A 57,214-nucleotide genomic window follows, 5' to 3' on the forward strand; every position below is an offset into this window, starting at 1 on the left:
GATCCGCAACCACGCCCGGGCGGTCGAACGCCGCAATTATGTGATCGACCGGCTGTTGGAGAATGGCTGGATCAAGCAGGCCGACGCCGACAAGGCCCGCAAGGACCCGTTGGTCGTCACCAACCGCGGCAACAACGCCCACACTTTCGCCGGCGAATATTTTGCCGAGGAGGTGCGCCGCGACGTGCTGGAGCGCTATGGCGAGAAGAAGCTGTATGAGGGCGGCTTGTCGGTGCGCACCACGCTCGATCCGAAGCTGCAGGTGGAGGCTCGCAAGACCATGACCGCCGGCATGGTGCGCTACGACGAGGCCCATGGCTGGCGCGGCCCGATCAAGCAGCTCGACATCACCGGCGACTGGGGCGTCAAGCTCGCCGACGTCAAATCGCTGTCGGACATCTCGCCGTGGCGCATGGCCGTGGTGCTCGAGAGCGGCGAAAAGTCGGCCCGGATCGGATTCCAGCCGGGTCGCGAACTCGGCGGCGCGATATCCAAGGATCGCGAAACCGGGATCATCACCATCGACGGCGTCAAATGGGCCAAGGCCGCCGCGGGACCCAAGCGCGGCAAGACTCCCAAGACGGTTTCGGAAGTGCTGTCGCCCGGCGACATCATCTATGCCGACCCCTTGCTCGCCAAGGACGGCAGCGTGGTCGAAGGCCAGTATCGTCTGCGCCAGCTGCCGGAAGTCTCCGGCGCGATGGTGGCGATGGACCCGTGGACCGGCCGCGTGCTGGCGATGGTCGGCGGCTTCTCGTTCGACCAGAGCCAGTTCAACCGCGCCAGCCAAGCCTATCGGCAGCCGGGCTCGTCGTTCAAGCCGATCGTCTATTCGGCGGCGATGGACAATGGCTATACGCCCTCGACCGTGGTGGTCGACGCGCCGATCGAAATCGATCAGGGGCAGGGCGCCGGGGTCTGGCGGCCGGAAAACTACTCGACCGGGAAGTTCTACGGCCCGACCACGTTGCGCAACGCGCTGCGGCGCTCGCTCAATACCGTGACGGTGCGGTTGGCCCAGGACGTCGGCATGCCGCTGATCGGCGAATACGCCAAGCGGTTCGGCGTCTATGACGAATTGCCGAATTATCTGTCCTACGCGCTGGGCGCCGGCGAGACCACGGTGATGCGGATGGTCACCGCCTATTCGATGTTCGCCAATGGCGGGCGTCGGGTGAAGTCGACGCTGATCGACCGGATTCAGGATCGCTACGGCCACACCATCTACAAGCACGACGCCCGCGAATGCCGTGGTTGCGATGCGCCGGAAGGCTGGCACAATCAGCCCGAGCCGCAACTGATCGACCGCCGCGAGCAGGTGCTCGACCCGATGACGGCCTATCAGATCACCTCGATGATGGAAGGCGTGGTCCAGGCCGGCACCGCCACCGTGATGCGCGACGTCGGCAAGCCGATTGCCGGTAAGACCGGCACCACCAATGACGAAAAGGATGCCTGGTTCATCGGCTTTTCGCCCGATCTCGTGGTCGGCGTCTATGTCGGTTACGACAAGCCGCGCAATCTCGGCAGGGGCGGCACCGGCGGCCATCTGGCGGCGCCGATCGCGCGCGATTTCATGAAGCTGGCGCTGGTCGACAAGCCCGCCGTTCCGTTCCGCGTGCCGGCCGGCATCAAGCTGATCAGGGTCGACTCGGCAACCGGGATGCGCGCCGGACCCGGCGATCCCAAGACCATCCTCGAGGCCTTCAAGCCGGGCACCGCGCCGCCGGATAATTACTCGGCGATCGGCGTGGCCGATTATGACGGGCGCTCGCAAACGGTCTCTCCGGATGCCGACCGCACCATCCTGCGCTCCGGCACCGGCGGGCTGTACTAGACCATCCGCGCGCCGCTGTTGCTGCGGATAAAATCGCGTTGCTGGCGGCGAAGGCTCGGCTCAAATGAGCGGTTCTGCGATTGATCGCGGAACCAATTCGCCGGCGTGGCCTTTCACCCTCATCTGACAATTGATGAGGATATCGGCATGGATCGCGCGCGAACGGCAACGGATTGGGCGGCGATCGCTCTCGGTGTCCTGATGATCCTGATTGGCGTCGTCCTGGCGGTCGGCGGGGTCTGGCTGCTGAGCCTCGGCGGCTCATTCTATTATCCGGTGGTCGGCCTTGGCCTGATCGCATCTGGCGCGCTCATCGCCGATCGGCGGGCGATCGGCGCCTGGGTCTATGTCGCGGTGTTTGTTTTCACCCTGGTCTGGGCGTGGTGGGAGATTGGGGCCAATGGCTGGGCCTGGGTGCCGCGCATTGTCGGGCCGATGTTGCTGCTGATTGCGGTGCTGGCGCTGGCTCCGCGCCTGGCTTCGCGCAGCAGCGGCGTCACCGCCGCGATCGCGGCCGCAATCTGCCTTCTGGTGGTGGCGGTCGGCGGATTCTCGATGTTCGGACAGTCGCGCACCGCGTCGGCCGCGGTCGGCCTGATGCCGGCGCCACGGCAGCAGATGGCCGATCCGTCGCCGCTCAAGACCGGAGCGGATTGGCCCGCTTATGGCGGCAGCTACAGTGCGCGCCGTTATTCGCCGCTCAATCAGATCACCGCCGACAACGTTGCTCAGCTGACCCGAGTCTGGATCTTCCATACCGGCGATCTGCCCGATGCCAAGACCAAGGGGACATACGGCGCCGAAACCACGCCGCTGAAGATCGGCGACAGCCTCTATCTGTGCACCCCGAAGAACATCATGATCGCGCTCGATGCCAGCACCGGCACCCAGCGCTGGCGTTACGATCCGAAAGTGCCCGACGAGAACATTCCCTACACCGCCGCTTGCCGCAGCGTCGTGTACTACGCGACGCCCAATGTCGATGCGGCGCAGGCCTGCGCGACGCGGATCATCGAGGGGACGCTGGATGCCCGGATCATCGCGGTCGACGCCAAGACGGGCGAGCCATGCGCCGATTTCGGAGAGCAGGGACAGGTCGATACCACGATCGGAATCGGCGAGCACGATCCGGGGATGTTCTCGATCACCTCGCCGCCGACCGTGGTGCGCGGCGTGATCGTGGTCGGTCATCAAGTGCTCGACGGTCAAAAGCTCGACGCGCCATCCGGCGTGATCCAGGGCTATGACGCGGTGACCGGCGCGTTGCGCTGGGCCTGGGACATGGGCAAACCCGATGCGCCGGTGCCGCCGCCGCCGGGCCAGACCTATACCCGCGGAACGCCGAATATGTGGACCACGGCGTCGGGCGATGAGCAGCTCGGACTGGTCTATCTGCCGCTCGGCGCGCCCGCCGGAGACTATTGGAGCAGCGAGCGCTCGCAGCGCGAAAAGGAATTCGCCACCTCGCTGGTCGCGATCGATGTCACCACCGGCAAGCCGGCGTGGCATTTCCAGACCGTTCACAACGATGTCTGGGACTACGACCTCGGCTCGCAGGCGACGCTGGTGGATTATCCCACCGCGGACGGCACCGTCCCGGCGCTGGTGCTACCGAGCAAGCGCGGCGACATCTTCATGCTCGATCGCCGCACCGGCAAACCTTTGGCCGACGTCGTGGAGCGCCAGGTGCCGCCGGGCGGCGTCGAGCCCGCGCAACGCGCCAAGACCCAGCCGTTCTCGACCTATCATACGCTCGCCAAGCCGGCGCTCACCGAGCGCGACATGTGGGGCATGTCGCCGATCGACCAGATGATCTGCCGCATCCAGTTTCGCAAGGCGAGTTATGACGGGCCGTTCACCCCACCGACCTCGGCCCGGCATTCGGTGGAATATCCCGGCTACAATGGCGGATCGGATTGGGGCGGCGTTGCGGTCGATCCGAAGCGTGGCGTCATCATCGCCAACTACAATGATATGCCGAATTATAACCGGCTGGTGCCACGCGACGAGGCCGACCGGCTCGGCTGGGCGCCGCGCAATCAGGCGCGCGGCAAGATCGGCGGCGCCGAGGGCGCGGGCGATCCGCAGGTCGGCGCGCCCTATGCGATCAACGTCAATGCCGGCTGGCGCTTGCCGGTCACCGGGCTGCTGTGCAAGCAGCCGCCTTATGGCGGCATCCGGGCGATCGACTTAAAGACCGGCAAGACCCTGTGGGACCGTCCGCTCGGGCAGGCCCGCACCAATGGTCCGTTCGGGATTCCCTCGATGCTGCCGATCACGATCGGCACGCCGAATAATGGCGGCGCGGTGGTGACCGGGGGCGGCCTGATCTTCATCGCCGCCACCACCGACAATCTGATTCGCGCTATCGACATCGAGACCGGCAAGACGGTGTGGCAGGACGTGCTGCCGGCCGGCGGGCAGGCCACGCCGATGACCTATGAGGCCAACGGCCGCCAATACGTCGTGATCATGGCGGGCGGCCACCACTTCATGGAGACCCCGGTCGGCGATTCGCTGGTGGCTTACGCGCTGCCGCAGAAATAGCGCCGGGCGACCGATGACGGGGATCGCGGCGATTGCGCTTTGCCGCGGTCGCCGCTAAATCCCTGTCAGCATTTCGCGGCCCTGCCGCACATGAGAGTCACCATGCGCCCAGAAATCGAACGCCTCGTCGAAGAGATCAAGCAGTCAGTCGGGCTGCTGAGGAGGCATCTTTGACGTCGATGCAGCCACGGCACGCCTGGCGGAGCTGAACAAGCTCGCCGAAGACCCCAATCTCTGGAACGATCCCCAGAGCGCCCAGAAGCTGATGCAGGAGCGGACCTCGTTGGAGGATTCGCTGACCGGCATCGGCAAGGTCGAGCGTGAGCTCGACGACAATGTCGAAATGATCGAACTCGGCGAGGCCGAGGACGACGAAGGCGTGGTGCTCGAAGCCGAGGCCGCGCTGAAGGGCCTGAAGAAAGAGATCGCGCGGCGCGAGCTGGAAGCGCTGCTGGCGGGCGAGGCCGACCGCTTCGATTCCTATCTCGAAGTCCATGCCGGCGCCGGCGGCACCGAGAGCCAGGACTGGGCCTCGATGCTGCTGCGGATGTATACCCGCTGGGCCGAGAAGCACGGCTTCAAGATCGAATATCTGGAAGAGACCCAGGGCGAAGAGGCCGGGATCAAATCGGCGACGATCCAGATCTCCGGCCACAACGCCTATGGCTGGCTCAAGACCGAGGCCGGCGTGCATCGGCTGGTGCGGATCTCGCCCTTCGATTCCAACGCGCGGCGCCACACCTCGTTTTCCAGCGTGGCGATCTTCCCGGTGGTCGACAATTCGATCAAGATCGACATCAACGAGAGCGACGTCCGCGTCGACACCATGCGCTCGGGCGGCGCCGGCGGTCAGCACGTCAACAAGACCGAATCCGCGGTGCGGCTGACCCATATTCCGTCCGGCGTCGCCGTGGTGTGTCAGGCCGGCCGCTCCCAGCACAAGAACAAGGCGCAGGCCTGGGACATGCTGCGCGCGCGGCTTTATGAAATCGAGCTGAAAAAGCGCGAAGCGCAGGCCGCCGCCGATCAGGCCGCCAAGACCGAAATCGGCTGGGGCCACCAGATCCGCTCTTATGTGCTGCAGCCCTATCAGATGGTGAAGGATTTGCGCACCGGGGTTCAGACCTCCGATACGTCGGGCGTACTCGACGGCGACATCGACGACTTCATGGCGGCGACGCTGGCGCAGCGCGCCTTCGGCACGCCGCCGCCGCAGATCGACGACGTGGACTGATCGCATGACGCTTGGGGCGTTCATCGGATTGGGACGCATGGGGCACGGCATGGCCGGGTGCTATCTCGACGCCGGATTCGGCGTCGCGGTGTGGAATCGCAGCAAGGCCAAGGCGGACGATCTGATCGCGCGCGGCGCGCGGTTTGCGGCGTCGCCGGCCGATGCCGCGCAGGGCGCCGATGCGATTGTCACCATGGTCGCCGATGATGACGCTTCCAATTCCGTGTGGCTGGGTGAGCAGGGTGCCGCGACCACCGCCAAGCCCGGCGCGCTGGCGATCGAATGCTCGACCGTGTCGTATCAACACGCGCTCGATCTGGCGCGCGAGCTGCGCAAGCGCGGCCTGGTCTATATCGATTGCCCCGTGACAGGATTGCCGGACGCCGCCGCCAGCGGCAAGCTGACGCTGCTGGTCGGCGCCGACCCCGCCGATCTCGACCAGGCGCGGCCCTATCTGGCGCCGCTCGGTTCGACCATCCGGCATTTCGGCGCGGTCGGGGCGGGCACGGTCTACAAGCTGATCAACAATCTGATGGGCGCGATCCAGATCGCCGGCCTTGCCGAGGGCCTGGCGATGGCCGAGCAGGCTGGGCTCGACATGAAACTGGTGCTGGAGGCGATCCAGAGCGGCGTTGCTGCCAGTCCTCAGGTGATCCGCCATGCGCCACGGATGGTGGCGCGCGATTTTTCCGGCGCAACCTTCACGGCTGCGCTGCGGCACAAGGACGCCGATTACGCGGTCAGGCTCGCCGAGAGCCTGCTGCCCGATATGCCGCTCGGCCGTGCTGCGGTCGAAGCCTATGCCAAAGCCAAGGCGGCGGCGCCCGATGAGGACGAGGGCAAGATGATCGAGATCGTGTCACGGACCAGGCCGGCGACGACCTGACTATCCGTCCGCGCTCAACCGCACCCCCGCGCGCAGGAATTTCTGCGGGTCGACCGCTTCGCCGTCGATCCTGGTCTCGTAATGCAGATGTGGACCGGTCGAGCGGCCGGTGGAGCCGACCGCGCCGATCACCTCGCCGATTTTGATGGATTGGCCGACCTTGACGTCGATCTGCGACAGATGGCCGTAGCGGGTCGACAGACCGTTGCCGTGGTCGATCTCGATCATGCGGCCATAGCCGCCGCTCCAGCCCGCCGACACGACTTTGCCGGCCGCGGTGGCGCGCACCGGGTCGCCCATGCTGGCGCGGAAATCGAGCCCAGTATGCATCGCCGGCCGGCCCAGGAACGGGTCGGTGCGGATGCCGAAGCCGGATGAGAATTCGACGTGACCGAGCACCGGCTTGCGATAGGGCACCAGCGCCAGGGTGCGGTTCAGGCGTTCGACCTGGGCGCGGCTGATGCTGATCCGATAGAGCTGTCGGTCGAAGGCGCTGGCATTGGCCTTCGGCTTGGGCACCGGCACGAAGGGGCCGCCGATTCCTTTTTGCGGCGGCGCGGCGTCCATATGGGCGGCGTTGAGGCCGAGATCCTCGAGCACGCCGCGCATCCGCCGGGCGCGGGACTCGTAGCTTTGTTCGGCCGAGCTCAGCGCCGCGAACTGGCGTTGCTCGATCTGATCGAGCGAGGTCTGCAGCCGCCCGATCACCGTGTCGAGGCCCTGGATCTTGGCAAAACGGTTCGGCTGCGGACCAGCGATCGCGGCGGGAATCCGGGATTCCAGCCGGGCCTCGCGATCCGGCGGCGCGGAGAACGTCACGGTGTCGCTGATCGGGGAGGGTTTGGGAATGGCGGACCGGCCGGTGTCATGCGCCGATGCGCCGCGCGTCGGCTTGATGCTGCCGGTCACCGCGATGTCCGGCAATCCGCTCAGCGCGCTGGTGCGGGATTCCAGCATCGTCTGCCGCCGCATCACCTGGTCGAGCTTCTGGTCGAACTGCTCCTGGTCGAGCAATTGCCGGCTGGTGGTGCGGTCGACCTTGGCGCGCAGTTCCGCGATCCGGTCCTCATAAGCGTATTGCATTTCGGCCTGCCGGGCGATCAGCCGGGTCAGCACGTCGTCGCGAAATGCAAAATAGGTCGCGGTCGCGGCCGACCAGCAGCCCAGCGCCACCACGGTGCCGACCACGATCCAGAACACCACCGGGCCGATCCGGACCTGCTTGCCGGCATGCACAATGGTGTAGCTGCTGCTTGGGGTCGGCGGCGCTTTTGCTGCTGGCCGTGGCTGGGCGGGATGCCGGGGCGGCAACCTGCCGTGATCATGGGCGTGGTGCAGCAACGACTCAGAATATTGACCGGAACGGTTCGACATCGGCACTCCCGCGCCGGCTGGAAACGGTTCCCGTCGGCTCAACGCAAGGCCGGATTTGACCCCCTCATGGTTAATATTTGGCGAATGGGACTCACAGCTTTTGTGCCACTGCGAGCACGTCGTCGGCGTGGCCGTCGACCTTGACGCCGCGCCAGATCTTGGCCACCCGGCCATTGGCGCCGATCAGCACCGTGGTCCGAAGAACGCCCTGGAACGTCTTGCCATACATCGATTTTTCGCCCCAGGCCCCATAGGCCTGCAGCATCTGATGGGTCTCGTCCGAAATCAGAGGCGTGACCAGTTGATGCTTGTCGCGAAACGATTCTTGGGCCTTTCGCGGATCCGCCGAAACGCCGATCACCTGCGTTCCGCAGGCGGCGAAATCCTCGGCCAATCGGGTGAAGTCGATGGCTTCGCGGGTGCAGCCGGGCGTAGCGGCGCGCGGGTAAAAGAAGATCACCAGCTTGTTGCCGGCAAAATCCGCAAGCTTGACGGTTTCGCCGCCGTCGCGCGGCAAGGCAAAGCCCGGCGCCTTCGCCCCCTCGCTCAGTTCCGCGGTCACGTCCGGCGCGGTGGCGGCGATCGGAGCGGGCCGCGTCATCGGCGCGGCCGGAGATTTAGCTGCAGGGCTGTTGGCATCCTGCACGACCTCCTTGCCGGCAGCCGGCAGCGTCATCGTCTTTGGCGTAACGGTCCTGGGCGTGACGGTCTTGGCAGTGGCCGCCTCGGGCGTGACGGTCTTGGACTTGCCCGTCTTGGGCGTGACGGTCTTGGATTTGGACGTCCTGGCAGGGGCCGTCTTGGCAATGGCCGCCTTCGGCGCGGCCGTCTTTCGTCCTGCGGGCGTCGGCGCAGCGGACTTGGGCACAGAAGTTTTGGGCACAGAAGTTTTGGGCGCAGCAGTCCTGGGCGCAGCGGTCTTGCGCGCTCCGACGCTTAAGGTTTTCGATGCGGGCTTGGGCGATGCTTTCGCCGGTTTCTGACTCAATTTGTCGGCAACCTTCGATTTGGATTTGGTGGCCGGCTTATTCGGTGCGGCCTTGGCTTTCGCCACGGCTTTTTTCGCGGCCGCCGGCTTGGAGGTTTTCTTGCGCGTTTGCTTGGACATACGCCTTCCTTTCGTCGCTTTCAGAGGGTCAATAATCGCTGGATTGCTGATGGAGCGACGGGGCAAACCGCTGCTGGGCAAATCTGCCGACCTCGGAGTATGGTTACAGGGATTCGAGACACCGGCCATCCCCGTTTGTTGAATTGGTCCGCTGGGGCCGATGGCGATTGACGGTTTCAAGCGAGGATTGGCAGCGATGCCGCCAGAACGGCGCGACTTGCGCAGCGGCATGCAGTTTATCCTCGACGATTCAGCTTGCGAATTGCGTGCGCATCGAGAGGCTATGATCAGCAAAGAATCGTCCCAAGCGCACGAGCCGCACGCCAGCCCTCAGGGCTCGGATTGGGACGGGGCCGGCTGGGATCATGATCATGATCACGAGGCGGTGCATCGTGCGCGGCGGCTGCTGTCCGGTTCGCGCGGCAATTTGCATCGGGTCGAGGATTTCGTGCTGGCGATGCGGCGCTGGCTCGCCGGCGAGCGCTGGCTGAGGCGGATCACGATCGCCGTTCTGGTTCTGGGTTTTGTGTTCTCGGCCTGCTTCGCAGGACTGTGGTGGCGGCTCGGCGCCGGTCCGATCAATGTGGATATGGCGACGCCCTGGCTCGCGGCGGCGATCGAGGAAAATATCGGCCACGGCAATACAGTCGAGGTCGGCGGCACCCAGATCGAGCGCGCCGGCCGGATAAGGGTCGCGGTGCGGATCCGCGATATCGTGGTCCGGGACAGCGATCACGTCATCGTCGCCAGCGCGCCGAAGGCGGAGGTTCGGTTATCCGGCAAGGCGCTGTTGATGGGGCGGCTTCGCGCCGAGAGCCTCAAGCTGGTCGATGCCGAGCTCTCAATCAGAATCACACCGGACGGCCAGGTGACGGTGTCGACGGGCGACAATGCCAAGCCGCTGGCGACCGGCATGGCTTCGCTGCGGCAGCGGGCCCGGCTGCCGGCGGCTGCTCCGACCGCGACCCAAGCCGCTCCGAGCGACGCGCCGGACCCGCAGCTAGGCAGCCCGGCAGCGGTTCCCGACAATCAGGACATGGCCAAAGGCCTGCTCGCCGGCCTGGACTGGCTCGACAGTCTCAGCCTGACCGGCCTCGACGGCCAGAATCTCAACGAGATCGGCTTGAAGAACGGCAATCTGATCGTCGACGATCAGCAGCGCGGCAACCGCTGGAACTTCGAGCATATCAGTCTCAGCCTTCGCCGCCCCAGCAATGGCGGGGTGGCGTTGTCGTTCGGCGAGGAGGGCGCCAATGCCTGGTCGCTGCGGGTCGTGGTCGGTCCGCCTTCGGACGGTGTGCGGTCGGTCGAGGTTCATGCCAACCGGGTCTCGACCAAGAACATCCTGCTCGCCCTGCGGATGAAGGACCAGACCTACAGCGCTGATTTTCCGTTGACCGGAGACCTGAAGGGCGAGCTCGGCCGCGACGGCCTGCCGACCTTCTTCCGCGGCAAGGTGGTGGCCGACGCCGGCACGCTGACCGACAGCGACACGCCGAACTATCCGATGACCGTCGATCAGGCGGAAATCAATGTGGAATGGGACGCCAGGCGACGGGTGTTGCTGGCACCGTTCAAAATCATCGCCGGGGCCAACCGCATCACCTTGCTGGCGTCGCTGGAACCGCCAAATGGCGACGTTCCCGATTGGCGGCTGGGCTTCAGCGGCGGAACCATTGTGCTGCCGGATTCAGGCGCCGAGCCGCCGCTCATCTTCAACCGCATCGCGATCAAGCTGCGCTTCGACACCGACCATCGAAAGATCTTGCTGACGCAGGCCAATATCAGCAATGGCGAAATCAGCGTCGCCGGCACCGGCAGCATCGATTATTCCGGCGAGCCCCGGCTGACATTGGGCTTCGCCGGGACGCCGATGTCGGTGTCGGCGTTGAAGCGGATGTGGCCGATTCTGATCGTTCCGGAAGTGCGCGAATGGGTGACCGAGCGGATCTCGAAGGGATCGATTCAGAGCATCGATATCGCGGTCAATTCGCCGACCAAGAATCTATCGCGCCGCGGTCCGCCGATCCCCGATGATGGCCTGCTGGTCAACATCATCGGCACCGGCGCCGTGCTGCGGCCGGTCGACGGCATGCCGTTGGTGCGCGATGCCGATCTGCGCGCGCGGGTCACCGGCCGCACCGCCACGGTGACGATCGGCCAGGCCACGGTCGATACGCCGACCGGCCGCAAGCTCTCGCTGTCCGATATTGTCTTCGAGGTGCCCGATATGGCGCCGAAGCCGTCGCCGGCGCGGGTCAAGTTTCGCCTCGACGGCACGGTCCCCGCGGTTGCAGAGATCCTCTCCTCGGATCGGCTGAGCGAATTCAGCGCGATGCCGATCAATCCCGACACCAGCAAAGGAACGGTGTCGGCGCAGATTGCGCTGGGGATGCCGATCCAGCGTGAATTGACCAAGGAAGACACCACCTATTCGGTCAACGCCGAACTCAGCGGCTTCTCCGCCGACAAGCTGGTCATGAACCAGAAGCTCGAAGCCAGCAGCCTGAAGGTGACCGCCAACAATCAGGGCTATCAGGTCAAGGGCGACGTCAAGATCAACGGCCAGGCCGCGACGCTCGACTATCGCAAGCCGACCACTGGCGACGCCGATGTCAAATTGCAGGCCACGCTCGACGATGCCAGCCGCGCTCGGCTCGGATTCGATCTCGGCCCCGCCGTCACCGGTGCTATCCCGATCAAGCTGACCGGCAAGATCGGCAGCGCGGACCACGACAGCCAGCTCGGCATCGACGCCGACCTGACCGCGCTGAAGCTCGACAACCTGCTGCCGGGCTGGACCAAGCTGCCCGGCAAGTCCAGCCACGCGGTGTTCAACGTGGTTCAGAAAGAGCAATCGACCCGCTTCGAAGATATCGTGATCGAAGGCGGCGGCGCGCTGATCAAGGGCTCGCTCGAGGTTGATCAGAACAGCGATCTGCTGAACGCCAATTTCCCGACCTATTCGCCATCGGAGGGCGACAAGGCGACGTTGAAGGCGGAGCGCGACAAGGACGGTGTTCTCAAGGTCACGATGCGCGGCGACGTATTCGACGGCCGCGGCTTCATCAAGTCGGCGATGTCGAGCAAGGAAGCCGACAGCAAGAGCAAGGCCAAGAGCATCGACATCGACCTCGATCTCAAGCTCGGCGCGGTGGCTGGATTCTTTGGCGAAGCCGTGCGCGGCGTCGACGTCAAATTGTCACGGCGCAATGGGGCGATCCGCAGCTTCGCGCTGAGCGGAAAACTCGGACGTGACACGCCACTGACCGGCGATATTCGCGGCCGCGCCCAAGGCCGCGAGGTGATCTATCTGGAAACCAATGATGCCGGCGCGTTTTTCCGCTTCACCGATACCTACGGCAAGATTTATGGCGGCCACCTCGCGCTGGCGATGGATGTGCCGACCGCGGAGCCGCGGCAGAAAGAGGGGCTGATCAACGTTCGCGATTTCACCGTCAGGGGCGAATCGGCATTGGACCGGGTCGCCGCCAATAACGCCGCCACCGGGCAATCCGGATTGGGCTTCTCGCGGCTGCGCGCCGAGTTCACCCGCCAGAACGGCTTGCTCACGATCCGCGAAGGCGTGGTGAAAGGCCCGACGATCGGCGCCACGATCGAGGGCAGCATCGACTATCCCGCGAACGAGGTGCGGATGAGCGGCACCCTGATTCCGATGTATGGGCTCAACAATATCTTTGGCCAGATCCCGATCGTCGGCCTGTTCCTCGGCGGCGGCAGCAATGAGGGACTGATCGGGGTGACCTATGAGGTGATCGGCACGCCCGGCAAGCCAGTGTTGCGCGTCAATCCGATCTCCGCGATGGCGCCCGGCGTGCTGCGCAAGATCTTCGAGTTCGGCACCGGCAAACAGAACAACGGCGACTTCCCGGTGCCGAACAACTGACCTTGCGCCGATCCGCAATGACGCAGGACGCGATTACGCCTTGCCGCGCAACCACGGCACCATGCGGCCGAGCGTGGAGTCGTGGCGGATATAATGGTGCCACAGCGCCGCGACGACATGGACGCCGACCAGCGCGACGGTGACCCAGAACAGCGTTTCATGGGTCTCGTGCAGCAGTCCCGCGAGCGACTTGTTCGGCGCGAACAGCGGCGGAATGCCGAGCAAAGTGACGCCGCGCCCGGCGCTCAGCACCATGCCGAGGCCGGTGGCCGGCACCGCCAGCAGCAGCAGATAGAGCAGGCCGTGGCTGATCCTTGCGAGAACATCGGTCAGGCGCGAGGTCGGCACCAGATCCGGCGCGCCGTGCACCTTGTTCCAGAAGATCCGTAGCAAAGCGAGGCCGAGCACGACCGTGCCGATCGCCTTGTGCCAATCCATCGCCGTGCCGCGCATGGGATCGGTCTTGTCCAGACTTCCTGCGTAGTTCACCAGCGCGAACAACGCGATGATGGCAAAGAAGATCACCCAATGCAGAGCCACGGCGAAAGCGCCGTATTCGCTGGGGTGTTTGCCGGCAGAATCGATGGTGGTTGTCGTCATGGGATCTCCAGAAGGTATTGAGTTCATGATCCGCCAAAGCGCCAGCGGTTTGGCGGCCGATCATGCCCCGTCGTCACCGACGAGGGTGTGATCCGGCGCAAACCGCGCAACACATTTTGCTGATCGGGCTGCCCCCGGGGCTCTATGCCACGGGCGAATCTCGCTGTCATGACAGATGGCTGCTCATGCGTCGCAGCTGCGCGGACTAATTGTCGCTGGCGCAGAGCCAAGTACCACCACGGCGGGATCGATCAGCCGCTCAGCGGTCGGACCACCGGATGAAATCCTGTGCCGGCTGCTGCGCGGTGATGCCGGCGGCCTGCAGCGTTCGAGGTATTTGCCGCGTTCGGCTCGTGATGCCCCGGGGCATCACGAGCCGAACGATGGGACGCGGTATCGCAGCCGCGGCCGGTGCGATCGCTTGCGCGCCGGTTCGCTCAGGCGGCGCGGACACCGGCCAGGAAGGTGGTGACTTCACCCGCCAGCTGCTCGGCCTGTTTCGACAGGCTGGAGGCCGACGTCAGCACCAGATCGGCGGCGCCACCGGTTTCGTTGGCGGCGGCGCTGACTCCGCCGATATTGGTGGTGACGTCCTGGGTGGCCTGCGCAGTCTGGGTGACGTTGCGGGCGATTTCCGAGGTGGCCGCACCTTGTTGCTCGATCGCGGCTGCGATGGTGGCGGAGATCGCACTGATCTCCTCGATAGTGGTGGTGATCCCCTTGATCGCATCGACGGCCTCGTTGGTGGCGGTCTGGATCTGCGAGATGCGGTTGCCGATCTCCTTGGTGGCTTCGGCGGTCTGCCCGGCGAGGCTTTTGACTTCCGACGCAACCACCGCGAAGCCGCGGCCGGCGTCGCCGGCGCGAGCCGCCTCGATCGTGGCATTGAGCGCGAGCAGATTGGTCTGGCCGGCAATGCTCGATATCAATTCCGCGACGTGCTCGATCTGTTGCGCGCCGTCGGCCAGCGCACGCACGATGCTGTCGGTGCGGCGCGCGCTGGCGACGGCGTGGTCGCTGATCTTGGCGGATTGCGCCACCTGGCGGCTGATCTCGGTAATCGACGAGGTCAGCTCCTCGGCGGCGGAGGCCACCGTCTGCACCCGGTTGCTGGCCTCGTTCGCGGCCGAGGCAACCACGGTCGCTTGCTGGTTGGTCCGATCGGCGGTGCTGCTCATCGATTGCGCCGTCGCCTCCAACTCGGTCGATCCTGAGGCCATCAGCGCAACCAATTGTCCGACCGAGGCGTCGAAACGCTCCGCCAGCGCGATCAGCGCGTCACGTTTTTCAGCTTCGCTGCGCTGTTTCAAGGCTGCCTGTTCGGTCTCGAGCGTGCGCGCGGTCATTGCGGTCTGCCGCAGCATCTCCAGCGTTTCGGCCATGCGGCCGATTTCATCGCCCCGATCGGTCTCGCCGACCGGCTCGTCGAGCGAGCCGGTCGCGATCGACTGCATCCGGGCCTGCTGGCGTTTCAGCGCGCCCAGCACGTCGCGGGCGATCAGCCAGGACAACAGCCCCACCAGCGCCAACACCGCGGCGCCGACCGCGGCCAAGCGAAGCGTCAGCGCGCGGACGTCGGCGTCGAGATCGTCGACATAGAGGCCGGCGGCGACGGCGATATCCCAGGGCTGGAAGACGCGGGCGAACACCAGCTTCTCAATGGGCGTGGTCTGGCCGGGGCGAGGCCACAGATAGGTCGCGGTGCCGCCCTCGGCATTCGCACGGGCGGCGTTGACGATTGCTCTGGTGACCTCGACGCCGTTGGAATCTTTTGTGCCGGTGATCTTGCCTTCGAGTTTCGAATTGGATGCATTCATCATCACTTCGAGATTCGACACACGGTAAGCGGCTGGATAGCCATGTCCGTCGCTGAATCTCATGCCGGCGGCGCGGGTGCGAAACGTCGTCTCCGCCTCGGCCCGGGTCAGCTTGCCGGCGAGGACCTCGTTATGCAGCGATTGCGCGATGCCGGTGACGATGTCCACCGCCGTTCGCAACTCCGCCGTCCGATCATGCAACATGCGCTTCTGGCTGACCGAGGCGGCCACTGCGACAACGGCGCAGACCGCCACGGCTGTCAGCGCCACCATGGCGGAAATCTTGGTGCGGATCGTGAGTTGACTGAGGAGGTTCATCTTTTCTTTCCGATTTACGGCAGCAATTGCTGGAGTTTCTTATTGGTTCACCCGATGGTGGTGAAGATCATCATCAATTTTGCGCTTGTCGTCAGGCCGACGCGGTCGCGTCGACCACAATGCGGCCGGAGCGGCCACTGGCGCTGGCGCGCCGATTGAGACGCGCAAGCCGGCCAGCCGGTCCGATGCCGGCGGGAAGTTGGTGATCTCTGAACCGTCGGCGGAACGTTGCGGGCAATTGCAGAGATGGGCGCACCGATCGCTCGGCCGCCGTCGTGGTGGCGTGGCGCTCATCGCTCCGATGATGGCCACTCTCGTCTCGACCGCGTCCAGGAGATGCCGTCGGGATCGGGGCGACGCGGTTGCGGGACAACCGCGCCGTCAAGCTTGGTGGGGATGGTCAATCGACTGAGATGGCTCATGTTGGCCCCCTGGCAGGAACCGCAACAATAAGCACCTAGTGATACTACTTAATCGTGAAGATTCATCTTCAAACGCAAAGCTTTGCACGCCACCGCCGACCAGCAACGGAATCCTGTCGGTCGCCCGGCGGGTCAGGGTGCCCGGATCGAGCGGCGGCCATTGCCCGGCTCGGGCTCAAACCTCGATCGAGCCCGATTTGACCAATCTCGTTGCGCGAATAGTCCTATGCAGGCTGGTCGCAGTCATGACGCCAGGGCGCGAATGCGCCGTAGCCGCAAAGACTATTGTCGCTGGCGCAGCGCCGGCACCACCAGGAAGGGGATCATGCCGAGCAGCACGGCCACCAGCGCGAAGGCAAGTACAAGGTCGTAGCTGTTGGTCATATCATGGATCAGCCCGCCACACCACGAGCCCAGCGCCGATCCCAATCCGCTGCCGATCGAGATCGTGCCGTAGATGGTGCCGACCCGCTCGCCGCGGAAGATCGACATCGCGGTGGCGGTGATCAGCGGCCCGCGCGAGCCGATCATGCTGCCGAAGCAGACCACGAAGCCGGTCAGCATCCAGATGTTCGGATACCACTTCACCAGCCACAGCATGGCAATGCCGGTGATCGACAGCGCGTAACTGACCAGGATCGAGGGCCGGCGGCCGATCACGCCGTCGAGCCAGCTCACGCCCAACATCCCGATCACCAGCACCACGCCGGAAAAGCCCCAGGCGGTGGCCGCCTGCAGGGGCGGAAATCCGGCATCGACCAGATAGGCGACGACCTGCGCCGAGATCGCGTACATGCCGATTGCGGTGAAGAAGAAGGTCGAGAACAGCGCCCAGAAGGCGTGGTGCCGCATCGCGGCGAGCAGGGTCCAGCCCTGATCGACCAAACCGACAGGCGCGGTCCTGGCCAGCGCCGCGGAGCCGGACGCGAAGCGGCGCCATGGCAGCAGCGCCAGTGGCAGCAACAGCAGCAGCACGCCAACGCCGAGCCACAGATAGGCGGTGCGCCAGCCCAGACGCTCGATCAGCATTTGCGCCAGCGGCAGCATCACCAGCACGCCGGCGCCCATCGCCGAATAGATCACCGCCATGGCGGTCGGTAATCGCCGCCCGAACCAGCGGCCGAGCAGGATCGAATTCGGCACATTGCCGATGCAGGCGACACCGAGCCCGACACTGAAGCCGATGCTGACGCGGAATTGCCAAAGCTGCTGGGCATGGGCCGCGGCCAGGAAAGCGCCGCCGAGCAGCGCCAGGCCAAGGCTGAACACGATCCGCGGGCCGTAACGGTCGAACAGTCGGCCGATCAGCGGCGAGGCCAGCCCGCCGCACAAGGCGGTCAGCGAATAGATCGAGACGACTTCGGCGCGGTCCCAGCCGAACGACTGTGAGATCGGCAGCAGAAACACCGTGAAGCTCTCGCCGAGGCCACGGCCGACCACCGACAACAAGAAGCCGACGCCGAGAACGGCGAGGCCGGTGCGCTGCGATGAGCGATGGTCCAAAGGCATTCCTTCCCGCGAACGTTTTCACCATGGAACGCGTTTTGGCGGAAAAGGACAGGGGGCTAGGCGAATGGGCCTATGCAGGCTTGAGCAGCACGTGCTTTTTCTTGCCCATCGACAGCTTGATGACGCCGTCCGCGGTCAGATTTGCGGCGGTCAGCACCATCTTGTCGTCGGTGACGGCGACGTCGTTGACGCGCAGGCCGCCGCCCTTGATCTGGCGCCGCGCTTCGCCATTGGAGCCGACCAGCCCGGTCTTCTCGGCGAACGCCGCCAGCACGCCGAGCCCGGCATCGAGTTCGCTCGACGCGATCGCCACGCTGGGCAGGTCGGTCGCGGTGCCGCCCTGATCGAAGGTGGTCCGCGCGGTGGCTTCGGCCTTGTCGGCGGCGTCGCGGCCATGGATCAGCGCGGTGGTCTCGGTCGCCAGGACTTTCTTGGCCTCGTTGATGTCCTGGCCCTTGAGCGCGGCGAGGCGGGCGATCTCGTCCATCGGCAGCAGCGTGAACAGCTTGAGGAAGCGCTCGACGTCGGCGTCCTCGGTGTTGCGCCAATATTGCCAGTAGTCGTAGGGGCTCAGCATGTCGGCGTTGAGCCACACCGCGCCGGCGGCGGTCTTGCCCATCTTGGCACCGGACGAGGTGGTCAGCAGCGGGCAGGTCAGGGCATGCAGCTGATGCGTGCCCATGCGGCGGCCGAGATCGACGCCGGTGACGATGTTGCCCCATTGGTCGGAGCCGCCCATCTGCAGATTGCAGCCATAGCGCCGCGACAGCTCGACGAAGTCGTAGGACTGCAGGATCATGTAGTTGAATTCGATGAAGGACAGTTCCTGCTCGCGGTCGATCCGCATCCTCACCGAATCCATGGTCAGCATGCGGTTGATCGAGAAGTGGCGCCCGATGTCGCGCAGCATCTCGATGTAGTTCAGCTTGGTCAGCCATTCGGCATTGTCGGCCATCACCGCGTCGCTGCGGCCGTCGCCGAATTTGATCAGCTTGGCGAAGGTGCCCTTGATCGATTCCTTGTTGGCGTCGATCTGCTCATAGGTCAGGATCTTGCGGGTCTCGTCGCGGCCGGAAGGGTCGCCGACCCGCGTGGTGCCGCCGCCCATCAGCGCGATCGGCTTGTTGCCGGTGGCCTGCAGCCAATGCAGCATCATGATCGAGAGCAGATGTCCGACATGCAGCGACGCCGCGGTGCAATCATAGCCGACATAGGCGATCGCCTCGCCGCGCGACGCCAGATCGTCCAGCGATTCCGGGTCAGAGATCTGGTGAATGAAACCGCGGCTCTGCAGCACATTGAGAAAATCGGATTTAAATGCGGTCATTTGTCTGCGACTCGGATCATTGATCTTTTACGGTATTGCTACGGAGCCGCGGGCCAAGGCGAATGCCCGCTGGCGATATCGGCGCGTTGTGGGATTATAAGAACTGGGTGTTTGACACAAGTTGGACGTTCAGGCGCGATGCCCTCAAGGAGCCCTGCCATGATGTTGACGGCGATCGGACTGATGAGCGGGACCTCGCTCGACGGGGTCGACGTCGCCCTGATCAGGACCGACGGCAAGCGGGTGGCGTCGCTCGGCCCGTCCGGTTATCGAGCCTATAGCGAGACCGAGCGCGACCTGCTGCGCCAGGCGCTGGCCGACGCCGTCGACTTGCCGCGGCGCGAGGCGCGGCCGGGAAGCCTCGGCGAGGCCGAACGGGCGGTGACGCTCGCGCATGCCGAAGCGGTGGCGGCCTTCACCGCGCAGCACCGGATCGCCCGCGAGGATATCGACATCGTCGGGTTTCACGGCCAGACCGTGCTGCATCGGCCTGCGCAGAAATTGACGGTGCAGATCGGCGACGCCGCGGCGCTGGCCAAGGCGATCCGCATTCCGGTGATGCACGATTTCCGCGCTGCCGATGTCGCCGCCGGCGGGCAGGGTGCGCCGCTGGTGCCGGTCTATCACCGCGCGCTGGCGCAAGCGCTGGATCGCGACGGCCCGATCGCGGTGGTCAATATCGGCGGGGTGTCCAACATCACCTATATCGATGGCGCCGACAGCCTGATCGCTTGCGACACCGGCCCCGGCAACGCGCTGCTCGACGATTTCGTGTTTGCCGTGACCGGCCAGTCATTCGACGCCCAGGGCGGGCTCGCGGCGCAGGGCGAACCGGACCGCGACTGGATCGCACGCGCGCTGGCGCATCCGTTCTTCGCGCTGCCGCCGCCGAAATCGCTCGACCGCAACGATTTCGCCGCGCTTCGGCTGGGGCAGATCGCCCCCGACGATGGTGCGGCGACGCTGACGGCCTTCACCGCGGCGGCGATCGCGCGGATCGTGCCGCTGCTGCCGAAGCCGCCGAAGAGCTGGATCGTCACCGGCGGCGGCGCCCGCAATCTGACCATGCTGCGGATGCTGCGCGAGACGCTGGCGCCGGCCAGCGTCGAGGCCGCCGATGCGCTGGGCTGGTCGGCGGACGCGATGGAGGCGCAGGCATTCGGCTTTCTCGCCGCACGCGGCCTCAAGGGCCTGCCGCTGAGCTATCCGGCGACCACCGGCGTCACCTTGCCGATGACCGGGGGGCTGATCAAACGGCCATGATCACGGGTGATTGATGCAGATGCATTGATCTTGACGGGTTCATGCAGGTGCATTAATTTCGATGCAATTGCATTGACTGGACAACGCCCATGCCCGCCGCAGAAACCATCGAATTCGCCCTGTCACTGGCTCGCAATGCCCGCGGCCTGGTCGGACTGGCGCAGCTGCGACTGCGCCGATTGATCGGGTGCAGGCGCTGGGCCGGATGCCGCGATGGCCAAGGTTGAGGGCCAAGGCTGAGGGACAAGGCTGAGGGCCAAGGTCGTGCCGAGCAGCGCGGAGGATCCGCGCCGCTTGGCTGCCCCCGATTCGATCGATGGGGAGCCCGACGCCGCCTTTGCGCGGCGCCGTAAATCTCAGCGGACGTTGGCGAGCCGCATGTCGAGATAGCCGGTGACTGATTCCATCAAGGGTTGGAGTTTGCCGTCGAAGAAATGGTTGGCGCCGGGGATGACGTGCTGGTCGATGACGATGCCCTTTTGGGTTTTCAGCTTCTCGACCAGGGTGTTGACGTCTTTCGGCGGCACCACCGCGTCCTTCTCGCCATGCACGATCAGGCCCGAGGACGGGCAGGGTGCCAGGAACGAAAAGTCATAGAGATTGGCCGGCGGGGCGATCGAGATGAAGCCCTCGACCTCGGGCCGGCGCATCAACAGCTGCATGCCGATCCAGGCGCCGAACGAGAATCCGGCGACCCAGCAGGCGCGGGCTTCGGGGTTGATGGTCTGGGCCCAGTCCAGCGCCGAGGCAGCATCGGACAATTCGCCGGTGCCGTGGTCGAAGGAGCCCTGGCTGCGGCCGACGCCACGGAAATTGAAGCGCAGCACCGAAAAGCCGCGATGCACGAAGGCGTAATAGCACTGGTAGATGATCTGGTGGTTCATCGTGCCGTGGAACTGGGGATGCGGGTGCAGCACCATCGCGATCGGCGCGTTCTTTTGCTTGGCCGGATGATAACGGCCTTCGAGGCGGCCTGCGGGACCGGTGAAAATGACTTCGGGCATCAGCGATCCTTGATAAGTAACCGGCTTGTGCGGGCTCAGCGCGGGCGCACATAAAGCCTAGCAATTAACGCCGATCTGGCGCCGTCGGACGGAAGGGCGAACGGCGTGGGACGGGAAGCCGGGTTCTAGCATAGAGCGAGGGGCCAAAAGCAAGGTTTTTGAGCACTGGCCTTTCATGCGACGCATTGGCGGCGCACGATGACGCCCGACCGGCGGCTGGCGTCCATCACGGCGCCGCGCCGCTAATCTGCCGCAAGGAACACGACATTTCATGATTGACCGGGTCTATCTTGACTGGAACGCGACAACGCCGCTGCGCCCCGAGGCCAAGGCGGCGATGGCGGCGGCGTGGGACCTGGCCGGCAATCCGTCCTCGGTCCATGCCGAGGGCCGAGCGGCGCGGCGGCTGGTCGAGCAGGCGCGGGAGATCGTCGCCACGGCGGTCGGGGCGCGCGCGCGCCAGATCGTGTTCACCTCGGGCGGCACCGAAGCCAATGCGTTGGCGCTCGCGCCAGGACTCCGCGTTGGCTCGGAACCGGTTGAAAATCTTATTGTTTCGCAAATCGAACACGCCTCGGTTCTGGCCGGCGGGCGGTTTCCCGGCGCGCAGACCCGCATGCTTGGGGTGACGCGCTCTGGCGTGATCGACCTCGATCATTTGCAACAATTGCTGGTGCAGGGGGCGCCGGCGCTGGTGTCGGTGATGCTGGCCAATAACGAGACCGGGACGCTGCAACCGATTGCTGAAGTCGCTCACCTGGTACATCAGGCCGGCGGCCTATTGCACGTCGACGCGATCCAGGCGTTCGGAAAAATTCCGTTCGATATCAATGAATTGAACGCGGATCTGGTGTCATTGTCGGCGCATAAGCTGGGCGGCCCGAAGGGCGTCGGCGCGCTGGTGATCGGCGCGGCGCTGGCGGGTCCCGAACCATTGCTGCGCGGCGGCGGCCAGGAACTCGGGCGGCGGGCCGGGACCGAGAATGTCGCCGGGATCGCCGGCTTTGGCGCCGCGGTTACGGCCGTGATGGCAACGCTGCCGGCCGAGATGGCGCGGCTCGAAATCCTGCGGAATCGGCTCGAGGCAGGCCTGCGGCAAACCGAGGGCGTGATTGTGATCGGCGATCAGGTCGCCCGACTGCCCAATACGACGCTGTTTGCCGTCGCCGGACTGCGCGCCGAGACCGCCGTCATCGGCTTCGACCTGGCGGGAATCGCGGTGTCGTCCGGCTCGGCTTGCTCTTCGGGCAAGGTTCAGCCATCGCATGTGCTGCAGGCGATGGGATTCGGTCCGGAACTTGCACAAGCGGCATTACGGCTCAGTTTGGGCTGGTCGAGTAGCGAAGCCGACATCGATCGGTGTCTGGAGGGCTGGCGAAAGCTTTTCGGGACACTAATTAAAAGGGATCATGAAACAGTGCTTGAACGGTTCTAAGACGGATGGTTTCATTTGCAGGATCGTGTAAGCAAGTGTGAGTTGATCCACCGCGGTCCTTGAAACCGCGAGCGGAGGTTAAAATGGCTGCCGTACAAGAGACCGTCGATCGGGTTCGCCAGATCGATGTCGATCAATATCGTTATGGATTCGAGACGCTGATCGAATCCGACAAGGCCCCCAAGGGCCTGTCGGAAGACACCGTCAGGTTCATCTCCGCGAAAAAGAACGAACCGGCCTGGATGCTCGAATGGCGGCTGGAAGCCTATCGGCGCTGGCTGACCATGACCGAGCCGGTCTGGGCGCGGGTGAGCTACCCCAAGATCGACTTCCAGGATCTGTATTATTATTCGGCGCCGAAGCCGAAGAAGCAGATCGGCTCGCTGGACGAGATCGATCCGGAGATTTTGGAAACCTACAAGAAGCTCGGCATTCCGCTGCGTGAGGTCGAGGCGCTCGAGGGCGTGGTGCGCCCCGAAGGCGAACGGCGGATCGCGGTCGACGCGGTGTTCGATTCGGTTTCGGTCGCCACCACCTTCCAGGCCGAGCTGAAGAAGGCCGGCGTGATCTTCATGCCGATCTCGGAGGCGATCCGCGAACATCCCGAGCTGGTGAAGAAATATCTCGGCACCGTGGTGCCGACCTCCGACAATTTCTACGCCACGCTGAATTCGGCGGTGTTCTCCGACGGCTCTTTCGTCTATGTGCCGCCGGGCGTGCGCTGCCCGATGGAATTGTCGACCTATTTCCGCATCAACGAACGCAACACCGGGCAGTTCGAGCGCACTTTGATCATCGCCGACAAGGGCGCCTATGTCAGCTATCTCGAAGGCTGCACCGCGCCGCAGCGCGACGAGAACCAGCTGCACGCCGCCGTGGTCGAGCTGGTGACGCTCGACGACGCCGAGATCAAATATTCGACGGTGCAGAACTGGTACCCCGGCAATTCCGAAGGCAAGGGTGGCATCTATAATTTCGTCACCAAGCGCGGCGATTGCCGCGGCGACAATTCGAAGATTTCCTGGACCCAGGTCGAAACCGGCTCGGCGATCACCTGGAAATATCCGAGCTGCATTTTGCGCGGCGACAATTCGCGCGGCGAGTTCTACTCGATCGCGATCTCGAACGGCTACCAGCAGGTCGATTCCGGCACCAAGATGATCCATCTGGGCAAGAACACCACCAGCCGGATCATCTCCAAGGGCATCGCCGCCGGCAAATCGCAAAACACCTATCGCGGCCTCGTCACCGCCCATCGCAAGGCCACCGGCGCGCGCAACTTCACCGCCTGTGACTCGCTGTTGATCGGCGATCAGTGCGGCGCCCATACGGTGCCCTATATCGAGGCCAAGAATTCCTCGGCGCTGTTCGAGCACGAAGCCACCACGTCGAAGATCTCCGAGGACGTGCTGTTCTACTGCGTGCAGCGCGGGCTTTCCCAGGAAGAAGCCGTCGGCCTCGTCGTCAACGGCTTCGTCAAGGACGTGCTGCAGCAACTGCCGATGGAATTCGCGGTGGAAGCGCAGAAGCTGATCTCGATCTCGCTGGAAGGCAGCGTCGGTTGATCGCATGAACGAATTTTGGTTCACGCCAAAATTGACAGGCTACGGCGCGGCGCCATCGACCTGGGAGGGATACACGCTCGTCGGTGCGTTGCTCGCGGTGGTTCTGGTCTGCAGTTTCGTGATGGTGCGGCGGGGGAACAGTTACAGATCGATCTTCCCGCTGCCGCTGAGGGTCATTGCTATCTCGACGGTCATCTTTCTGATCGTCTGCGCTTGGAAAACCGATGGGTCGTGGGGCTGAAAAGCCGACCTGCTGAAGATATGGAAACAACACATGACCGCACTGCTCGAAGTCAAAAACCTCCAGGTCAGCGTCGGCGATCGCGAGATCCTGCACGGGCTGACGCTGTCGGTGAATGCCGGCGAGGTCCACGCCATCATGGGGCCGAACGGCTCCGGCAAGTCGACGCTCAGCCATGTCATCGCCGGCAAGCCGGGCTATGACATCACCGGCGGCGAGATCCTGTTCAAAGGAGAGGACCTGTTGGAGATGGCGCCGGATGTGCGCGCCGCCAAGGGCGTGTTCCTGGCGTTTCAATATCCGGTGGAAATTCCCGGCGTGGCGACGATGACTTTCCTGCGCACCGCGCTGAACGCGCAGCGCAAGGCGCGCGGCGAGGCGGAGTATTCCACCCCGGACTTTTTGAAGAAGGTGCGTGAAGTCGCAGCCTCCTTGAACATTCCGCAGGAGATGCTGCGCCGTGGCGTCAATGTCGGGTTCTCCGGCGGCGAGAAGAAGCGCAACGAGGTGCTGCAGATGGCGCTGTTCCAGCCCAGCCTGTGCATTCTCGACGAGATGGATTCCGGGCTCGATATCGACGCGCTGCGGGTCGCCGCCGATGGCGTCAACGCGCTGCGCTCGCCGGATCGCGCGATGGTGGTGATTACGCATTACCAGCGGCTGCTCGACTACATCGTGCCCGATTTCGTCCATGTGATGTCGAAGGGCAAGGTGGTGAAAAGCGGCGGCAAGGAATTGGCGCTCGAGCTCGAAGCCACCGGATATGCGCAATATGAGGACAAGGCGGCCTGATTTCGGCCGATCGATCGGATGACACGATGAACGTAGCTGTGGCGAAGACGGACAGGGTTGAAGCGGCGGGCGAAGGCGCTTTCGCGCTGGCGCGGTCGCGACTGCCGGGAGCGGGCAGCGTCGCGCAGGCGCGCGCCGAGGCCTATGCGGCGTTCGAGCGGATCGGATTGCCGCATCGCCGGATCGAGGATTGGAAATACACCGATCTGCGGGCGCTGATGCGCGAGGTGCTGCCGCTGGCGGCGGCGCCCGACGCCGACGCGCTGGCGCGCGCTGCGGCGGCGCAGGAGCTGCACGACATCGACGGCGTGCGCCGGCTGGTGTTGGTCGATGGCATGCTGGCGCCGAGCCTGTGCGCGTTCGGCGATCTCGACCCGCAGCTCAGCTTGCGCAGCCTGCGCGATGCCCTGGAGGGCGATGACGCGGCGTTGCACGCCAAGTTGTTCGGGCTCGATTCGGACAATCCGATGATCGCGCTGAACGCCGCGATGATGACCGACGGCCTGATCATCGCCATCGCCGATGGCGCCAAGCTGACCCAGCCGATCCATATCGTGCATATCGCCAGCGGCGGCGCGCCGGCGGCGATGTTCACCCGCTCGATGCTGACGCTCGGCAACGACGCCTCGGCGACGGTGATCGAGAGCTATATCGCGGCCGAGGGCGCCACGGCCTATCAGGTCCATGACTCGCTGATCATCGCGGTCGGCGACCGCGCCCGGCTCGATCATGTCCGTCTGGTGGAAGACAGCCGCGAGGCCTTCAACATCACATCGTCATTGATCGACGTCGGCGCCCACGCCCATGTCAACACGTTCGGCATGACCACCGGCACGCTGGTCAGCCGCTATCAGGCGGTGATCAATGTCGCCGGCGAGTATTCGCGGGTCGAGACCAACGGCGTCAACTTGCTCAACGGCAAGCAACATGCCGACACCACGCTGGTGATGAATCACGACGTGCCGCATTGCGCCAGCCGCGAGGTGTTTCGCGCCGTGCTCGACGACCGCGGCCATTCGGTGTTTCAGGGCCGCATCAATGTCCGGCAGCCGGCGCAGCAGACCGACGCCAAGATGATGACGCGGGCGCTGTTGTTGTCCGACGAGGCCGAGGCCGACAACAAGCCGGAGCTGGAAATCTTCGCCGACGACGTCGCCTGTGGTCACGGCGCCACCACCGGGGCGCTCGACGAATCGCTGCTGTTCTATCTGCGCGCCCGCGGCCTGCCGGAGAAGGACGCCGAGTCGCTACTGATCCAGGCCTTCGTCGGTGAGGCGATCGAATCGATCGTCGACGATCAATTGCGCGAGCTGGCGATTGGCGCGGCGTCGCGCTGGCTGGAGGCCCGGGCATGAGCACGCATCCGGCGGTTCTCAACGGTTCCTACGACGTCGCCAGGGTGCGCGAGGACTTTCCCGCGCTGGCCCTGAAGGTCTATGGCAAGCCCCTGGTCTATCTCGACAACGCCGCCTCGGCGCAGAAGCCCAGGCAGGTGCTGGAGTGCATGACGCGGGCCTATGAGACCGAATACGCCAATGTTCATCGCGGGCTGCATTACCTCGCCAATGCGGCGACCGAGGCCTATGAGGGCGGCCGCAGCAAGGTGCAGCAATTCCTCAATGCCAAGCGCTCGGAGGAGATCATCTTCACCCGCAACGCCACCGAGGCGATCAATCTCGTGGCGTCGTCATGGGGCGGGCCGAATATCGGCGAGGGCGACGAGATCGTGCTGTCGATCATGGAGCACCATTCCAACATCGTGCCGTGGCACTTCCTGCGCGAGCGCCAGGGAGCGGTGATCAAATGGGCGCCGGTCGATGACGAGGGCAATTTCCTGATCGAGGAGTTTGAAAAGCTCCTGAGCCCGCGCACCAAGCTGGTGGCGATCACCCAGATGTCGAACGCGCTCGGCACCATCGTCCCGGTCAAGGACGTGGTGAAGCTGGCGCATGACCGCGGCATTCCGGTGCTGGTCGACGGCAGCCAGGCCGCCGTGCACATGGCGATCGACGTCCAGGACATCGACTGCGATTTCTACATCATGACCGGCCACAAGCTGTACGGCCCGACCGGGATCGGCGTGCTGTACGGCAAATACGATCGGCTGGTGGCGATGCGCCCGTTCCTCGGCGGCGGCGAAATGATCCGCGAAGTGGCGCAGGACTGGGTCACTTACGGCGACCCGCCGCACAAATTCGAGGCCGGCACCCCGGCGATCGTCGAGGCGGTCGGGCTGGGGGCTGCGATCGACTACGTCAATTCGATCGGCAAGGAGCGGATCGCGGCGCATGAACACGATCTTTTGACTTATGCCGAAGCCAAGCTGCGTGAGATTAATTCGCTACGGATGATCGGCACCGCCAAGGGCAAGGGACCGGTGATATCATTCGAGATGAAGGGGGCGCATCCGCACGACATCGCCACCGTGATCGACCGGCAGGGCGTGGCGGTTCGCGCTGGAACCCATTGCGTGATGCCGCTTTTGGAGCGTTTCCAGGTGACCGCGACGTGCCGGGCCTCGTTCGGCATGTATAATACACGTGAGGAAGTCGACCATCTCGCACAGGCGCTGATCAAGGCGCGGGAATTGTTTTCATGACAGATACTGTGGAAGCCAAGACCGGCCACACGACCGACCCCAACACCGATGCGACGGCTGCCAAGGCCAATATGCAGACCGTGTCGGCGCTGTCCGCTGACGAGACCGAACGGCTCGGCAGCGAAATCGTCGCCGCGCTGAAGACGGTGTTCGATCCGGAAATTCCGGCCGACATCTACGAACTCGGCCTGATCTACAAGGTCGATATCAAGGATGATCGCACCGTCGACGTCGACATGACGCTGACCACGCCGAACTGTCCGGCGGCGGCCGAAATGCCGATGATGGTCGAGAACGCGGTCGCCACCGTGCCGGGCGTCGGCGTGGTCAATGTCAATATCGTCTGGGAACCGGCATGGACGCCGGAACGGATGACCGACGAGGCCCGGCTTGTGCTGAATATGTGGTGATGCGTCGATCCCTGTGACGGAGCGACCAGTCGCCGAAGTAACGACGGGCGAAGCAACAACGGGCGGCCTTGAACCGCGCCGAGGACTGCACAAATGACCGAGATGACACCAGCTGCCAGCAATCCCGCCAAGCCGAAGCCGCGTCCGCGGCCGCAGGTGATGCGACTGACCGAGGCCGCCGCCGCGCGGGTGCGCGAACTGACCGGGCGAGCCGATTCCGAAATCGTCGGCCTGCGGGTCGGGATCAAGAATGGCGGCTGCGCCGGCCAGTCCTACACCGTCGAATACGCCCATGACGTGCGGCCGAACGACGAAGTGGTCGAGGACAAGGGCGTCAAGATCCTGGTCGATCCCAAGGCCGTGCTGTTCCTGCTCGGCACCGAGATGGACTACAAGGCCGACAAGATGCAGTCGCAGTTCATCTTCAACAATCCGAACCAGACCGGCGCCTGCGGCTGCGGCGAATCGGTGCAGCTGACCGCCGCGACGATCGACAGCTGACACCTCTCGACGCCTTTAGGCCCCCGTCGAGCCTTGGTCGTCGGACGGAATCCGCCGCGTGGTCATCGCGAGGAGCGAAGCGACGAAGCAATCTGGTCTTAGATCGGGACGGCGGGATTGCTTTGCTGTCGGACGGCGCTGCGCGCCGACCTCGGCTCGCAATGACGACATTGGTCAGGATGACGGGATGAGAGATTGCTTTCGCCAGGGCGATGCCGCATGGACCGCGATTTCCTGATCGAGCTGTTCGCCGCCTTCGGCCCGGTGTCGATCCGGCGGATGTTCTCGGGCTTCGGCATTTCCGTCGACGGCGTCAATTTCGCGCTGGTGCTGCGCGGCGCGATCTATCTGCGCGCCGATGCGGATAGTATCGCACGCTTCGCGGCCGAGGGCGCCGGGCCGTTTCAGTATCAGACCAAGGTCAAGACGGTGACGGTGGGCTCCTATTGGCAATTGCCGGAGCGGCTCTACGACGATCCCGAGGAACTGGCCGAGTGGGCGGGCAGGGCGCTGGCGGCGGCGCAGCGCGCGGCGCTCGCCAAGCGCGGCAGGGCACGCAAGCCGGTGACCAAAAAGGCCGCGACCAAGAAGGCCGCGGCCAAGCGCCGAACCAGATCGGCTCAGGCCACCTGAGTCTGCTGGATGCAGAGGAATTCCGGATCGGTCTCGCAGATCACGCGATTGCGGCCGTTGCGCTTGGCTGCGTAGAGGCAGGCGTCGGCGCGGTCGATCATGGCGTCGGAATCCTCGCCGGGTTTCAGCGCCGACACGCCGACCGACAGCGTCACCCGGCCGAGGATTTCGCCGGTCGACTTCTTCTTCAATTCCTTCGACATCACCATCCGGCGGATGTTCTCGGCCAGGGTGATGGCGTCGCGCAGCGGCGTGTTCGGCAGCACCACGGCGAATTCCTCGCCGCCATAGCGCGCGGTGATGTCCTTGCAATCGATGCTGTGCCGCAGCGACTGGCCGACCAGGCGCAGCACCTGATCGCCGGTGAGGTGACCGTAATTGTCGTTGAACGACTTGAAGTGATCGATATCCAGCATCAGCAGCGACAGCGGCTGGCCTTTGGCACTGGCGTCGCGCACCGCTTCGCCGATCGCGCGGTCGAAATGCTTGCGATTGCCGAGGCCGGTCAGCGGATCGGTCAGGCTTTCGGCCCGGATCGCGTCGAGGCTGACCTGCAGATTGTTGATCTCGAGCTTGGATTTGCTCAGCCGTTCTTCCAGCGCCGAATTGGCGCTTTGCATCTCGTGGGTCGAAATCGCCAGCCGCTCGACAATGGCCTTGATCTGATCGCGGTCGCTGGCGAGCGAGAGCGTCTGGCTGGCGCCCTGCAGATTGTCGCCGAAGCTCGCGGTGGTGCCCAGCGCGTCGCTGATCAGCGACATCACATCGCCGATTTCGGTGACGACGCGGGCGCCGATCTTGTCGATCCGGTTGGTCGTCCTGCCATGGGACAGATAGGTCTCGTAGATCTGATCGAGCTCGGCGTCGGACAGTTTGCCGTTGCGCGCGAGGGTCTCGTTGATCGCCTCGTTGAGCGCGGCGTTGTAGCCGGTCGCATAGACGTACCAGATTTCGAAATTGCGCGGCATGGCGCCTTGCCGCAACGCCTTGATCTGGGCGAGGGCGATCTCGGCATAGCCGATCGTTCTCTCGTGTTCGTCCTGGATTTCGACTGCCACAAGCATCCCCAGTGCAGGCAGCTTTGCCTACGTTCCAGACCGTGAAGAAACGCCATTCGCAACCGTGAACACGCGGCATTCACAATCGCAGGTAGGCTAGCCTCAGACGATGAATACCCGGTAAACAACTTAGGTAGATTTGCGTAGGCCTAGCCCCGTGCTCAGCCGCGGGCGCGGACCGGGCGCAGCAGGAATGCCGGCAGATGCGAATGATCGGCGGGCTCCGATTGTGCGTCGCGGGGTGTCTGCGGCGCCGCGGCGCGACCGATCGAGGGCGCGTGCGAGGCCGGAGCGGCGGTGATGACCGGGGCCAGGGTCGCATGCGCGGGCTCCGGGGCGCGGCGCGGCTCGCGACGCGGCTTGCGCGGTTCACGGGGCTCGCTGCGCGGCTCGCGGGCGTCCGCTTCGCGGGGCTGTTCGCTGGCCGCGGCGGCGCGTGGTGCCTCCGACTCGGCCCGCGGCGTCCGGGATTCGCGGCGCGGACCGCGCGAGCGCGGCTCAGTGGAGCGGCGGTGGGTGCGGACCGGACGCTCGGCTTCCGGCTCGTCGGCTTCGAACTCGCCCTGCGGGCCGGCCTCGGCACGGGGGATGTCCTGGCCGATCAGCTTTTCGATCGCCGCGATGGATTTGGCGTCCGAGGGCGCCACGATCGAAATCGCGGTGCCGGCGCGACCGGCGCGGCCGGTACGGCCGATCCGATGGACATAATCGTCGGGGTGATGCGGGACGTCGAAATTGAAGACGTGGCTGACCTCGGGAATATCGAGGCCGCGGGCGGCGACGTCGGAGGCCACCAGGATCGGCAATTCGCCCTTGCGGAACGCGTCCAGCGCCGCGGTGCGGGCCGACTGCTCCATGTCGCCATGCAGCGCGCCGACGCTGAAGCCGTGCTTCTGCAGCGATTTCGCCAGCAGCGCGACCTCGCGCTTGCGGTTGCAGAAGATGATGGCGTTCTGCAGGTCGGTGGCGTCGCGCAGCAGCCGGCGCAGGGTATCGCGCTTCTCATGCGGCTCGCGGCCGGTCGGCACCTGCGACTGCGTCACCGTGACCGCCGTGGAGGCGGGCTTGGAGACTTCGATCTTGATCGGATTGTGCAGGAAGGTCTCGGTGATGCGGCGGATCTCGGTCGGCATCGTCGCGGTGAAGAACAGGGTCTGGCGGGTGAACGGCACCAGCTTGCAGACCCGCTCGATGTCCGGAATGAAGCCCATGTCGAGCATGCGGTCGGCTTCGTCGATCACCAGCAATTCGACGCCGGTCAGCAGCAGCCCGCCGCGCTCGGTATGGTCGAGCAGCCGGCCCGGGGTGGCGATCAGCACGTCGACGCCGCGCGACAATTTGAGGTCCTGGTCGCCGAACGAGACGCCGCCGATCAGCAGCGCGACGTTGAGTTTCTGGCCGACGCCGTATTTGTCGAACTGTTCCTTGACCTGGGCGGCGAGCTCGCGGGTCGGCTCGAGGATCAGGGTGCGTGGCATCCGGGCGCGGGCGCGGCCCTTTTCCAGCATGGTCATCATCGGCAGCACGAAGGCTGCGGTCTTGCCGGTGCCGGTCTGGGCGATGCCGAGCACGTCGCGCCGGGCGAGGACGTGGGGGATCGCCTGGTCCTGAATCGGGGTGGGGGTGGTGTAGCCGGTGGCCGCGACGGCGGCGAGAACCTTGTCGGACAGGCCGAGATGGGAAAAAGACATTGAGCCTCTGTTATCGGGGCATGAACTCATCCGAAAACCGGAATTTACCGTCTATCGGGATCATGCCTCTGGTCGAAACCGCCGCTTGGATTCTCGGAAAAAGACTGTCGCGCTCAACCCCGGAGCGGCACGCAAATTTGCACGGGGATCATTCGTTCGCAGACAGGCGGCTTAGTCGTGGCATCGCGTGTCGATGCCTGGCCGCGTGTAGCCGGAACATAGGCCGGAATCGCTTAAAGTCAATGCGCCAGAGCGTGACAAGGGCCGAAAGCTTAATGTTTTAGCACAAAGAGGGGAGGAGCGGCTTTGGCGTCCGCCGCCCGGGGCGCCGCGGTGATGGTCAACCAAAGCGAGGGGTTTTCCACGCGGGACCTAGCGCCGCGCCGCGATCAGGCCTATATTTGTCGTGTCGCAAGACGATGGCGCTGAACCTTAGAGCGGACTACGGACAGACCCGGGGGCAGTACCCGGCGCCTCCACCCCAGCAGCCTCACCGAATGTGGGCTGTTGCGGCGGGGGCGAAATAGGATCGATGGTCGTGAAGAAGCTCTGAGTTGTGCTCGGCATGATACCGCCGTTATCGGGTCAAAACCTAAATGCAAACGATAACGTTCGCATGAACGAAGTGCGCCTCGCGGCGTAACCGTTCGGGGTAGGTACACCTTGCAACAGAACGGCCATTGCCGCGTCAACCTTCGGGTTGGCGCGGCTTTTATTTGGGGCCGGCCGGGCTTACGCGGCTGGCGGGATGCCTATTGGGCGGCGAACGGCACCGAAGCGCGGACGCGGTAGGTCCACAACGCGAAATTTCCGCCGATGCCACCGCGCTCGAGACCCGCCGCCAGTTGCGCTCCATTGCCGAACCGTGCGGCGACGCCGCCAGTGGCACGGGCCGACCAGCCGTCGAACCGTGTCGGGATCGCGGTCGCGTCGTCGGCGTTGAAGTAGTAATCGCCATAGAGGCCGAGATAGGGGACCAGCAGCGTCGTCGAGGTCCACGCCAGCGGATAGGACAGCTTGAGACCGCCGCTGCCGCGGCCGGTGGAGAAGTCGCGCTGCGGCTGCGCGGTGCCGAGCGTATCGGTGTAGGTGTTCTCGTGTTCCCACAACGCATAGATCCGGGCCGACGGTTCGATCTCCAGACCCTGCAGGTGGTGGCTGCCGGTCAACCCGCCGGAGATCAGCCAGCGGGTGCCTTGGAATGATCCCGATGCGGTGCCGGCGCTGCCATCATAGCCGATCGCCGAATAGGCGACCGCGGCGTCGAACCGCAGTCCCGGCGTCAGTTTCCAACCCAGATAACTGCCAACGGTCCATCCGTCGCCCGTCATTCGGCCCTGCAACGCATCGGACCTGTAGTCGAAAGTTTCCCAGCCGCCGAGCACGCCGACGAGAACGTGCGGTGTCAGAATGCGGGTCAGGCCGGCGGTGAGATTGATCTGGCTGCCGTAGATCGTCGCGTCGCTTGATGCGGCTGATGAGCTGCCGTGACCGAGCGTCGCCCCGCTGACCTCGGCCCAGCCGAGCCAGTCCCTCGGCTCGGATCTGCGCCGCGGCGGCGCATTGGCGGGGCCACCCACGGCGGCGAAGGCGTCGAAGGCATCGCCGGTGCGGGATCGGAGCCGGGCCCGACCGCGGCTGCCGTCATCGTAGGAGCCATTGGCGGTGCTGAATGGATCCGATCCGCGCTGCGCCGCAGCGGGCCGGGCGTCGGTGTCGGGATCCGCGGCGAAATTGATTCGCACGCCGCTGCCGCTCGGCGTGATCAGAGCGCCATTGCCGCCAAAGCCCTCGGAGATCGCGCTGGCGACCGCGCCAGTGATCGCCTGACCGGAGAACTGCGCCACGATCGGCGTTACTGCTGTCTGCAGCGCCTGCAGCTTCACGCTGTCGGCCGGCACCACATAGGTGAATTGGTTGGCGGCGCTGCTAGCGCTGGTGCCACTCGCCGTCGTCACCGTGACGTGCACAGAGCCGAGGGCGCCAGCGGCCGATATTGCGGTGATCTGCGTGTCGTTGCCGACTGTGAACGCGGTGGCGTTGCTGGCTCCGAACTTCACCGCCGTCACGCCGATAAATTCGCTGCCGGAGATTGTCACTCGGGTGCCGCCGGTGGTCGGGCCGCTGCCGGGATCGATCCCGGTCACGGACGGCGCTGGTCGCAAATAGCTGAACAGGCCGGTCCCGATGCCGATGCCGGCCGGCGTGGTCACGGTGACGTCAACGGTTCCCGTCGCATGGGGCGGAGAAGTAGCGGTGATCGTCGTGGCGTTGACAACTACAATGCCGGTCGCGGCGTCCGCACCAAACGTCACCGCCGTGGCGCCGGTGAAGCTTTTGCCGATGATCGTCACCACGGTGCCGCCGAGCGTGCCGCCGCTGGCGGGGGTGATCGAGGTCACCGTCGGCGCGGGGGTGGTCGGTGCCAGGTATGTGAACAGCGCGTTGGCGGCGCTGGTACCGCCTGCGGTCGTGACCACGACGCTTGCGGCGCCGGCGGCGCCGGCCGGCGTCGTCACCGTGATCGACGTCGCGGTGTTGGCCGACAGTGCGGTGGCGGGGTTGCCGCCGATGATGACGACGCTGGCGCCGGCCAAATTGTTGCCGGTGAGGGTCACGACGGTGCCGCCCGCAACGGAGCCGCTGGCGGGTGCTATCGACGTCACGGTCGGGCCGGATGCCGACACCGTCAGTGGCACCGTGGTCGTCGCCGTGGCGCCGGTCAGACTGGCAGGCCCGGTCACCGTGACGGTGCCGGTAGTGTAGCTGTAGCCGCCCGGCACGGTCGAACTGACGGCCAGGCTCACGACGCAGGAACTGCTGGCGGCAATCGAGGCGCCGGACAAAGCCAGCGAACTGGCGGTGGCGGTCGCGCTGCCGCCGCAGGTGGTGGTGGCGGGGGGAGCTCCGATCAGGTTTGCCGGCAGCGTGACGGATCCGACCGCGACGCCGGTCAGAGTCGTGGTGTTCGGATTGCTGAGGGTCAACGTCAGCGTTGCGGTTCCGCCGCTCGCGATAGTGGTCGGGCTGAACGCCGCGGCGATGGTCGGCGGGGCCAAATAGGTGAACTGATCGGCGGCGCTGGCGGCGCTGGTGCCGCCCGCCGTCGTCACCGTGACATCCACCACGCCGGCGCCATGGCCCGGCGCGGTGGCGACGATTGAGGTCGCGGTCGGCGTGCCGACGATGGTTGCGACGGTGGTACCGAACCTCACGGTGTTGTCGACCGCGACGGTGCTGAACCGGGTGCCGGTGATGGTGACGCTGGTGCCGCCCGCAATGCTACCGACGGTCGGGCTGAGATCGGTGACCGTCGGCGGCGGCGGCGTGTAGCTGATCGATCTGAAAATGATGGCGAAGGAACCGCCATCATGAACGGTGACGAAGCTGAAGGTGCCGCCGTTGGACAGCACGAAGGTGTGTGTGCAGATCGCCGACGGGCCGAATCGATAGTGCGCGCTGTTGCCAGTGATCGTGTTGTCGTTGCTGGTGCAATTGGTGCCGGTCGAGATTGCCGACACCACGGCCAGATTGAAAGTCACCGAAGCAATATTATCAGCGATGTGGGCTGTCACGATTACCCCAACCCCGGGATCGGACGTGGTGCAGGCACTTCCCGTGACAAAATAGGTTGCGTCCAAAGGCGCCGTCCCCGAGAAATCGGGACAACTCAGCGCCCGCGCTGGCGTACTGCCGAGCACGAGGACGATCAACGTGACGCAAATAGCCAGAGCGCGAGCCAACAATCGCTCCGCCGGGCCTTGCGGTGCAATTTGATCTGCCACACTGTCAATCCCAGTTCTCTGTCGTGATCGTCCCGTGTCGACGGCACGTGCAGGAGGGCGTTGGATGATCAATACACAGGTAAGAGCAGCGAGTAGATAGCAAAATTGATCACCTTCGGACTTCGACTGTGAACAAGTGATAAAACGTCTGACTTCCGCGAATCGGCGTGTCGGTTCCGGCTGAGATTGTTGCGGGTTGTGGCAGATCGGCTACGCATTTCGCGGTTGGTGCGCGATGACGATGGGTCCGACGTTGGCCGACGGATGTTCCGCGTCGGCTAATCGGGTGGTGGTGACGGTTGAACCGCAGCCAGCGTGTCGTCGACTACCGCTTACGCTGGCGCGCGCGTACGGGGAATACGCAATGGGATGGCGTCCGATTCGGACCGCACTGGTGATGGCACAGGCCTGGTCATGCATGGCGCTGCTGGCGCTGGCCGCACCCGCGCAGGCCGCCAAGCGCGTCGCGCTGGTCATCGGCAACAACGACTACAAGAACGTGCCGAAACTGCAGAAGGCGGTGAACGACGCCCGCACCATGGGCGACACGCTGAAGCAGCTCGGCTTTTCGGTGATGGTCGCGGAGAACCAGGACCGCAAGGGTTTCAGCCGCAGTCTGCTGGCCTTCGACGCCAGCATCGAGCCCGGCGACACCGCGTTCTTCTTTTTCGCCGGCCACGGTTTTGAGATCGCCGGCCAGAATTTCCTGCTGCCGGTCGACGTGCCGGCCGCCACCGAGGGCCAGGAGGAGCTGGTGCGCGACGCCTCGATGATGGCCGACCGCATCGTCGAGCGGCTGCAGAACAAGGGCGCGCGCAGCGCCATCCTGGTGTTCGACGCCTGCCGCAATAATCCGTTCGAACGCCGCGGCACGCGGGCGCTGGCGGGCCGCGGCGGGCTGGCGCCGATGACGATGCTGCCCGAGGGCGTGTTCTCGGTGTTTTCCGCCGGCCCGCGGCAGACCGCGCTGGACCGGCTGTCGGAGCACGACGCCAATCCGAATTCGGTGTTCACCCGGGTGTTCGCCAAGCAATTGCTCGAACCGGGCGAGGACATGGTCGAGGTGGCGCAGCGCACCCGCCGCGCCGTCAGCGCGATGGCCGAGACCGTCGGCCACAAGCAGGTGCCGGTGTATTTCGACCAGATGGTCGATGACGTGTTCCTCAATGGTGCGGCAAAGCCGCAGGCCGTCCCGCCGGCGATGCCTGCAGCGCCGCAGGTCGCCGCTCTGCCGCCGGTGCAGCGGCTGGCGCCGCCCAGCGACAGCGTCAACGCGCCGATCGCGATGTTCTCGCGCCACAATGGCGGCTGGACCGTGGTGTTCTCGATCATGGACCCGACGCTGGGGATTTCCTGGCGCATCGGCGACAGCGGCGATTTCCGCGAGACCGGATTTCTCGACACGCTCGATCCGCGCACCCGCAAGCGGATGCCCAACCCCTCGGTCCAGCTCGCCGTCGACGCGCCGGCCGCCACCATCGAGGTTCGCTATGTCGACGCGTCGGGCGAATTGCAGGGCCCGTTCCCGATCAAATTCGATCCGCAGGCCGCGCTGATCCACGACCAGCGCAAGATCCTCGACATGACCGCGACCTCCTGGTTGTCGTTTCGCGAATTCAGCGGACTACTCGTCTACTACACCCATTTGATGTCGTATCGCTGCGCGATCCGCGAGGCGAAAGTGGGGATCGATACCAGCGTGCCCGACAAGGTGCTGACGATGCCGCCTTGCGATCTGAAGGATCCGTCGTCGATCCCGCATCAGGCCAAGCCCTATCTGAAGCTGTCGCCGAATGTGAAATCGGTCTCGGTGGAGCTGACCTATCGCGACGGCAGCGTCTCGGAGATCAAGAGCTTTCGACGCTAGCGACGCAGCGGCCGGCGTCCCAAACTGCACGACAAATCGAACATTGTGCTGACGCCGGCGTTGAGGGGGGAGACCGCAAGCAACGGACATCAGCCAGGAATCAGCCAGAAAGCCAGCGATGGATGCCAGTCCAAGGCGGGAACCGCCGCCGCGCCAGATCACCACGCGTTGCTGCATCGTCGGCGGCGGGCCGGCCGGGATGATGCTGGGCTATCTGCTCGGCCGCGCCGGCGTCGAGACGGTGGTGCTGGAAAAACACGCCGATTTCCTGCGGGATTTTCGCGGCGACACCGTGCATCCCTCGACCATGCGGGTGTTGCACGAGCTCGGGCTGCTCGCCGATTTTCTGAAGCGGCCGCATCAGGAGCTGGCCCAGGTCGGCGGCGATTTCGGCGGCGACTATCTGCATCTGGCCGATTTCTCCAGGCTCGACGTGCCGGCGCGCTTCATCGCGATGATGCCGCAATGGCACTTTCTCGATTTCCTCGCCGAGCGGGGCGCTGAATTCGGCACGCTCAGGCTGCTGCGGCGCACCGAAGCCGTCGATCTGATCCATGACGGCGACCGTGTCGCCGGCGTGATGGCGCAGGCGCCCGATGGCGAGCTGCGCGTCGACGCCGATCTGGTGGTCGGCTGCGACGGCCGCCATTCGATGACGCGCCATTGCGCCGGGCTCGCGGTCGACGACATCGGCGCGCCGATCGACGTGCTGTGGTTTCGTATCGGCAAGACCCCGGTCGATCTGCAGCCGGCGTTTCTGCATGCCGCCGCCGGCGGCTTTCTGGTCACCATCGACCGCGGCGATTACTGGCAATGCGCCTATGTGATCGCCAAGGGCCAGACCGACGCGGTGAAGGCGCAGGGCCTCGACGCGTTCCGCGCCCGCATCGCCGCGATCGTGCCGGCGCTGCGCGACCGTGTCGCCGACATCAAGGACTGGGATGACGTCAAGCTCTTGACCGTGACGATCGACCGGCTGCGGCAATGGGCGCGGCCGGGACTGTTATGCATCGGCGATGCCGCCCATGCGATGTCGCCGGTCGGCGGCGTCGGCATCAATCTGGCGATCGCCGACGCGGTGGCGAGTGCCAATTTGCTGGCCGCCAAGCTGCGCGACGGACCGCTGACGCTGGCCGATCTGGCGACCGTGCAGGCGCGGCGGCTGTGGCCGGTGCGGGTGATTCAGGCGGTCCAGGTCGCGGTGCAGGACCGCATCATCGACCCGGCGCTGCACGGCCGCATCAAGCCGCCGCCGCTGCTGAAACTGTTCGACGCCGTGCCCTGGCTGCGGCAATTCCCGGCGCAGCTGATCGGACTCGGCATTCGCGCTGAGCACGTGACCTCGCCGCGGGCGGATGGCTGATGGCGGCAGCGGCGCTTCGCTGCCTCCGGTCAGCGAGGTCGTCAAAAATGTTCGCCGACCATTGCCTCGCTCTTTGCCCACAGCGCCTTCGCGTTGTCGGGATCGAGCGCATAGCTGCGGACGCCTCCGGCGAACGGGCTGATCAGCCCGTCGGTGACTTCGGAGAGCTGGCAGTTCTCGCAATAACGGCCGCCGACCGCGTCGGCGTCGGCGACGACGCCGGCCCATACCGAGGTCGCGGCACCTTGCGGGATCGTCTTCCACTGGAACGGCGGCTTGCCCTCGGCGGCAAGGTCGGCGTTGATTTTCGCCACCATGCCCTCCAGCGTTTCGGCGCCAATGTGGCGGCCGAGTTCAGTCTGGATGCCGCCCGGATGCAGCGCGGTGGCGCGCACGCCGCTTGCCTTGTGGCGGCGATCGAATTCGACCGCGAACAGGATATTGGCGGTCTTCGAGCGGCCATAGGCGACGATAGGGTCATAGCCACCGCGCTCGAAATTCGGATCGTCAAGGTCGACGTCGGCGAAGCGATGGCCCGAGGAGGCGACATTGACCAGCCTGGCGCCGGGCGACAGCAGCGTGGCGATGCGGTTGACTAGCACGAAATGGCCGAGATGATTGGTGCCGAACTGGGTCTCGAAGCCGTCGGCGGTGTGGCCGAACGGCGTCGCCATCACGCCGGCATTGCAGATCACCAGGTCGAACGGCTTGCCGGCAGCGACCAGCGCGTCGGCGCAGGCCCGGACGCTGGCGAGCGAGGCGAGGTCGAGTTCGATCAATTCAAGCCCGCCGCCATTGCTGGCATCGGTGCGAACCCGGGCGGTGGCCTTTTCGGCCTTGGCCAGATCGCGCGCGGCGCCGACCACGCGGGCGCCATGGGCGGCGAGGCTGCGCGCGGTCTCGACCCCGAGACCGGCGGAAACGCCGGTCACCAGAACCCGTTTGCCGCGGAGATCGACGCCGGCGAGCACGTCGTCGGTGGTGGAGGTGGCATCGAAAGTCATGTTGGTTTTCCTGTCCTGTGCACGACGCCCCCGGACCCGTCCGGCCTTGGCTGGCCGCACGATCTCCGATATAAAGGGAGGCCGCCTCCGGATTATATGCGGAGGTAACCTCCGTTTATCAAGGGGCGGATCTCGATTGATTGAAACGCCCAAACCGGCCGGCAAACGCGGGCCCCGGATCGATGCCCAGCGCAACCGCGAGCACCTGCTGGCGATCGCCAAGGCGGCGTTCGCCGACAGCGGCGAGGGCGTCAGCCTCGAGCAGATCGCCCGGCGCGCCGGCGTCGGCATCGGCACGCTGTACCGGCACTTCCCGACCCGCGATGCGTTGGTCGAGGCGGTCTATCGCAACGAGACCCAGCGGATGGCGGAGGCCGCCACCAAGCTCGCGGCCGAATTGCCGCCGGTCGAAGCGCTGCGCGCCTGGATGCTGCTGTCGGTCGATCATATCGCCACCAAACAGGGGATGGCGGGCATGCTGGGCTCGATCGTCGGCGGCAATGCCGAACTCTATGCCGAGGCCGGCGCCAAGATCAAAGCCGCGATCGCGATGCTGGTCGACAACGCGGTGGCGGCCGGCGAGATCCAGCTCGACCTTGATCCGCTCGACCTGCTGCGGGCGCTGGCCGGCGTCGCCAATATCAGCTCGGCGCCGAATTGGGAGGCCAGCGCCAGGCGCCTGGTCGATATCCTGATCGCCGGGGTGCGGGTACCGCCGAAGTCGTAACGCCGCGATGCCCTGACCAAGCCGAGCGGTCGGCAGCGCATCGCACCGCACCATGGTGGACCGCAGATAGCATTTGAATCGCGCGGCGTTTTGATTTTGAATAGCGTCATTATTGCTCGACGAGCGACTGTGTTTGGATAATCCATTAAATGGCGGCCTGCGAGCCGTCGCGGCGGGCGTGTCATGCGCAACGCGGGTTTTTGGAAGATCTGGATCGGCGCAATAGGCGCAATTGTGGTCGCGGTCATCGCGGTGGCCGTCATCGCCCTGCCGCGCGCGCAGCAGCCGATGGTATCGACTGCGCCGCCGCCGGTGGTGACATGGCGGTTCGATCGGCCGCCTGGCAGCCCGATCGACGGCGCCTGGATGCACGAATTCCTCAAACTCGACAAGTCGGCCGGCTCCGACAAAACCATCGCGTCGATCACCGCGCCGCACGCCTGGCGCAGGGCGGGGCGGCCCGCGGCGCCGCCACCCGATCCGCCGGTCCCCGCGGCGGCACAAGCCGGCGATGCCGCCTGCCGGGCGAAGGAGCGCAGTCTCGGCATCATCAATGCCGGACCCTGCGTCGACATCGGCGCCCTGGTCGACAATCTTGCTGAGGGCGAATACCGCTTCACCAAGCCGAAAGCCGCTTATCTGGGCCAGCCGTTCCGGCTGACTCTGGTGCTGAAGACGGCGGCCAATCAGGATGTCGCCGAGCGCTTCGAGCCGGCCCAGGGCGAGGTCGTGGTGCGCGAAGGCAAGTACGCGCAGTCGCTGGAAGCCACGCTACGCGCCGACGACGTCAGCATCGAGCCGTCCGGACCGCAGCTGCGCACCGCCACTTGGGCCGCGCCGGTGGAATGGAGCTGGACGCTGACGCCGCAAAGCGAAGGCGAGAAGCGGCTAGTCATCGAGGTCGCCGCCAACCTGCATGTCGGTGCCGACAAACATCTGGTGCAGGTCACCACGCTGCGCGAGGCGGTGCTGATCCAGGTCGGGCTGCTGCAGCGGATCAAGCTCTATGTCGCTCAGTTCAACGGCTTCGTGGTCGCTCTGACCGGATTGCTTGGCGCGCTGGGCGCGCTGTGGGCCTTGGTGCCGCCGATCCGTCGCGGCTTGTCCGGCCTGTTGCGCCGCCGTGATCGGCCGCGCCGGGCGCGCTAGGCCGCAAGCCTAGCGCCGCCGCGACAGAAAGATCAGCACCAACCCGCCGAGTGCGGTGGCGGCGCCGTAATAGGCCCATTGGGTCTGCTTGATCATGAAGCTGGTTTCCGGCCAGTTCACCATGCCGGTGCCCTGACCGATCCACAGCAGTCCCATCAGCAAAGTGAGGACGCCGATGACGAGGAGGAGGGTGCGCATCTGTTTGCTCGTGGTGTCGCGGCCAAGGCAGAGTGATCGCGGCATCGTAATCGCGCGACCGCAAAATGCAAATTTAGCGCTGGCGGATCTGCTTTGAATTTCGCAAAGGCGATGCGTTCGATGTCGAAATCGTCGATGATCACAAGGGTTAGGATCGAAACAATATGGCTCCCGCCGCGCATCCCGGCCGACTTCTGAAGCGCGAACTCGGCGCCCGTAAACTCAGCGCCAACCGTCTGGCGCTCGATCTCGGCGTGCCGTCGGGGCGGATCACCGACATTTTGAACGGCCGCCGCTCGATCACCGCCGATACTGCGGTGCGGCTCGGCCGCTATTTCGGCAACGCCGCGCAGCTCTGGCTCGATCTGCAAAGCCAATACGACATCGCCGTGGTCGAGCGCGACAAGGGCGCGGATATCAACAGGCGGGTGCGGCCGGCGGCGGTCGGGTAGGCATATTGCGGCAACCGGTTTGCAGCAGCCGGAGGGTGGACAAAGGCGCTGAAGCCATGCCGACCGTTCGATTGCGATAGGACGACGCAGTGGTGGTGGGCACGACGCAAGCGCGCCTTTGCCCACCCTTGTATCAGCAATGACTGTTACGATCGGCCCGTTCCGTGAGGAATGGTCCGGCCCGGGCGGCCACCCGGACCGGACCGCCGGTCGTCGGATCGAAGCCCACCGCAGCCTTGAGGGCTGAAGTGTGTAGCAGGATCGCGATCGGCTCTTCATCTGACCCGGATGGTTGAAGGAACCATGGGTTCGGAAAACAAGGGAGGGTCGACGAAGATGTCCAAGACTAGCACGGCCAGCGCAGGAATCGATACCGGCAAACGCAAGCTCGATGTGGCGATCGACGACCGTCCGGAGCAGTTGCAGATCGAGAACTCCGCCGAGGGCCATCGTCGGCTGTCCTCTTGGCTGCGCCGACAAAAGATCGGCCGGGTCGGAATCGAAGCCAGCGGCGGCTATGAGCAGCCGGTGGTCGAGCAGCTCCGCGCCGACGGCTTCGTGGTGATCGTGTTCCAGCCGGCGCAGGTTCGCGCAAGCGGGCCAAGAACGACTGCATCGACGCGGCGTTGATCGCAGCCTGCGCCACCGAGACCCGCGTTGTGCACGCCCCGCCGGACCCGCGTTTGGCGGCCTTTGCGATGCACCTGACCGTGATCGAGCAGATCACCCAGGACATCGTCTGCTTCAAGACCCGATGCGAGACCTGCCGTGATCCGCGGCTGCGCCAGATCTGGCAAGACCGCATCCTGCAGTTCAAAGCCGTGCTCAAGGCCGAGTTCGCCATTCTGGTGCAGGCGATCCGGCAGCACGCCGATCTCGCTCGCCGTCTCGACCTGATCGAAAGCGTCAACGGCGTTGGCCTGCGCACTGCCGTCGCCATTCTGGTGCGGATGCCGGAGATCGGACGGGTCTCGCGTGAACACATCGCGTCGCTGGCCGGCCTCGCCCCGTTCGACGACGACAGCGCCGAGCGCGTCGGCGCGCGCCACATCAGGGACGGCCGCGCCCGCGTGCGCAGCAGCCTATTCGCCGCAGCGCTCGCCGCATCGTTCCGCTGGAACGCCAAGCTGATCGCCCTCTACCGGCGGCTCACCGCGGCAGGCAAACCCCACAAAGTCGCACTCGTCGCCTGCGCCAGGAAGATGCTGATCTTCGTCAACACCGTCGTCCAGCGAGGAACGCCCTGGGTCGAACAGCAGCCCGCTTAATGGTTGCTACAAACTACAAACTAATCGCGCGCCCTCACACGTCCAACAAATCATCGCTGGCGAATTCGGCATTGTCTGAGATGAAGGCAAACCGCGCATCCGCCTTGGTGCCCATCAGGCGCTCGACCGAATCGGCGGTGCCGTCGCGGTCTTCGGGCAGCAGCATGACGCGCAGCATGGTGCGCTTGGCCGGGTCCATCGTGGTTTCCTTGAGCTGGGCGGGCATCATCTCGCCGAGGCCTTTGAAGCGGCCGACATCGACCTTGGCGTTGGCGTTGAATTCGCTCTTGAGCAGCTCGTCCTTGTGGGCGTCGTCGCGGGCATAGACCGTCTTGGCACCGTGGGTCAGCCGATACAGCGGCGGGACCGCGATGAAGAGGTGGCCCTCGTCGATCAGCTTCGGGGTCTGGCGGTAGAAGAAGGTGATCAGCAAGGAGGCGATGTGGGCGCCGTCGACGTCGGCGTCGGTCATGATGATGATGCGCGAATAGCGCAGATCGTCCTCGCGGTAGTTCGGCCCGATGCCGCAGCCGATCGCCTGCATCAGGTCGGAGAGCTGGGCATTGGCGGTGAGCTTGTCGCGGGTCGCCGAGGCGACGTTGAGGATCTTGCCGCGCAATGGCAGGATCGCCTGGGTCTTGCGGTCGCGCGCCTGCTTGGCGCTGCCGCCCGCTGAATCGCCCTCGACGATGAACAGTTCGGAGCCTTCGGCCGCGGTGTTGGTGCAGTCGGCGAGCTTGCCGGGCAGCCGCAGCTTCTTCACCGCGGTCTTGCGCGAGATCTCCTTCTCGGCGCGGCGGCGCAGCCGGTCGTCGGCGCGCTCCAGCACGAATTCCAACAGCTTGTTGGCCTGCAGCGGATTGCCCGACAGCCAATGGTCGAACGGATCCTTGATCGCCTGTTCGACGATGCGCTGGGCCTCGGCGGTGGCCAGCCGATCCTTGGTCTGGCCCTGGAATTCCGGCTCGCGCACGAACACCGAGAGCATCACGGCGGCGCCCACCATCACGTCTTCGGAGACGATCGAGGCGGCGCGCTTGCCCTGGCCGGCGCGTTCGGCGTGGTCCTTCAGACCGCGCAGCAGCGCCGAGCGCATCCCGGCTTCGTGGGTGCCGCCGTCCGGCGTCGGCACCGTGTTGCAATAGGACGACAGGAAGCCGTCGGCGTCGGCGGTCCAGGCCACCGCCCATTCGCAGGCGCCATGGGCGCCGTTGCGGCCGGATTTGCCGGAGAAGATGTCCGGATGCACCAGCGTATCGGCATGGATCGCGGCGGCAAGATAATCCTTGAGGCCGCCGGGGAAATGAAACTCGTCCTCGGCCGGAACGCCTTCGATTCCCTTGAGCAATTCCGGATCGCAGCGCCAGCGGATCTTGACGCCGCCGAACAGATAGGCTTTCGAGCGCGCCATCTTGAACAGGCGCTGCGGCTTGAACGCCGCCTTGGCGCCGAAGATCTCGGTGTCGGGCTTGAAGCGGATCTGGGTGCCGCGGCGGTTGTTGACCTTGCCGAGGTTTTCCAGCTTGCCCTTGGGGTGGCCGCGCTCGAACGTCATCTTGTAGAGCTGCTGACCGCGCGCCACCTCGACCTCGAGCAGGCTGGACAGCGCGTTGACCACGCTGACGCCGACGCCGTGCAAGCCGCCCGAGGTCTCATAGACCTTGGAATCGAACTTGCCGCCGGAATGCAGCGTGCACATGATCACTTCGAGCGCGCTCTTTTTCGGGAATTTCGGGTGCGGGTCGACCGGGATGCCGCGGCCATTGTCGGAGACGGTGAGAAAGCCGTCGGCCGCCAGATTGACCTCGATGAAGGAGGCGTGGCCGGCCAAGGCCTCGTCCATCGAATTGTCGATCACCTCGGCGAACAGATGGTGCAGCGCCTTTTCGTCGGTGCCGCCGATATACATGCCGGGGCGGCGGCGAACCGGCTCCAGCCCCTCCAGAACCTCGATGTCGGCGGCGGTATAGTCGGCATCCGCATTGTAGCTGCGCGGCGCGGCTTTGGCGGCGGCGGCCGGTTTGGGCGCCGCCTTGGCTCCCCCGAAGAGATCATCCCCGGGAGATTTCTTGTTCACTTTCAGTGCTTTGGCCATGGTTCTTCATGTCGTGGGCGGGCCGGAACGGCGCGAATCGTTGCCCTGACTATGCCATGGATGGGGATGCAATTGTGGCCGTGGGCCCGGCGCCGCGCCGGCAGTCCTGCCCGTAGCATGGCCGGGACCGCGAACGCCATCGCCACCTCGGGCTGGCCCGCCACATGACATGGACATTCGCGGGCGGGCTGGATATCGCTCCACCAAATACCTCGCACCGGCAGCGCCCCCATGATCCGAACCCGTCCCGCAACTCCTGAAGATCGGCTGGCGGTGCAGGAACTGCTCGGCCAGCTCGGCTACGCCTTCAGCGCCGAGGAGGCGGAGTCCCGGCTGATCCACCTTGCCGCCTCGGGCAACGACCCGGTCCTGGTCGCCACGCGCGACGACGAAGTCGTTGGGCTGATCGGCTTGCAGTTCAGCACCATGCTCCACCTCCGCGACCCCGTGGCGCGGGTCACCGCATTGGTGGTGCGCGACGGCGGGCGAGGCGGCGGCATCGGCCGGGCCTTGATCGATGCCGGCGAAGTCCTGGCCCGCCAGGCGGGCTGCAGCATCCTGGAACTGACCACAGGCGTGGCAAGAACGCAGACGCATGTCTTCTACAGGAAGCTCGGCTTCATCAACTCGTCCCTGCGCTTCAGCCGCGTCATCCCGGCGGCTGTCGTCTCCTGACCTGATTACAGCGCGCTGACCTGGGCGATCCTCCCCGCGACCGCCACGACCCGGCGCTCGGCGCCGAACACCACCACGGCGAACAGAGCCATGGCGACGAACACGATGAGGGCCCCGACAATGGCCATCGGTTCCCAGGCGTGGCTGACGCCCACGGCCAGGGCGATGCCGGCGGGGAATACGACGCCGCCGACCATGTGCAGCCAGCCCTGGATGCGGGCGAGGGCGGTCTGACCGACCGCCGGGAATAGCCGGTAATACAACCCGAACAGGAACAGCAATACACCGCCGATCAGGTTCAAATGGGCGTGGGCCGGCGACAGCGTGAAATTCTGCGTCACGCCCATCGCAATGCCGCCGATCATACCGATCAGCAGCACTATCGCGCTCATGCACATCATCATCGATCCGATCATCCTCGACCTCGGTCTTTCATTTGGGGGTGGGAGGGAAACGGCATGGCCGGCGAGCCGATCGCTGTTGCGGTTGTGACTTGCTGTGATCGGGCCCGGCGGCGTACCGCTGCGTCATGAAAAATGGATGGGTTCTCAAAAACGCCTGGGTTAGTCACGGGGCCGCTGGAAAGGTTCGAGCCGTCGCCGCCATTTCCGTGCCGCAGGGAAGGGCGATCTGACGATGGAAGCCACGATGGAAGGCCTGATCGCGTTCGTGCGCGATCATCAGGCCTGGGCCGCGCCGGTGGTGCTGGTGCTGGCGTTCGGCGAATCGCTGGCGTTCATCTCGCTGCTGATTCCGGCCTGGGGGGCACTGGTGGCGATCGGGGCGCTGATCGGCGTCAGCGGCATCAGCTTCTGGCCGGTGTGGCTGGCCGGCAGCATCGGCGCCGCGCTCGGCGATTGGCTGTCCTATTGGTTCGGCTACAAATACAAGGGACGGGTGGCGCAGATCTGGCCGCTGTCGCGCTATCCGGGGCTGCTGGCGCGCGGCGAGGATTTCGTGCGGAAATGGGGGGTGCCGGGCATCTTCATCGGCCGCTTCTTCGGCCCGTTGCGGGCCTCGGTGCCGCTGGCGGCCGGCATCTTCGAAATGCCATACTGGACCTTTCAGATCGCCAATCTGTTGTCGGCGCTGCTGTGGGCGGCGGTGCTGCTGCTGTTCGGCGACGTCATCTCGCTCATCCTGCAATGGATTTGGCAGGTGGCGTAGCCGCGCTGCAGACCGCAAATATCAGCCGTCAACGGGTGTTTATGTCGCGACCATCGGCGGCGGATGGCCGGCACCGAGCGGCCAAAACCTGTTATTTTGCCGCCGAAAACGCGCAACCGGAGGATACCCCATGGAACTGACCCGACGTCACGCACTGGCCGGCGCCGGCCTGCTGGCCGCGTCGCCGCTGCTGCGCGGCACAAAGGCGCAGGCCGCGGCCCCGCTGGCCGACAAGCAGGCGCCGAGCTTCTATCGCTACAAGATCGGCGACGCCCAGGTGAACGTCGTCTCCGACGGCATCAATACGTTTCCGCTCGGCGACAGCTTCGTGCTCAACGTCAAGAAGGCGGAGGTCAATGCCGCGCTGGAGCAGGCCTTCCTGCCGAAAGACAAGATGTCGATCCATTTCGCGCCCTTGGTGATCAACACCGGCGGCAGACTGGTGGTGGTCGACACCGGCAACGGACCGGACTCGTTTGCGGCCAGCAAGGGCCAGGTCGGGCAGTTCGCCAGCAACATGGCGGCGGCCGGGTTCGATCCCAAATCGGTCGACACGGTGGTGATCTCGCATTTCCACGGCGACCACATCAACGGGCTGCTCGGCGCCGACGGCAGACTGGCGTTTCCCAATGCCGAGGTGCTGGTGCCTGCGGCGGAGTGGAAATATTTCATGGACGACGGCGAGATGAGCCGGGCGCCCGCCGGGCGGATGCAAAGCGTGTTCAAGAATGCCCGCCGGGTGTTCGACGAGGGGCTCGACAAGAAGGTCACGCCCTATCAATGGGGCAAGGACGTCGCGCCCGGATTGCTGGCGGTCGAGACCGTCGGGCACACGCCGGGCCACACCTCCTTCGTGCTGTCGTCCGGCACCGACAAGGTGTTCATCCAGTCCGACGTCACCAACCTGCCGGCGCTGTTCGTCACCCATCCGGGCTGGCATCTGATGTTCGATCAGGACCCGGCAATGGCGGAGACCACCCGCCGCAAGATCTACGACATGCTGGCCGCCGAGCGGATGCAGGTGCAGGGCTTCCACTTCCCGTTCCCGGCGATGGGGCATGTCGCCAAGAACGAGGGCGGTTACCAGCTGGTGCCGGCGCCGTGGCGCCCGGTGATCTGAGCCGATCGGCGGGCGCAGCGGCCGTTGCGGCGGTGGCGCCCGCTATCGCGCGTCGGACCCGTGCAGCCGCAAAAAGCCGCGAACGCGCTCACGAATGTCATCGAGATGGGTGAACAGGCTGACATGTTCACCGCCGTCGATCGCCATCAATTCGGCCTGCCGCGCCTGATCGGCAATCCTGCGGCCATGGGCAAACGGCACCACCCGGTCGGCGGTGCCGTGGATCGCCAGGATCGGGGCGTCGATGTCCGCGACCGCGATCGGCGGCATGCTGGCGCACAGCGTGATATCGTTCTCGGTGCCCGGCAGCCGCGCCGCCAGCCGGCTCATGGCGCTGGATTGCAGCGTCCGCAACAGCACGCCGGCTTCGGGATGCGCAAGGGTGCGCGCCAGCAGCGCCGGGTCGCGGATCGAACGCGCCGCGGTCCTGCCGGGATCGGCGTCGGCGCGCCATCGCATCATCGCCACCAGCCAAGGCAGCCGCGCCAGCCAGCGCATCATCGGCAATCGCGACCTGACCTCCGCAGGGATGTCGAGACGCCCGGTGCAGCACGACACCAGGATCAAACCGCGACAGCGTGACCGGTGCCGCAGCGCGAATTGCAGCGCCGAAGGGCCGCCGGCGGACACGGCGATGACAAAAGCCGCCGGGATTTCGAGTCGGTCGAGCAAAGCGGCGGCAAGGTCGGCCTGCCGTTCGGGCGTTTCGGCGCCGGCCAGCGGCGTGCCGAGATAGCCCGGCCGCGACACCGCGATGACGCGCAGCCCGGCGGCGTCGCCGATCGCGGCGCGGAACAGCAACAGGCTTTGGTCGACACCGCCCATGCCGCCGTGCAGCGCGAGCACGGCCGGACCGGCACCGGCGCTGATATATTCGATCTCGCCCCGATGCGTTGGCGCGACAAGCGGGGTGGGTGCGGCAGCGACGCGCGCGTCGGCTCCGCCGCGGAACATGCTGATCGGCATGGCAACCTCGTGCGTTCTAAAGTCGTGGAGCGGCTGCGGATGTCAGCCGGGATGGCGCGCGGCGAGGTGGCGGATCAGCGCCAGCGCCTCCGGGGGCGGACGGCCTTCGATCCGGCGGTAAGCGCTGCCGTCCGGGTTGCGCGACAGCAGGCGGTGATCGCACAGCGCGCGGCGCAGCAGCGCGTGATCGCCGAAGCCGTGATGCGCGTTGAGGATCGCGTTGACCTGCTTTTCGGTCAATGTGGCAGCGCTCGGAATCCGCGACCACAGGCTCCAGAGGCACAGCACCTGATGGCCGGCTTTCGCGGGCCATCGCCGCAGCGACCCGGCCGGGTCGAAATGGCGGGCCACCCTTTCGACCCGCAGATGGTCGACCAGATCCGGCATCGCGGGGCCGGCATTGAGCCTGTCCTGCGCCGAAAACTGCGCGCGGAAATGCTGGAAGTTTTGCTGGCCGACGGCGCGGGCCAGCAGGTTCAGCAGCTGGAGATGGCCGAGCTTGCTGCCCGCGGCCTCGAGTTCGCGGTTCAGCGCGCGCGCCAGCGCCGAGACATCCTGCGCGGCGAATGGAAAGACAGTCCTGGTCATGACCTTATCCTCGACAGTGCCGACGCTTTAAATGTCGATGGTCGCTGACTTACGACGCGGCACGGGACAAGTGTCTGTCGGAGAGGAATCCGGCAGGTTTAGCTTCCCTTTCGGGACAGCGACGCCTTGGTGAACTGCCGACCATGGCGCGGCGACATACATCCGCCGGGCGGATTTTGCAAGGCGGTTTTGCGTTTTCACGGCTGCGGTGGCGTTGCAAGCCTTGACGTCACTGATGTGCGGTACTATCAGCTTCCACATGATCAACATCGCGACCAATCTCAAAGCCGCCCGCCGCCGCATCTTCGCGGTATGGGCGGACGTCTGCGTCTGAGATTGTCGCCCCTGCCGCCGGATCCGATCCGCGGCAGTGTCTCTACTTCCAACAACGCGATCTGATCCCGGCGGCTCCTCACAGAACAGGAGCCTTTGCCATGTATGCCCCGCCCAAGTTCCAGCCCGACCGGTCCGCCTGCCTCGCCTTCGCGGCGGCGCGCGGTTTCGGCACGATTTGCGCCTGGGACGGCGGCAGGCCGGAGGCCGCGCCGGTGCCGTTCGCGATCGACTATTCCTCCGACGGCACGCCGCTATTGTCGTTTCACCTTGCCCGCAACAACCCGCTCACCCGGATCGGCAATGGCCGCAATCCATGGCTGATGGCGGTGAACGGCGCCGATGCCTATGTGTCGGCCAATTGGTACGTCTCCCCCGATCAGGTGCCGACCTGGCTATATCAGAGCGTGCATCTGACCGGGCCTGTGGCGCTGATGTCCGATACTGAGCTGGCCGACCATCTTGACGCTGTGACCGCTTCATTCGAAAGCTCGCTGCCACAGCCGCATTGGAGTCTGGCGGCGATGCCGGCGGGGCGGCGCGAGGCGATGAAGCAGGCGATTGTGGGCGTGATGATGCGGGTGGATCGGGTCGAGGGCAGCTTCAAGCTGAACCAGCACAAGTCCGACGCCGATCATGAAGCGGTCGCGACCGCGCTGGCGCGGCAGGCCGATCCGGCCGCCCAAGCAGTGGCGGCGCAGATGATCGCGCTGCGACCGCGATTGGACTACAGATGTGGCGTGGCTGTCGGCGAACCGGCACTTTGAAGGAATTGAGATGACCCTCTCGGACACAAATCAGGCTGGCGCCGCAACCCGGACCAGTGGCGTCAAGCCGGCCGTCTTCGTCGACGGTGCCGCTGGAACCACCGGCCTCGGCATACGCGAGCGCCTCGCGCGGCAAAGCGACGTCGTGGTCAAGCAGATCGCCGACGACAAGCGCAAGGATGCCGGCGCCAAGCGCGCGCTGATGCAGGAGGTTGACCTCGTCATCCTGTGTCTGCCGGATGATGCAGCCAGGGAAACCGTGGCGCTGATCGACGCCATGGGCGCCGCCGGCCCCAAGGTGCTGGATGCCTCGACCGCGTTCCGGGTCGCCAGCGGCTGGACCTATGGCTTTCCCGAGCTTGCACCCGACCAGGCCGACAAGATCCGTGCTGCGCGACAAGTCTCCAATCCGGGCTGCTATCCGACCGGCGCGGTGGCGCTGCTGCGGCCGCTGGTCGATGCCGGGCTGGTGCCGGCCGACTATCCGGTCAGCATCAATGCGGTGAGCGGCTATTCGGGCGGCGGCAAGGCGATGATCGAAAGCTTTGAGAACGGCAGCGCGCCGGCCTTCGAGCTATACGGCCTCGGCTTTGCCCATAAGCACGTGCCGGAGACGCAGCTCTATTCCAACCTGACGCGGCGGCCGATCTTCGTGCCCTCGGTCGGCAATTTTCGCCAGGGCATGCTGGTCTCGGTGCCGCTGCATCTCGACGCGCTGCCGGCCAAGCCGCATCCGGCCGATCTGCACGCGGCGCTTGCCAAGCGCTACGCGGGCAGCCGCTATGTGTCCGTCGCGCCCATGGATGGCCCCATCACCACGAGTGGTCGGATCGAGCCGGAGGCGCTCAACGAGACCAACCGGCTGGAGCTGTTCGTCTTTGCCAGCGCCGAGCATCGTCAGGTGGTGCTGGTGGCGCGGCTCGACAATCTCGGCAAGGGCGCCTCGGGCGCGGCGGTGCAGAACATGCGGCTGATGCTCGGCGTTGCCGAGGACGCCGCCAATGTCTGACGGCGATTGTCCCGACGCGGGGGCAAGCGTCGACGCCGCGACGCTCGGCTTTTATCGGCGCAACGCCCAGCAATATGCCGGCTGGAGCAAGCACCGCCACCGTCGGCTGGCGCAGTTCCTGGCGCAGCTGCCGACACCTGCGTCGGTGCTCGAACTCGGCTGCGGCGCCGGCGGCGACACCGCCTATATGCTGGCGCAGGGCATCGCGGTGGATCCGACCGACGGCTCGCCCGAAATGGCGGCCGAGGCGGCGCGCCGCCTCGATCATCCGGTTCGGACGATGCTGTTCCATGAGCTGGACGCGGACGCCGCCTATGATGGCGCCTGGGCCAGCGCCTGCCTGCTGCATGTGCCCAGGGACCAGCTCGCCGGCGTGCTGTCGCGGATCTGGCGCGCGTTGAGGCCGGGCGGCTATTTCTATGCCAGCTTCAAGGCCGGCGACGGCGAGGGCCGCGACAGGCTCGATCGCTACTACAATTATCCGTCGCCGGACTGGCTGCGCGCGCAATATGCCGAGGCCGGCGACTGGGCCTCGTTGGCGATCGAGACCAGCGAAGACAAGGGCTATGACAACGAACCGGCGACCATCCTGCACGTGCTGGCGCGCAAGCAAGGCGATCCGGAATAGGGCGTGGAACCGGTGACCATCCCTAGCGCGTACCATTTGGTGATCGCGCTTCATTGAGAATCCAGTCTGCAAAGGTCTGGACCGGACTATCACTGAGTTTAATCGGTTCAGGCAGGACAAGGCAGAAGGTCTTGGAGATCGACGTTCCCTCCGGCCACGGCGCGATCAGCCGGCCGTCGGCCAGTTCGGCCTCGACATAAAGGCGCGGCACAAGCGCGACGCCGAGGCCGGACAGTGCCGCCTCGATCAACATGGCGTGGAGGTCGTGACGCGAGCCGATCGCCGGATTGGTCAGACTGATCCCGACCTCATCGGCATAGCGCTGCCAGGCGTCCGGGTTCTGGCGGCGATGCAGGCGCTGTAGCGTATCGAGCGCCGTCGCAGGGTCTCGTCCCCGGACCAGCGCTGGATGGCAGACCGGAACCAGCACCTCATGCAGCAAGCGGTGTATCCGCATTCCCGTCCAGGCAGGATGCTCAAAATGGATGGCGGCGTCGAACCCGCTGCCGGTCAGAACGAATGGCTCCATCCGCTCGGCAAGATGCAGGGTGATATTCGGATGTCGCTCCTGAAACGGCTTCAGACGCGGGATGAGCCAACGTGTGGCGAAGGTCGGCAGGATGGCGATGTCGAGGCTGGCGCCGCCGCTCGGCTGTCCCATCAGATATTGACTGTCACGCTCCAACCGGTCGAGGGACTCGCGAACCTGAACCGCATAACGCTCTCCATTTGGCAATAGCCGCACACGATTGCCGACCCGCTCGAACAGTGTGACGCCGAGAAACGCTTCCAGCCGACCGATCTGGCGGCTGATCGCCCCTTCGGTCAGCGCCAGTTCGTCAGCAGCACGCGCGAAATTGCCATGACGAGCAGACGCCTCGAACGCCATGAGGGCGGAATTGCTTGGAATTTTGCGGCGCATCGACGGTTCCTGACAAATGGTCGGCACGATGCGCAGCCACCTTGATATGAGGTCACTGAAGCATGATCCGTTGTCGTTATATAGGCCGGGATCACCAGTCTATCGTGAGAATATATCAACGAGGGACACGGCCCGAAGCTCTGTGCTCGGTCGAAAGGTGATGCAATGATCTATACGGTAGAATGCAGCTTCGCCGATCTGGGCAGCGAAACGGAATGGAACGACTTTTATAGTCTGGACAAACTGCGAGCGCTGATTTCGGTGAGCGGTTTCCATACCTCGCAGCGTTTCAAGGCATTGCGCGGTGGCTGCCCGGCCTATCTTGCCGTTCATTCGGTCGACGGCCTCGATATTCTGACTGGTGCGGAATATCGCCACAAGGGCGGCGGCAATTTTGCACGCTGGCAACAGCACATGACCGACTGGCACCGCAACCTCTACGATGGCATCGCATGCGCGCCAGCCTTTGGTGACGGCGAATATCTGGCGTTGAGCGCAACAGGCCCCGATCCGCTGATCCGGCTTGGCCTCGCCCCACGCGCGATGCGCGCGGTTGCCATGGAGAAGTTCCCGGAACATCGCTGGCTCGCCAAGGTCGAGCGCGGCAAGGTGCCTGGCCTCGATCGTCTGCCGGAAGACGTCCAGCTCTATGCCCCGATCACGGCGCAATTGACGAATGACGTTGACGCCGCTGTCGGGAAGGCGCGGTAACACCAATGCCGAATGTCACGATCTTCATTCCCGCGGACAGGATGCCGGCGAACGAAGCGCTCGCAGACCTCACGGAGCAATGCACCGACCTCTGTACGGGCATCCTGCGGGCCGCATTGGTGAATGTTCATATCGTCTATGTCGCCGTGCGGCACGGCCGGGGGCATCCGGCCTTTGCGGAAATCCAATACCGCCTTGAGCCATTTCGGACGCCGCCGGTGATGGCGCAGTTCATGGAAGGGCTGGACGACGCCATCAAGGCCAAGACCGGCCTCACAGCGCGCGTCCGTTGCTTTGGCTATGCAGCGTCGAGCATTCACGCGCGAAACTGAGCCGATATCTGGAGAAAGTAGAAAGTCGATGTCCGAACTTACATTGCCCACCCACAAGGTCGGTGATTTAACCATCACCGCGATCAGCGATGGCTATCTCCACGCCAGTTTCGATTTCCTCGCGAATATCGACCCGGGCGACGCCGCCCTTATGCAGGAAAATGCGGGCATAACGGATCACACCTCGATCCATATCAACTGCTACCTTGTGCGCGGAGGCGGGCGCACGGTGTTGATCGACGCAGGAGCAGGTGGTTTCAAGCAATGGGGCGGCCGATTGAAGCCCAATCTGCTACGCGCAGGCATCCAGCCTGGCGCGATCAGCGCGATCCTGTTGACGCACGCCCATCCCGATCATGTCGGGGGATTGATGGACGCCGGAGAAGCCGTCTTCCCGAACGCCGAGCTTGTCGCCCACCATCGCGAAGTCGCGTTCTGGCAGGATGACGGCAATTTGAGCCGCGCGCCCGAGCGCAGCCGTGGCAACTTCATGGTGGCGCGTCAGGCGTTCGACGGCTACCGCGCTAGACTGCGCACATTCGAGGACGGCGAAGTGCTGCCCGGCATCACCGCGATGCCGCTTCCGGGACATACAGCTGGACACACCGGCTATCGGCTCGATTCAACTGACGAGAGCCTGCTGGTCTGGGGCGACATCGTTCATTTTCCGCAGATTCAGGTTCCGCGTCCGGAGGTGTCGATCGCATTCGATCAAGATGCGGCATTGTCGGCCGCGACACGATCAAGGCTTCTGGACTGCGTGGCCGCCGAGCAATTGCTGATCGCCGGCATGCATCTCGGCGAGCCTGGCTTCGCGCGGATCGCACGAAAGAACGGGACCTTTGCTGTCGCCTATGAGGAATGAGCTGACGGTGCTGATCGCCGCGCTCGGTAGGCTGACCTCTGCAGCGGCGACATCGCTCGCGGGATCTTGAGCGTAAAGTAGGCTTGACGGAGTTGCGCTGAGCTTCCCTAATATCGTCAGGCGATGGCGAACGTCGATTGCGGCCTGGCGCGTGGCATGTCGCAGGTCCCGATGCTGGCTGCGAATGAAGGGGAAGCGATGACCGCTCTTCCTGTTGTGGTGATCCTGACCGCCGCCTCGGCGCTCGGGCTGTATCTCGGGCTGCTGTTTCTGCGCGGCGAGCGCAGGCCGACGCTGATCGCGTTTCATTTGCTGCTCGGCTTCGGCGGGCTGGAGACGCTGGTGATGCTGTTGCACGGCACGCCGAACGGCGCCGAGGGAGCATCCAACGCAGCGTCGCTCGGCACCATCGCCGCGGGGCTGTTCGCGGTCTCGGCGTTTTCCGGATTTGTCGCCGCTTTGGCGCGCCGCTCGCCGGTCGCCGCCAATGTGGTGCTGGGCACCCATGTCACCGTCGGCCTGGCCGGCTTCGCGCTGTTCCTGGCCTGGGTCTCCAACAGTTAGGCCGAACGCCGCGGCCTGGTGCCCGCACCGCACGCGGCATGAGCCTGCGGCGCGCTTACGTGGTGACGTCGTTCCGGTTGCGGGCGTGAGCGCTGCGTGATGGCTGCAGGGAGGGCGCGGCGACCTCGACCGCATCGCGCGCAGGCCGGGCCTGAGCGTGCCCGGTCATGCCGGACTCGTAGAAGCGATAGGCGCTGCGGCCGGATTCCTTGGCGCGATACAGCGCCGCATCCGCCTTCCTGAGCAATTCGTCCGGCGTGGTGCCATCGCGCGGCGACAGCGCGATGCCGACGCTGGCGCCGACCACGATATCGTGCCCCTGAATCGCGTAGGGGGCGCCAAGCACCTCGACAATACGCGCCGCCAATGCGGTGACGTCGGATAGATCGCCATCATTGACGATCTGGATCACGGCGAATTCGTCGCCGCCCAGTCTGGCGACCGTGTCGTCGCTGCGAATGCAGCCGAGCAGTCGCTGCGACACCTCGTGCAACAGCGTGTCGCCGACCGCATGGCCGAAGCTGTCATTGACCTGCTTGAAGCGGTCGAGATCGAGAAACAGCACCGCGATCCAGCTGTCG

General features: G+C 65.2%; 50 protein-coding genes and 1 other RNA gene (2 of these 51 only partly in view). 33 read left to right on the forward strand and 18 right to left on the reverse strand.

The window, feature by feature from the left end; translation table 11 throughout:
• From RBJ75_RS03730 to RBJ75_RS03745, 4 genes are all read left to right on the forward strand, one after another.
• Window positions 1-1,837: the 3' portion of a penicillin-binding protein 1A gene (locus RBJ75_RS03730; RefSeq protein WP_044415823.1), read on the forward strand. Its footprint begins 653 nt before the window's first position; only the last 1,837 of its 2,490 coding nucleotides appear in the window; its start codon lies beyond the left edge, outside the window; the stop codon is at window positions 1,835-1,837.
• A gap of 147 nt (window positions 1,838-1,984) precedes the next feature.
• Window positions 1,985-4,384, forward strand: a complete 2,400-nt coding sequence (locus RBJ75_RS03735) for a membrane-bound PQQ-dependent dehydrogenase, glucose/quinate/shikimate family (protein ID WP_044415825.1) — start codon at window positions 1,985-1,987, stop codon at window positions 4,382-4,384.
• A 102-nt stretch (window positions 4,385-4,486) separates the two neighbouring features.
• A protein-coding gene (gene prfB, locus RBJ75_RS03740; protein WP_276156962.1) for a peptide chain release factor 2 occupies window positions 4,487-5,618 on the forward strand; the annotation gives its coding sequence in 2 pieces (ribosomal slippage) (window positions 4,487-4,555 and window positions 4,557-5,618; 1,131 coding nt in all).
• A 4-nt stretch (window positions 5,619-5,622) separates the two neighbouring features.
• Entirely contained in the window at window positions 5,623-6,504 is an 882-nt protein-coding gene (locus tag RBJ75_RS03745) for an NAD(P)-dependent oxidoreductase (protein WP_044418536.1), read from the forward strand.
• On the opposite strand, the gene RBJ75_RS03750 is transcribed toward RBJ75_RS03745, so the two are convergent.
• Window positions 6,505-7,878: a M23 family metallopeptidase gene (locus tag RBJ75_RS03750; RefSeq protein WP_044418534.1), complete on the reverse strand. Its 1,374-nt coding sequence runs from the start codon at window positions 7,876-7,878 to the stop codon at window positions 6,505-6,507.
• Window positions 7,879-7,969: 91 nt separating this feature from the next.
• On the reverse strand, window positions 7,970-9,217 hold the full coding sequence (locus RBJ75_RS29460; RefSeq protein ID WP_411194493.1) for a redoxin domain-containing protein: 1,248 nt from the start codon (window positions 9,215-9,217) through the stop codon (window positions 7,970-7,972).
• Here RBJ75_RS29460 and RBJ75_RS03760 point away from each other — a divergent pair.
• On the forward strand, window positions 9,183-12,893 hold the full coding sequence (locus RBJ75_RS03760) for a DUF3971 domain-containing protein (RefSeq protein ID WP_044418238.1): 3,711 nt from the start codon (window positions 9,183-9,185) through the stop codon (window positions 12,891-12,893). The two genes, RBJ75_RS29460 and RBJ75_RS03760, sit on opposite strands and share 35 nt — an antisense overlap.
• 33 nt (window positions 12,894-12,926) lie before the next feature.
• On the opposite strand, the gene RBJ75_RS03765 is transcribed toward RBJ75_RS03760, so the two are convergent.
• The 4 genes from RBJ75_RS03765 to tyrS all read right to left on the reverse strand — a co-directional run bounded on the left by RBJ75_RS03765 (window position 12,927) and on the right by tyrS (window position 18,886).
• Window positions 12,927-13,493 carry a cytochrome b gene (locus RBJ75_RS03765; protein ID WP_044418226.1) on the reverse strand — a complete coding sequence of 189 codons (567 nt, stop codon included), beginning with the start codon at window positions 13,491-13,493 and terminating at the stop codon, window positions 12,927-12,929.
• Between the two features lie 437 nt (window positions 13,494-13,930).
• A complete protein-coding gene (locus tag RBJ75_RS03770; RefSeq protein WP_276156964.1) occupies window positions 13,931-15,628 on the reverse strand; it encodes a methyl-accepting chemotaxis protein in 1,698 nt (565 codons plus the stop codon).
• Between the two features lie 704 nt (window positions 15,629-16,332).
• Window positions 16,333-17,559 (reverse strand): MFS transporter, encoded by a 1,227-nt coding sequence (locus tag RBJ75_RS03775; protein WP_276156965.1) that lies wholly within the window; start codon window positions 17,557-17,559, stop codon window positions 16,333-16,335.
• Window positions 17,560-17,629: 70 nt separating this feature from the next.
• Window positions 17,630-18,886, reverse strand: coding sequence for a tyrosine--tRNA ligase (gene tyrS / locus RBJ75_RS03780; protein WP_044410781.1), 1,257 nt, complete (start codon window positions 18,884-18,886; stop codon window positions 17,630-17,632).
• A 159-nt stretch (window positions 18,887-19,045) separates the two neighbouring features.
• Here tyrS and RBJ75_RS03785 point away from each other — a divergent pair, with 159 nt between their 5' ends.
• Window positions 19,046-20,149, forward strand: coding sequence for an anhydro-N-acetylmuramic acid kinase (locus RBJ75_RS03785; RefSeq protein ID WP_044410777.1), 1,104 nt, complete (start codon window positions 19,046-19,048; stop codon window positions 20,147-20,149).
• A gap of 356 nt (window positions 20,150-20,505) precedes the next feature.
• Here the strand turns inward: RBJ75_RS03785 and RBJ75_RS03790 are convergent, their stop codons facing one another.
• A complete protein-coding gene (locus tag RBJ75_RS03790; RefSeq protein WP_044410775.1) occupies window positions 20,506-21,153 on the reverse strand; it encodes an alpha/beta hydrolase in 648 nt (215 codons plus the stop codon).
• A 271-nt stretch (window positions 21,154-21,424) separates the two neighbouring features.
• On the opposite strand from RBJ75_RS03790, the gene RBJ75_RS03795 reads away from it, so the two are divergent.
• From RBJ75_RS03795 to RBJ75_RS03835, 9 genes are all read left to right on the forward strand, one after another.
• Window positions 21,425-22,588, forward strand: coding sequence for a cysteine desulfurase family protein (locus RBJ75_RS03795; RefSeq protein WP_044410773.1), 1,164 nt, complete (start codon window positions 21,425-21,427; stop codon window positions 22,586-22,588).
• An 83-nt stretch (window positions 22,589-22,671) separates the two neighbouring features.
• The gene (gene sufB, locus RBJ75_RS03800) at window positions 22,672-24,153 is read left to right on the forward strand and encodes a Fe-S cluster assembly protein SufB (protein ID WP_044410770.1); all 1,482 of its coding nucleotides are present in this window, start codon (window positions 22,672-22,674) and stop codon (window positions 24,151-24,153) included.
• Between the two features lie 4 nt (window positions 24,154-24,157).
• Window positions 24,158-24,394, forward strand: coding sequence for a hypothetical protein (locus RBJ75_RS03805; protein WP_276156966.1), 237 nt, complete (start codon window positions 24,158-24,160; stop codon window positions 24,392-24,394).
• A gap of 33 nt (window positions 24,395-24,427) precedes the next feature.
• Window positions 24,428-25,186 carry a Fe-S cluster assembly ATPase SufC gene (gene sufC, locus RBJ75_RS03810; RefSeq protein ID WP_044414640.1) on the forward strand — a complete coding sequence of 253 codons (759 nt, stop codon included), beginning with the start codon at window positions 24,428-24,430 and terminating at the stop codon, window positions 25,184-25,186.
• 26 nt (window positions 25,187-25,212) lie between these two features.
• Complete coding sequence (sufD, locus tag RBJ75_RS03815; RefSeq protein ID WP_044414639.1) at window positions 25,213-26,541, forward strand: Fe-S cluster assembly protein SufD; 1,329 nt, start codon at window positions 25,213-25,215, stop codon at window positions 26,539-26,541.
• Window positions 26,538-27,785, forward strand: coding sequence for a cysteine desulfurase (locus RBJ75_RS03820; RefSeq protein WP_044414638.1), 1,248 nt, complete (start codon window positions 26,538-26,540; stop codon window positions 27,783-27,785). Before sufD ends, RBJ75_RS03820 begins: the two co-directional genes overlap by 4 nt.
• Window positions 27,782-28,195, forward strand: coding sequence for an SUF system Fe-S cluster assembly protein (locus RBJ75_RS03825; RefSeq protein ID WP_080901138.1), 414 nt, complete (start codon window positions 27,782-27,784; stop codon window positions 28,193-28,195). Before RBJ75_RS03820 ends, RBJ75_RS03825 begins: the two co-directional genes overlap by 4 nt.
• 93 nt (window positions 28,196-28,288) lie before the next feature.
• The gene (locus RBJ75_RS03830; protein WP_044414637.1) at window positions 28,289-28,696 is read left to right on the forward strand and encodes a HesB/IscA family protein; all 408 of its coding nucleotides are present in this window, start codon (window positions 28,289-28,291) and stop codon (window positions 28,694-28,696) included.
• A gap of 219 nt (window positions 28,697-28,915) precedes the next feature.
• The gene (locus RBJ75_RS03835; protein ID WP_276156967.1) at window positions 28,916-29,329 is read left to right on the forward strand and encodes a TfoX/Sxy family protein; all 414 of its coding nucleotides are present in this window, start codon (window positions 28,916-28,918) and stop codon (window positions 29,327-29,329) included.
• On the opposite strand, the gene RBJ75_RS03840 is transcribed toward RBJ75_RS03835, so the two are convergent.
• Together RBJ75_RS03840 and RBJ75_RS03845 are read right to left on the reverse strand one after the other, a co-directional pair.
• Window positions 29,317-30,387 (reverse strand): GGDEF domain-containing protein, encoded by a 1,071-nt coding sequence (locus tag RBJ75_RS03840; protein ID WP_234707545.1) that lies wholly within the window; start codon window positions 30,385-30,387, stop codon window positions 29,317-29,319. The genes RBJ75_RS03835 and RBJ75_RS03840 overlap by 13 nt on opposite strands.
• A gap of 161 nt (window positions 30,388-30,548) precedes the next feature.
• Window positions 30,549-32,078 (reverse strand): DEAD/DEAH box helicase, encoded by a 1,530-nt coding sequence (locus RBJ75_RS03845; protein WP_276156968.1) that lies wholly within the window; start codon window positions 32,076-32,078, stop codon window positions 30,549-30,551.
• Window positions 32,079-32,447: 369 nt separating this feature from the next.
• On the opposite strand from RBJ75_RS03845, the gene ssrA reads away from it, so the two are divergent.
• Window positions 32,448-32,760: a transfer-messenger RNA gene (ssrA, locus tag RBJ75_RS03850) on the forward strand.
• A gap of 70 nt (window positions 32,761-32,830) precedes the next feature.
• Here ssrA and RBJ75_RS03855 read toward each other — a convergent pair.
• Window positions 32,831-35,653 (reverse strand): IPT/TIG domain-containing protein, encoded by a 2,823-nt coding sequence (locus RBJ75_RS03855; protein ID WP_276156969.1) that lies wholly within the window; start codon window positions 35,651-35,653, stop codon window positions 32,831-32,833.
• Between the two features lie 607 nt (window positions 35,654-36,260).
• On the opposite strand from RBJ75_RS03855, the gene RBJ75_RS03860 reads away from it, so the two are divergent.
• Both RBJ75_RS03860 and RBJ75_RS03865 read left to right on the forward strand, forming a co-directional pair.
• Window positions 36,261-37,730: a caspase domain-containing protein gene (locus RBJ75_RS03860; RefSeq protein WP_173427336.1), complete on the forward strand. Its 1,470-nt coding sequence runs from the start codon at window positions 36,261-36,263 to the stop codon at window positions 37,728-37,730.
• A gap of 118 nt (window positions 37,731-37,848) precedes the next feature.
• A complete protein-coding gene (locus RBJ75_RS03865) occupies window positions 37,849-39,093 on the forward strand; it encodes an FAD-dependent oxidoreductase (protein ID WP_044408937.1) in 1,245 nt (414 codons plus the stop codon).
• Window positions 39,094-39,134: 41 nt separating this feature from the next.
• On the opposite strand, the gene RBJ75_RS03870 is transcribed toward RBJ75_RS03865, so the two are convergent.
• The gene (locus tag RBJ75_RS03870; RefSeq protein WP_044408935.1) at window positions 39,135-40,097 is read right to left on the reverse strand and encodes an SDR family NAD(P)-dependent oxidoreductase; all 963 of its coding nucleotides are present in this window, start codon (window positions 40,095-40,097) and stop codon (window positions 39,135-39,137) included.
• Window positions 40,098-40,233: 136 nt separating this feature from the next.
• Between RBJ75_RS03870 and RBJ75_RS03875 the strand changes: the two genes are divergently transcribed.
• On the forward strand, window positions 40,234-40,824 hold the full coding sequence (locus RBJ75_RS03875) for a TetR/AcrR family transcriptional regulator (RefSeq protein WP_044408933.1): 591 nt from the start codon (window positions 40,234-40,236) through the stop codon (window positions 40,822-40,824).
• 234 nt (window positions 40,825-41,058) lie between these two features.
• Window positions 41,059-41,973 (forward strand): hypothetical protein, encoded by a 915-nt coding sequence (locus RBJ75_RS03880; protein WP_152647664.1) that lies wholly within the window; start codon window positions 41,059-41,061, stop codon window positions 41,971-41,973.
• Window positions 41,974-41,982: 9 nt separating this feature from the next.
• Here RBJ75_RS03880 and RBJ75_RS03885 read toward each other — a convergent pair whose 3' ends face one another.
• On the reverse strand, window positions 41,983-42,171 hold the full coding sequence (locus RBJ75_RS03885; protein WP_044408928.1) for a hypothetical protein: 189 nt from the start codon (window positions 42,169-42,171) through the stop codon (window positions 41,983-41,985).
• 164 nt (window positions 42,172-42,335) lie between these two features.
• On the opposite strand from RBJ75_RS03885, the gene RBJ75_RS03890 reads away from it, so the two are divergent.
• The 3 genes from RBJ75_RS03890 to RBJ75_RS03900 all read left to right on the forward strand — a co-directional run bounded on the left by RBJ75_RS03890 (window position 42,336) and on the right by RBJ75_RS03900 (window position 43,891).
• A complete protein-coding gene (locus tag RBJ75_RS03890; RefSeq protein ID WP_044408925.1) occupies window positions 42,336-42,623 on the forward strand; it encodes a HigA family addiction module antitoxin in 288 nt (95 codons plus the stop codon).
• Between the two features lie 336 nt (window positions 42,624-42,959).
• On the forward strand, window positions 42,960-43,253 hold the full coding sequence (locus RBJ75_RS03895; protein ID WP_317528695.1) for an IS110 family transposase: 294 nt from the start codon (window positions 42,960-42,962) through the stop codon (window positions 43,251-43,253).
• Window positions 43,250-43,891, forward strand: a complete 642-nt coding sequence (locus RBJ75_RS03900; RefSeq protein WP_317528696.1) for a transposase — start codon at window positions 43,250-43,252, stop codon at window positions 43,889-43,891. Before RBJ75_RS03895 ends, RBJ75_RS03900 begins: the two co-directional genes overlap by 4 nt.
• Before the next feature lie 34 nt (window positions 43,892-43,925).
• On the opposite strand, the gene parE is transcribed toward RBJ75_RS03900, so the two are convergent.
• A complete protein-coding gene (gene parE, locus RBJ75_RS03905; RefSeq protein WP_044409146.1) occupies window positions 43,926-45,986 on the reverse strand; it encodes a DNA topoisomerase IV subunit B in 2,061 nt (686 codons plus the stop codon).
• A gap of 231 nt (window positions 45,987-46,217) precedes the next feature.
• Between parE and RBJ75_RS03910 the strand changes: the two genes are divergently transcribed.
• Window positions 46,218-46,661 (forward strand): GNAT family N-acetyltransferase, encoded by a 444-nt coding sequence (locus tag RBJ75_RS03910; RefSeq protein WP_080900970.1) that lies wholly within the window; start codon window positions 46,218-46,220, stop codon window positions 46,659-46,661.
• Window positions 46,662-46,666: 5 nt separating this feature from the next.
• Here RBJ75_RS03910 and RBJ75_RS03915 read toward each other — a convergent pair whose 3' ends face one another.
• On the reverse strand, window positions 46,667-47,053 hold the full coding sequence (locus RBJ75_RS03915) for a hypothetical protein (protein WP_234707371.1): 387 nt from the start codon (window positions 47,051-47,053) through the stop codon (window positions 46,667-46,669).
• Between the two features lie 244 nt (window positions 47,054-47,297).
• Here RBJ75_RS03915 and RBJ75_RS03920 point away from each other — a divergent pair, with 244 nt between their 5' ends.
• Window positions 47,298-47,828 (forward strand): DedA family protein, encoded by a 531-nt coding sequence (locus tag RBJ75_RS03920; protein WP_044409152.1) that lies wholly within the window; start codon window positions 47,298-47,300, stop codon window positions 47,826-47,828.
• Window positions 47,829-47,958: 130 nt separating this feature from the next.
• Entirely contained in the window at window positions 47,959-48,948 is a 990-nt protein-coding gene (locus RBJ75_RS03925) for an MBL fold metallo-hydrolase (RefSeq protein WP_044409154.1), read from the forward strand.
• 42 nt (window positions 48,949-48,990) lie between these two features.
• Here the strand turns inward: RBJ75_RS03925 and RBJ75_RS03930 are convergent, their stop codons facing one another.
• Window positions 48,991-49,914 (reverse strand): alpha/beta fold hydrolase, encoded by a 924-nt coding sequence (locus RBJ75_RS03930; RefSeq protein ID WP_052628885.1) that lies wholly within the window; start codon window positions 49,912-49,914, stop codon window positions 48,991-48,993.
• A gap of 42 nt (window positions 49,915-49,956) precedes the next feature.
• Complete coding sequence (locus RBJ75_RS03935; RefSeq protein WP_044409157.1) at window positions 49,957-50,502, reverse strand: DUF2087 domain-containing protein; 546 nt, start codon at window positions 50,500-50,502, stop codon at window positions 49,957-49,959.
• 434 nt (window positions 50,503-50,936) lie between these two features.
• Between RBJ75_RS03935 and RBJ75_RS03940 the strand changes: the two genes are divergently transcribed.
• Genes RBJ75_RS03940 through RBJ75_RS03950 form a run of 3 tightly spaced genes read left to right on the forward strand, consistent with a single transcriptional unit; the run spans window position 50,937 to window position 53,239 of the window.
• Entirely contained in the window at window positions 50,937-51,602 is a 666-nt protein-coding gene (locus RBJ75_RS03940) for an FMN-binding negative transcriptional regulator (protein ID WP_044409160.1), read from the forward strand.
• 10 nt (window positions 51,603-51,612) lie between these two features.
• A complete protein-coding gene (gene argC / locus RBJ75_RS03945) occupies window positions 51,613-52,611 on the forward strand; it encodes an N-acetyl-gamma-glutamyl-phosphate reductase (protein ID WP_044409162.1) in 999 nt (332 codons plus the stop codon).
• Window positions 52,604-53,239, forward strand: a complete 636-nt coding sequence (locus RBJ75_RS03950) for a class I SAM-dependent methyltransferase (RefSeq protein ID WP_044409165.1) — start codon at window positions 52,604-52,606, stop codon at window positions 53,237-53,239. The genes argC and RBJ75_RS03950 overlap by 8 nt, the downstream gene beginning before the upstream one ends.
• A gap of 22 nt (window positions 53,240-53,261) precedes the next feature.
• On the opposite strand, the gene RBJ75_RS03955 is transcribed toward RBJ75_RS03950, so the two are convergent.
• Entirely contained in the window at window positions 53,262-54,161 is a 900-nt protein-coding gene (locus RBJ75_RS03955) for a LysR substrate-binding domain-containing protein (RefSeq protein ID WP_276156865.1), read from the reverse strand.
• Window positions 54,162-54,326: 165 nt separating this feature from the next.
• Here RBJ75_RS03955 and RBJ75_RS03960 point away from each other — a divergent pair, with 165 nt between their 5' ends.
• The 4 genes from RBJ75_RS03960 (at window position 54,327) to RBJ75_RS03975 (ending at window position 56,633) form a co-directional block, all read left to right on the forward strand.
• Window positions 54,327-54,872, forward strand: coding sequence for a hypothetical protein (locus tag RBJ75_RS03960; RefSeq protein WP_044413095.1), 546 nt, complete (start codon window positions 54,327-54,329; stop codon window positions 54,870-54,872).
• Between the two features lie 5 nt (window positions 54,873-54,877).
• The gene (locus tag RBJ75_RS03965; protein WP_044413093.1) at window positions 54,878-55,204 is read left to right on the forward strand and encodes a hypothetical protein; all 327 of its coding nucleotides are present in this window, start codon (window positions 54,878-54,880) and stop codon (window positions 55,202-55,204) included.
• Window positions 55,205-55,232: 28 nt separating this feature from the next.
• On the forward strand, window positions 55,233-56,069 hold the full coding sequence (locus RBJ75_RS03970; RefSeq protein ID WP_044413091.1) for an MBL fold metallo-hydrolase: 837 nt from the start codon (window positions 55,233-55,235) through the stop codon (window positions 56,067-56,069).
• A gap of 198 nt (window positions 56,070-56,267) precedes the next feature.
• Complete coding sequence (locus RBJ75_RS03975) at window positions 56,268-56,633, forward strand: hypothetical protein (protein WP_044413107.1); 366 nt, start codon at window positions 56,268-56,270, stop codon at window positions 56,631-56,633.
• A gap of 55 nt (window positions 56,634-56,688) precedes the next feature.
• Here the strand turns inward: RBJ75_RS03975 and RBJ75_RS03980 are convergent, their stop codons facing one another.
• Window positions 56,689-57,214, reverse strand: the end of a protein-coding gene (locus tag RBJ75_RS03980) for a diguanylate cyclase domain-containing protein (RefSeq protein WP_317528702.1). It continues 1,271 nt past the right edge of the window; 526 of the gene's 1,797 nt are visible here — the last part of the coding sequence; its start codon lies beyond the right edge, outside the window; it ends in the stop codon at window positions 56,689-56,691.

The organism is Rhodopseudomonas sp. BAL398 (assembly GCF_033001325.1).
Taxonomy (GTDB): Bacteria; Pseudomonadota; Alphaproteobacteria; order Rhizobiales; family Xanthobacteraceae; genus JARJEH01.

Coding starts and splice junctions, on each gene's coding strand:
- RBJ75_RS03970 (WP_044413091.1), top strand. CDS start 55,233: ATGTCCGAACTTACATTGCCCACCCACAAGGTCGGTGATTTAACCATC.
- RBJ75_RS03930 (WP_052628885.1), bottom strand. CDS start 49,914: ATGCCGATCAGCATGTTCCGCGGCGGAGCCGACGCGCGCGTCGCTGCC.
- RBJ75_RS03770 (WP_276156964.1), bottom strand. CDS start 15,628: ATGAACCTCCTCAGTCAACTCACGATCCGCACCAAGATTTCCGCCATG.
- RBJ75_RS03750 (WP_044418534.1), bottom strand. CDS start 7,878: ATGTCGAACCGTTCCGGTCAATATTCTGAGTCGTTGCTGCACCACGCC.
- RBJ75_RS03925 (WP_044409154.1), top strand. CDS start 47,959: ATGGAACTGACCCGACGTCACGCACTGGCCGGCGCCGGCCTGCTGGCC.
- RBJ75_RS03870 (WP_044408935.1), bottom strand. CDS start 40,097: ATGACTTTCGATGCCACCTCCACCACCGACGACGTGCTCGCCGGCGTC.
- RBJ75_RS03885 (WP_044408928.1), bottom strand. CDS start 42,171: ATGCGCACCCTCCTCCTCGTCATCGGCGTCCTCACTTTGCTGATGGGA.
- RBJ75_RS03745 (WP_044418536.1), top strand. CDS start 5,623: ATGACGCTTGGGGCGTTCATCGGATTGGGACGCATGGGGCACGGCATG.
- RBJ75_RS03920 (WP_044409152.1), top strand. CDS start 47,298: ATGGAAGCCACGATGGAAGGCCTGATCGCGTTCGTGCGCGATCATCAG.
- RBJ75_RS03790 (WP_044410775.1), bottom strand. CDS start 21,153: ATGCCCGAAGTCATTTTCACCGGTCCCGCAGGCCGCCTCGAAGGCCGT.
- RBJ75_RS03975 (WP_044413107.1), top strand. CDS start 56,268: ATGACCGCTCTTCCTGTTGTGGTGATCCTGACCGCCGCCTCGGCGCTC.
- RBJ75_RS03825 (WP_080901138.1), top strand. CDS start 27,782: ATGACAGATACTGTGGAAGCCAAGACCGGCCACACGACCGACCCCAAC.
- RBJ75_RS03950 (WP_044409165.1), top strand. CDS start 52,604: ATGTCTGACGGCGATTGTCCCGACGCGGGGGCAAGCGTCGACGCCGCG.
- RBJ75_RS29460 (WP_411194493.1), bottom strand. CDS start 9,217: ATGCCGCTGCGCAAGTCGCGCCGTTCTGGCGGCATCGCTGCCAATCCT.
- RBJ75_RS03965 (WP_044413093.1), top strand. CDS start 54,878: ATGCCGAATGTCACGATCTTCATTCCCGCGGACAGGATGCCGGCGAAC.
- RBJ75_RS03860 (WP_173427336.1), top strand. CDS start 36,261: ATGGCACAGGCCTGGTCATGCATGGCGCTGCTGGCGCTGGCCGCACCC.
- RBJ75_RS03805 (WP_276156966.1), top strand. CDS start 24,158: ATGAACGAATTTTGGTTCACGCCAAAATTGACAGGCTACGGCGCGGCG.
- RBJ75_RS03955 (WP_276156865.1), bottom strand. CDS start 54,161: ATGCGCCGCAAAATTCCAAGCAATTCCGCCCTCATGGCGTTCGAGGCG.
- RBJ75_RS03760 (WP_044418238.1), top strand. CDS start 9,183: ATGCCGCCAGAACGGCGCGACTTGCGCAGCGGCATGCAGTTTATCCTC.
- RBJ75_RS03830 (WP_044414637.1), top strand. CDS start 28,289: ATGACCGAGATGACACCAGCTGCCAGCAATCCCGCCAAGCCGAAGCCG.
- sufC (WP_044414640.1), top strand. CDS start 24,428: ATGACCGCACTGCTCGAAGTCAAAAACCTCCAGGTCAGCGTCGGCGAT.
- RBJ75_RS03940 (WP_044409160.1), top strand. CDS start 50,937: ATGTATGCCCCGCCCAAGTTCCAGCCCGACCGGTCCGCCTGCCTCGCC.
- RBJ75_RS03910 (WP_080900970.1), top strand. CDS start 46,218: ATGATCCGAACCCGTCCCGCAACTCCTGAAGATCGGCTGGCGGTGCAG.
- RBJ75_RS03960 (WP_044413095.1), top strand. CDS start 54,327: ATGATCTATACGGTAGAATGCAGCTTCGCCGATCTGGGCAGCGAAACG.
- parE (WP_044409146.1), bottom strand. CDS start 45,986: ATGGCCAAAGCACTGAAAGTGAACAAGAAATCTCCCGGGGATGATCTC.
- sufD (WP_044414639.1), top strand. CDS start 25,213: ATGAACGTAGCTGTGGCGAAGACGGACAGGGTTGAAGCGGCGGGCGAA.
- argC (WP_044409162.1), top strand. CDS start 51,613: ATGACCCTCTCGGACACAAATCAGGCTGGCGCCGCAACCCGGACCAGT.
- RBJ75_RS03785 (WP_044410777.1), top strand. CDS start 19,046: ATGATGTTGACGGCGATCGGACTGATGAGCGGGACCTCGCTCGACGGG.
- RBJ75_RS03890 (WP_044408925.1), top strand. CDS start 42,336: ATGGCTCCCGCCGCGCATCCCGGCCGACTTCTGAAGCGCGAACTCGGC.
- RBJ75_RS03775 (WP_276156965.1), bottom strand. CDS start 17,559: ATGCCTTTGGACCATCGCTCATCGCAGCGCACCGGCCTCGCCGTTCTC.
- RBJ75_RS03845 (WP_276156968.1), bottom strand. CDS start 32,078: ATGTCTTTTTCCCATCTCGGCCTGTCCGACAAGGTTCTCGCCGCCGTC.
- RBJ75_RS03915 (WP_234707371.1), bottom strand. CDS start 47,053: ATGAGCGCGATAGTGCTGCTGATCGGTATGATCGGCGGCATTGCGATG.
- RBJ75_RS03865 (WP_044408937.1), top strand. CDS start 37,849: ATGGATGCCAGTCCAAGGCGGGAACCGCCGCCGCGCCAGATCACCACG.
- RBJ75_RS03765 (WP_044418226.1), bottom strand. CDS start 13,493: ATGACGACAACCACCATCGATTCTGCCGGCAAACACCCCAGCGAATAC.
- tyrS (WP_044410781.1), bottom strand. CDS start 18,886: ATGACCGCATTTAAATCCGATTTTCTCAATGTGCTGCAGAGCCGCGGT.
- sufB (WP_044410770.1), top strand. CDS start 22,672: ATGGCTGCCGTACAAGAGACCGTCGATCGGGTTCGCCAGATCGATGTC.
- RBJ75_RS03735 (WP_044415825.1), top strand. CDS start 1,985: ATGGATCGCGCGCGAACGGCAACGGATTGGGCGGCGATCGCTCTCGGT.
- RBJ75_RS03895 (WP_317528695.1), top strand. CDS start 42,960: ATGTCCAAGACTAGCACGGCCAGCGCAGGAATCGATACCGGCAAACGC.
- RBJ75_RS03820 (WP_044414638.1), top strand. CDS start 26,538: ATGAGCACGCATCCGGCGGTTCTCAACGGTTCCTACGACGTCGCCAGG.
- RBJ75_RS03795 (WP_044410773.1), top strand. CDS start 21,425: ATGATTGACCGGGTCTATCTTGACTGGAACGCGACAACGCCGCTGCGC.
- RBJ75_RS03835 (WP_276156967.1), top strand. CDS start 28,916: ATGGACCGCGATTTCCTGATCGAGCTGTTCGCCGCCTTCGGCCCGGTG.
- RBJ75_RS03935 (WP_044409157.1), bottom strand. CDS start 50,502: ATGACCAGGACTGTCTTTCCATTCGCCGCGCAGGATGTCTCGGCGCTG.